Consider the following 57,054-nt stretch of genomic DNA (forward strand, 5'->3'; position numbering starts at 1 on the left):
GGTCCGGGCTGCCGCCCAGGCCGAGCACGCCCAGCGCGCTGGGCACCCCGAAGAAGTCCGAGCGATAGCCGCCCTCGGCCTTCTCGTGGGTGCCGCGCAGGCCCAGGGTCAGGTCCAGGCGCTCGCTCAGCGCCAGGGTGCCGTCGGCGAACAGCTCCCAGGCGGTGGTGCGCCCGGAGTTGGCGTACTGCTCCTGATGGAAGGGCTTGAGCGGCAGCACCACCCCCGGGGCGATCGGCAGCGCGGTCACCAGCGTGTTCGGGCTGCCGTCCGGCAGCAGCGGCGGGATGCCCAGGCCGACCGCCGGCAGCGTGATCAGGCTGCGCTCGTTGGTGGAAAAGGGCACCGTCTGGGTGCCGGACTCGTGGAAGTAGGACACCCCGGCAAAGCCGGTGAAACGGCCGCCGTCATCGTAGTTGAACCGCAATTCCTGGCTGACCTGGCGGCCCTTGGAGATCTCGGCAAACTCGGCCGCGTACAGCTGCGAGCCGTCGGCGTCGAATTCCTCGTGCGAGTCGAAGTCGCGCCAGCCGCTGATGCTCGAAAGCGTCCACGCCGGTCCCAGGGCGAAGCTGCCCAGCAGGGTCGCCCCGCGCACGGTGCGGTCCAGGCCCAGCTCGGTGCCCCGGTTGAGGTCGGCGGTGCGGTCGAACACGTCGGTGCTGCCGGTGCGGGTGGGGATGGTATTGGTGCGGAAGGCAGTGCCCGGCGGGGTGTCCTTCTGCCAGTTGAGGATCAGGTCCAGCGAATCGGTCTGGCGCAGGTCCAGATGCAGGCTGGCGCGCACCGCGCGGGTGTCCTTGCCGTTGAGGTCGCCGCCGGAGAGGTTGTCCACGAAGCCGTCGCGCTTCTGATCGAACACCGCCACGCGCGCGGACAGCACCTCGGCCGCCAGCGGCGTGTTGAAGTAGCCGGTGAGCAGGTGTTCTCCATAATTGCCCGCGCCCACGGTGAAGCCAGACTCGGTGCCGTTCCAGGCCTTGTTCTGGATCAGGTGGATCGCCCCGATCTGCGCGCCGCGCCCGAACAGCGTGCCCTGCGGGCCGCGCAGCACCTCCACCCGCTCCAGGTCGAAGGGCTGCACCACCGAGCCGCGCGACTTGGAGATCGACACCCCGTCCTGGAACACCGACACGCGCGGCTCGACGTTCGCCTCGCCGCTGTCGGAGGTGATGCCGCGGATCACGAAGCCAGGGTTGTTCGGGCTTTGCTCCTGCACTTCCAGGCCCGGCACCAGGTTGCCGATGTCGGAAAAGTCGTTGACGCCATAGTCCCTGAGGAACTGGCCGGAGTAGGCGCTGATCGCGATCGGGACCTCGGAGACCTGTTGTTCGCGCTTCTGCGCGGTGACCACGATGGTGTCCAGCTGCTCCGGGTCGGCTTGGGCGGTCTGGGCCGAGGCGAGCGGCGCCAACGCGGCGGCCAGGCCGGCGTGCAGCGCCAGGACCAGCGGGTGGAAACGACAGGACATGCGCAGGCTTCCCCTGGGGCGTGGACGTGCCCGCAGGCTCGGCGCGCGCCGTTGCAGTGCCGTTGCAGTGCCGTTGCAGCGCGGTGAAGTCCCGATGACCGGCCGATGACGGCGCGCGCCTGACCACGAACCGTCATCGGCCGCCTCTAGCGTGACGGGCCTGCTTTCCACGAGCCGCAAAGAGACCCGCCAAGATGCATTCGCCCGCACGTCGCCGCTTCCTGTCGACCATCGCCGTGGCCGCCGCAGCCGGGGTCCTGCCCTTGCGCCCGGCCGGCGCCGCCTCCGGCTCGGTGCCGGTCTCGCGCGCGCACTTCCCGCAGTCGGTGGCTTCCGGCGACCCGCGCCCGGACCGGGTGCTGCTGTGGACGCGGCTGGCCGCTCCGGCCGCGCAGCTGCGCCTGCAAGTGGCCGAGGACACAGGCTTCGCGCGCCTGCGTGTGGACCGCATGCTGCAACCGCCGCGCGACAGCGACGGCTGCCTCAAGGTGCGCGTGGAGAACCTGCAACCGGCCACCGCCTACCACTACCGCTTCCTGCTCGACGACGGCCACGGCGGCCAGGTCTCCTCGCCCATCGGCCGCACCCGCACCGCGCCGGCGGCGGACACCGACGCGCCGGTGGAACTGGCCTTCGTCAGCTGCCAGGACTACGGCGGGCGCTGGTACAACACGCTGCTGCCGCTGCTGGAACGCGAGCTGGACCTGGTGCTGCACCTGGGAGACTTCATCTACGAGACCACCGGCGACCCGCAGTTCCAGGACCAGGCCGGCGAGCGCACCATCGCCTTGGACGACATCGACGGCGCCATCGCCCTGGAGCGCGGCGGCCAGCGCTATTACGCTGCGCGCAGCCTGGCCAACTATCGCCAGCTGCATCGCACTTTCCGCAGCGATCCGGTGCTGCAGGCGCTGCTGGAGCGCACACCCCTGGTGGCGATCTGGGACGACCACGAGTTCTCCGATGACTGCTGGCAGGACGTGGGCACCTATCACGACGGCGCCGCCGACGAGCGCGACCGCCAGCGCCGCCGCAACGCCGAGCAGGCCTATTTCGAATACCTGCCGGTCGACCTGGAGCTGGCCGACGCCACCGGCGCCGGGCAGGCCGCGCAGCTGCCGGTGCAGCGCGAGCGGCTGTTCCCCAACGTGCAGCTGTGGCGGCGGTTGCGCTTCGGCAAGGCGCTGGACCTGCTGCTGACCGACTACCGCAGCCAACGCCCGGACCACGCCATCCCCGAGGACGCCTTCCCCGGTGCACTGGCTTACGACCAGCCGCAACTGCAAGCGCTGCTGCCGCGCCTAGGCCTGGAGCCGGCGGCGGTGCTGCCCACGCTGATCCCCTATGTCGACCTCGCCGCCCCCATGTTGCAGGCGCAACGCCGGGCCGCGCAGCACGCCATCGCCCAGGCGTATCTGGCCGCCGGGCAATCACCGGCCCAAGCCGAACGCCGCGCCACGCAGGCCACCGCCAGTGCGATCGCACTGCCGGTACTGGCGCAGTTCCTGCAGGCCTGGAACGCCGCGGCCCCGGCCAGCGCGCAGGTCGCGGTGCCGGATGCGGCCGGGCTGGCGCGCGGCCTGCCGTGGCTGGCGCTGGGCAAGACCACGCTGTTCGGCGAGATCGGCGCGCGCTATGTCGCGGTCAAGGAGGGTTTCGACCTGTTCGCCGCGCTGGGTGCGCTCGACGGGGCGCCCTCGCCGTACGCGCCGGCGCAGCGGCAATGGCTGGAGCAGGCGTTGCTGGACAGCGATGCGCGCTTCAAGGTGGTCGCCAGCTCGGTGTCCTTCACCTCGCTGGTGCTGGACCTGTCGCGTCCCGAGTTGCAGGCGCCGGAACCGATGCGGCGGCGCTTCTACCTCAACCTGGACCAGTGGGACGGCTTCCCGGCCGAACGCCGCCGCCTGATCGGCCAGGTGTTCGACCGCGCCGGCGGGGTCATCGTGCTCTCCGGCGACATCCACGCAGGCTTCGCCACCCAGCACAGTGCGGCCACGGTGGAATTCACCACGCCCGCCGTTTCCTCCGAGACCCTCGGCAGCATCCTGGCCCGCAGCGGCGAGGGTGAAGGCGCCCAGCAGCAGGCCACCGCCCGCGTCGCCGCAGCGCTGGATGCACTGGTCATCGACGGCAACCCGTCGCTGCGCTATGCGCAGACCCGCCGCCACGGCGTGGGCCTGCTGCGGCTGGACGGCGAACATGCGCAGGCCCGCTTCCTGGAACTGCCCGACAGTGTCTGCCGCCAGCGCCACTACGACGCGCCGGAGGCGATCGGCTCGCAGCTGGGAGAAAAACGCTTCGCCTTCGCGCGCGGCGACATGCGCCTGCGCGAGGCCTGATCGCCATGGGGTGCGCCATGGCGCAGGAACCGCGCAAGCGGCGATGAGGCTTCATCGGGAACCCTTCGCGGCGTCGATCACTCCTGCAACGGCGCATCGAACCGGCCCATCCGGTCACCTCCGAAACGGATTTGCTAGGCTGCGCGCTGGTCGAAGGATCGCGCATGCCCCGCCATAGCCAGTTCGCCCTGCTCAAGCAGCGTCGCTTCCTGCCATTTTTCGCCGTCCAGTGCCTGGGCGCCCTCAACGACAACGTCTATCGCCAGGCGATCATCGGCCTGCTGTTCTTCCTGGGCGTCAGCGATGCCGAACGCACGCTCTACACCAACCTGGCGCCGGCGCTGTTCATCCTGCCGTACTTCCTGTTCTCCTCCATCGCCGGGCAGATCGCCGAGAAGCTGGAGAAGCAGCGGCTGATCGTGATCACCACCGCGATGGAGATCGCGATCATGACCCTGGCCGCAGTCGGCTTTTTGAGCCAGAACATGACGATCCTGCTGATCGCACTGTTCTGCACCGGCGTCCAGTCCACCCTGTTCGGGCCGGTGAAGTACTCGATCCTGCCCTCGGTGCTCAGGCCGGAGGAACTCACCGGCGGCAACGGCCTGGTGGAGATGGGCACCTCCATCTCGATCCTGGTCGGCATGATCTTCGGCGGGCTGATCTTCCAGCTGGCCGGCAGCCACGGCCCGATCGCCGCGGCCGCGGCCGTGATCGTGCTGGCGGTGGCCGGCAACACCATCGCGCGGCTGGTGCCGCGGGTGGGTGCAGGCGCGCCGGAACTGAAGATCAACTGGAATCCGCTGCCCGAATCGCTGGCCGTGCTGCGCATGGCCAGGGAGCAGACAGCGGTGCGAAACGCCATCCTCGGCGTGTCCTGGTTCTGGTTCGTGGGCACCATGCTGACCGCGCAGCTGCCCTCCTATGCGCTCACCAACCTCGGCGGCGAACCCACCCTGTACATCTTCGCGCTGGCGCTGTTCTCGGTGGGCACCGGCGTCGGTTCGCTGCTGTGCGAAAAACTGTCGGCACGCACGGTGGAGATCGGCCTGGTGCCGCTGGGCGCCTTCGGCATGACCGCGTTCCTGCTGGACCTGTACTTCGCACGCGCTGGAGAGGCCAGCGCCCAGGGCCTGTCGGTGACCGAGTTCGTACACCAGGCCGGCAGCGTGCGCATCATCATCGACCTGCTCGGCATCGGCCTGTTCGCCGGGTTCTTCGTGGTGCCGCTGTTCGCGCTGATCCAGAGCCGCACGCCCAAATCGCAGATGTCGCGCGTGTTCGCCGCGCTGAACATCCAGAACTCCGGCTTCATCGTCGCTGCGGCCGTGCTCGGCCTGCTCGCCCAGCGCCTGCTGGGCTGGACCATTCCGCAGGTGTTCCTGGCGCTGGCCATCGCCAATGCGCTGGTGGCGATCTGGATCTTCACCATCGTCCCCGAATTCCTGATGCGTTTCCTCAGCTGGGTGATGGTGCGTGCGCTGTACCGCCTGCGCCTGCACGGCATCGAGGACAACGTGCCCGACGAGGGCCCGGCACTGATCGTCTGCAACCACGTCAGCTACATGGATGCGCTGATCCTGTCGGCGACGATCCCGCGGCCGGTGCGCTTTGTCATGTACTACAGGATCTTCAACATCCCGGTGATGCGCTGGATCTTCCGCACCGCCAGGGCGATTCCCATCGCCGGTGCGCGCGAAGATCCTGCGCTGATGCGCGCGGCCTTCGAGGCAGTCGATCGGGCGCTGGCCGAGGGCGAGCTGGTGTGCATCTTCCCCGAAGGCGCGCTGACCCGCGACGGCACTATCGGCGCGTTCAAGTCCGGTGTTGAGAAGATCCTGGCCCGTCGCCCGGTGCCGGTGGTGCCGATGGCGCTCAAGGGCATGTGGTCCAGCATGTGGTCCAGACGCGACTCGCGCCTGGGCCGCATGCGCGTGCCGCGCAGGTTCCGCGCCCACATCGAAGTGCTCGCCGGCGCGCCGATGCCCGCCGACAGCAGCGCCGCGCAGCTCGAGGCCAGGGTGCGCGCGCTGCGCGGCGAGGCGGCCTGAGGATTCGCGCTCACTTGCTGTTAATCTTTTGCAGGGGCCCGCGTCGGCGGGGATTACGATCGCTCTGGGGAAGGCCATGAATGCAAGTGCCGAACACGTACCGAACTATCTGGTGTGGGCAATCCTGTCCACGCTGTTCTGCTGCCTGCCTCTGGGCATCGTGTCGATTGTCTATGCGACCCAGGTCGATGGCCGTCGTCTGGCCGGTGATCTGAACGGCGCCCGCGAGCTGTCCCACAAGGCGAAGATGTGGGCCATCTATTCGGCCATCTCGCTGCCGGTATTGATCATCCTGTGGTTTGTGTTCTTCGGCGGCCTGGCAACGCTGGGATCGCTGGCTTCAGGGGGCATGCGCTAGCAGTCTGTCGGACTTTGGTCGGCCGGGCTGCGAATCCGCCTGTGCGGTCCATCTTTCCGCCGCTTCTTGGCCCATAGCACCACTATGGGCCGGCGAACCGTCGAAAATCTGACCTCGCACAGCCGAATTCTCGCCTCGACCACCAAAGCCCGACAGGCTGCTAGTCCTCACTGCATCTGGACGCTGGGAGAAAAACTGCATGAACACCATTCCGCCGCCACCCGGCTCGCCGGTGCCGCCGCCCGAGCCGCCGCCGTACATGCCGCCGCCGATGGCCGCCGCGCCGGGTCCCGTGCCCAACCATCTGGCGTGGGCGATCATCGCCACCATCCTGGGAACGTGTCTGTGCTGTCCGCTGGGACTGCTGGGCATCGTCGGCATCGTCTATGCCGCGCGGGTCAACACGTTGCTGGCCGCAGGCGACTTCGCCGGCGCCCAGCGTGCTTCGGCCACCGCCAAGACCTGGTGCTGGGTCGCCACCGCGCTGGCGATCATCGGCCTGTTGTGGATCAGCTATGGCCTGATCAGCGGCCGCAGCCAGATCCAGTACCAGCAGATCCAGCAGCTGTGGCATTCGCAAAGCCTGTGATCCGGCTGGGCGCCCTGGACAGGCTGGCCCTGGCCGGTGCCGCGGTCGCGGCATCGGCCGGGGTCTGGGCGCTGCGCAGGTTCGATCCCAACGCCGCCAACAACCCGTTCCCGGGCTGCCTCTTTCATGAGCTGACTGGTTACTGGTGCATCGGCTGCGGCATGACCCGCGCGATGCATGCCCTGGTCCACGGCCAGCTGCTGGCGGCCTTGTCGATGAATCCGCTGGCCATGCTGGCGCTGCCGACCCTGCCGCTGCTGCTGGCGGTTTCGCGTGGCTGGGTGCCGCCGCGCTGGCTGCAGCCGCTGGCCCGCTGGGTGTCCGAACCGAAGCTGTGGCTGATCGCGCTGCCCGCCTACTGGATCCTGCGCAACCTGCCGTGGTTTCCGTTCACGTTGCTGGCGCCGCCGGCGGGTTGAGGCAGCAGCCACGCAGTGGCGCCGGCGCAAGGCACACCGCGCGTTGCGCGCTGCGCACCTGTTTCAACTAGCTCACCCACCCGGCAATCACAAACAAGGCCATCAACGCCAGCCACAGCAGCAGGATGCGCCAGACCAGGCTCATCGCATCGCGCAGTTCGGGCATGTCCTGCAGCGGCGGGGCCAGGCCATCGGCAACGTAGTCCTGTACGTGCTCGGCCAGTTCGGCGTTGACGCTGGCGCGCGCGGCGGCGCCGAGAAAATCGGTCTCCAGCTGCAGCCGCATTCCACCGGCCGCGCGCCAGGCGTTGAACACCGCGTCGAAATTGCTCATCAGCGCCATTGACAGGATCAGCAGCTGCGCCACCGGCCACTCCATCAGCGCCAGCAGGCGCTGCGCACCGGCGCGATGGGCCAGGGGCAGGCGCGCGGCGGTGACCCCGACTGCCGACAACGCGCACAGCCGGTACAGCACCGCGCCGGCCGGGCCCAGCAGCAGAAACCAGAACACCACCGAGAACCAGCGGGTCAGCGCGCTGCGGAAGACCGCTTCAACCAGGACCGGCCCCTGGCCACCGCCGCTGCCGGTTTGCGCCCCCAGCTGCGAGATCGCAATGCGCTGGCTGACCCCGTCTTCGGCATCGAGCACCGCGCGCACGTCGGCATCCAGGTCGCGCGGGCCCCAGGCCCAGACCAGCACCGCGATGCCAAACACCAGTCCCAGCACGCCCGCCAGCGGCCCGTGCAGCCACCCTTGCAGCAGCGCCACCGGCACCAGCCACGGCACGATCGCCACGCCTGCCCCGGCCACGCCGGTCCACAGCGGCTGCTCATGCAGATGCCGGTCCAGCCACAGCTGCCAGCGCGCGAACAGGTCATGGCGGCGCCAGGCGGCCACCGCACGCGGAGCCAGCTGGCCCAGCAGCACCGTCACCACGACCGCGACCAGAGTGATCGACATGGAGGTTCTCCGCCGGCCGTCTAGGGCCGGCCCGGGGATGTGTTGGCGCAGGCCTGGGTCATGCGGTCATCTTCCGGTACCAGTGTTCGATCAGCGCCCGCGCGATCGACAGCGCCGGCGACAGCAGCAGCGTGCCTTCGCCGCGCAGGCTGGCGCCGACCTCGTCCGCGGTGAACCAGCGCGCGTGTTCCAGCTCGCCGTTGACCGTGGGCGTGTCTGCCTCGGCATCGGCCTCGAAGCCCAGCATCAGCGCGCCGGGAAACGGCCACGGCTGCGCGCCCAGGTAGCGGGCCGAACGCACCCGCACCCGGGTTTCCTCCATCACTTCGCGGGCCACGGTCTGCTCCAGCGTCTCGCCGGGTTCAACGAAGCCGGCCACCACCGAATAGCGGTGCTGCGGCCACGCGGCCTGGCGCCCCAGCAGCAGCCGCGACCCGTCGCTGACCGCCACGATCACCGCCGGGTCCACCCGCGGGTAATGCTCGGTGCGGCACTGGCTGCAGCGCCCGGTGTAGCCGGCGCGGTGGAAGTCCAGCTTGCCCCCGCACACGCTGCAGTGGCGCGTGCTGCGCTGCCAGTGCAGCAGCGCGCGCGCCTGGGCGAAGGCGGTGGAATCGGCATGGGCCCATTGGAAGGCGGCCTGGCGCAGCTCCATGCGCCCGGGCACCTCCAGCGCGATCACATCCGATGACACGACAAACCAGGCCACCGCGCCGCGCAGCCCGAGGAAGATCGCACTGCCCGGCCCGCCACCGATCTCCTCGCCGGTCGGCGCCAGCAGATTGCCATCGGCATCGACGAAGCACAGCCCCTCGGCATCGATGACCAGGACCCGCGCCTGCGGCCACAGCGCGGCCAGCGCCTGGGGGTCGTCGCGCAAGGCATCGGCGCGGTCCAGTGGTTCGGCCACGAACGAAAAACCGGACAAGGGTCCGGTTTCGATCGGGTACGGCGTGGGAGTTCGATGCGCGTCGGCCGGCATCACATGCTGAAACTGCTGCCGCAACCGCAGGTGGTCTTGGCGTTGGGATTGCGGATCACGAACTGGGCACCGTGCAGGCTCTCGGTGTAGTCGACCTCGGCACCCATCAGGTACTGCAGGCTCAGCGGATCGACCAGCAGGGTGACTTCATCGGTGCGCACGGCCAGGTCGTCCTCGGCGCGATTCTCGTCGAACTCGAAGCCGTACTGAAAACCAGAACAGCCGCCGCCCTCGATGTAGACCCGCAGCGCCAGGTCAGCATTGCCTTCCTCGGTGATCAGTGCGCGCACCTTGGCGGCGGCGGCGTGGGTGAAGGTGAGCGGCCGGTCCAACGACTGGTAGTCCGGCGCCGGGGCAGCAGTAGGCAGGGAGACGAGGGTGCTCATGGGTGCAGGATGGGGCCAGGGCGCTGCCAGTTCAACCCGCGCCGCCGGCGGCCGCGGGCGCGACCGCCGGCCCGGTGGCGGTGGCTTCGGCCCAGGTGAAGGACTGGTCCACGCGGCTGCCGTCATCGGGCTGCAGCCGGGCCGTCACCCGCAGCGGCTTGAACTGCGGCGGCAGCACCACCTCGCCTTCCAGCTGCTGGAAGTACTTGAACGAGAATGCCATGCCGTCGGCATTGGGCTGCTGGCGCAGGCGCGGCCAGTCCAGGGTTTCCAGGCGGCCCTCGCGGGTACCTTCCACGCTCAGCTGCAGGCGACCGCGGTTGACCGCGCCGCGGTTGAGGTTCTGGGTGAGGGTGGCGGTGAAGTGCCAGGCCTGGTCGGTCCGTGGCTGCAGCTTCAGCTCATGCACGGCCAGGCCGCGGCGCTGGGCGGTGGCGCCGACGAAGCGCTCGTAGAACGCCACGTCCGCGCGCAGGCCGGAAATCTCTTCATCGCGCTCGCCCAGCGCGTTCTGCAGGTCGCCATTGGCCTGGCGACTGATCTGGTCCGAGCGCGAAAGCGTGGCTACCCGCTGTTCCAGCTGCTGGATGCGCGCCTGGGCCTGGCGCCACTGGGCCGTGCTCGGGACACTGGCGGCCGGCGCAAACACCTTCCAGGCACCCCACAGGCCGAACACCAGCGCCAGCACGCACACCCCGCCCAGCGCATGCACCACTGCGCGCGCACCGCGGCTCACCGGCAGCAGGTGGGGAGCGCCAGGTTTGGAGGGGTCGGCAGGCTCGGTCGGGGACATCGGCGCAGCATAGCCAGCGCCACTTGAGGGCGTTCTGAACGCCGCACGCGCGTTCAGCCGCCCGGCCCTGGCGCTTCGGCACGGCTGGGGCCTTGCGCAAGAGGGCCCAGGTGCACACGCTGCCGCCGATTGCCGCGCCGGCGGGAAGACGGCCACGCCTATACTGGCGGCTCGTTGGGGGGCCCTCTGCTGTTTCCCGTCGCCCCCCGAGTTCAGGGATCTGGCACCGTGACCGAAGCGCACCTGTTCGTCATCGGCATCCTGCTGGCCTGGATGGCCGGCATCCGCGTGTACCTGACCGTGTTCGGCGTTGGCCTGGCCGGGCTGCTGGGCTGGGTCGAACTGCCGCCCGCCCTGCAGGCCACGCAGTCCTGGTGGGTGCTGGGCACCTCCGGGGCACTGGCGCTGACCGAATTCTTCGCCGACAAGATCCCCGGCGTGGATTCGATCTGGGACCTGCTGCAGACCCTGGCGCGGGTGCCGGCCGGCGCGTTCCTGGCTGCGGCCACGCTTTCGCCCGATGGCCAACTGGGCACCGGCGCGCTGGCCGCCGGTGCCGGCGTGGCCCTGACCAGCCACCTGCTCAAGTCCGGCGCACGCGCCCTGCTCAATACCTCGCCCGAACCGGTCAGCAACTGGACCGCCTCGCTGACCGAGGACGCCCTGGTCACCGGCGGTCTGGCCCTGGCGCTGGTGCACCCCTGGCTGGCGCTGGCGGTGGTCGTCCTGCTGAGCCTGGCCATGACGTTGCTGCTGGTGTGGATCGCACGTGCGCTCTGGCGGCGCTTGCGGCCCGGCCCGGACCGGGCGGCCGTGCCACGCTCCTGAAGACCGCACCGACCGCAATGTTGCCGCCCGTCGCATAATGGGCCAAGTCAAGCCGGGAAGCCCGATGTCCGCACCGCTGCCGCCCCACCCCTCGTCCTCCTCGCCCGCGCGCCCGGTGCTGCGCGCCGAGACCCCGCCGCCGCATTACTGGCGTCGCTGGACCGAAGATGCACCGGACCTGCAGGCAGCCAGCACGCTTGAAGGCGACCCACCGGCGCCGCCCCCTTCGCCCGGTGCGCCGGGTGCCCCGGCCGCACCCGGCAGCGGCAGCGACCAGCCCCCGCTGGAATCGCCCTACCGGGTGCTGATCGTCGAGGACGACCGGCCGCAGGCCCTGTTCGCGCAGAGCGTCCTGCACGGCGCCGGTATGCTGGCCGAGGTGGAGATGGACGCGGAAAAGGTCATCGACAGCATCCAGCGCTTCGTCCCGGACCTGCTGCTGATGGACCTGCACCTGCCCGGGCGCGATGGCATGGCGCTGACCAAGGCCATCCGCGAGCGGCCTGAATACCTGGACCTGCCGATCGTGTTCCTGACCGGTGATCCGGATCCGGAGAAGCAGTACGAGGTGCTCGACAACGGTGCCGATGATTTCCTGAGCAAGCCGGTCCGCCCACGCCACCTGATCGCCGCGGTGTCCAACCGCATCCGCCGCATGCGCCAGCGCAGCCCGGTGCAGGTGATCGCCAGCACCGCGCCCGACGCGGTGCAGACCCCGCAGGACCTCAACACCGACACCGGCCTGCACACCCGCAGCTATGTGCAGCAGCAGCTGGCCTCGGCCCTGGAGGAACACGCCGAGGGCGGCCTGTTCTTCATCGAGATCGCCGGCGCGCTGGGCCTGCGCGAGCGTTACGGCTACGCCAACTACGAACAGCTTCTGGTCCAGGCCGCGCGCCAGCTGTCGGCCTTGGCCGCGCCGCAGCCGCTGGCGCGATTGAACGACAACAGCTTCCTGGTCGTGGCCCGCGGCCTGCCGCGCGAGGCGCTGGAAGGCTTCGCCCGCCTGCTGCACGACCAACTGGCCAAGGTCCTGCTGCCGGTGCGCGGCACCGAGACCATCCAGTTGCGCGCGATCATCGGCTACACCGAACTCAACCTGGGCTTCGCCAGTCGCGAGGCGGCCATCGAGGCGGCCGAACAGGCCACGATCCGCGCGCGCAGCCTGCCCGGCCACGTCGCCGCGCACGTGCCGGCACCTTCGGCCAGCGAACAGGCCCGCGCCGCGCTGGACGGGACCACGCTGGAGCTGCTGTTCCAGCCGATCGTGTCGGTGGCCGGCGGCGACCAGGCCCAGTTCCAGGTGCTGATGCGCCTGCGCCAGGCCGATGGCACGCTGCTGTCGGCCGCGCAGGTGGTCCCGGCGGCCGAGCTGTCCGGGGACATCATCGACCTGGATCGCCAGATCGTCGGCCGTGCGCTGGACCTGATCGCTCGGCGCCAGGTCGAAGGTGCCGGCGGCCTGCGGCTGTTCGTGTCCCAGTCCCCGCGCACCCTGACCCGCCCGGACGCGGCCGACTGGCTGCTGGGCCAGATCAGCCGGCGCGGGATCGAGCCCTCCTCGCTGGTGATCGACATCCGCCTGTCAGACGCCTTGATCCACACCATGGCCCTGCGCGACTTCGCCCAGGCGCCGATGCAGGCCGGGGTGCAGTTCTGCCTGAGCCAGTTCGAGCCCGGCGCCGAAGCCGAGGCGCTGCTGTCACTGCTGCCGCTGAGTTACCTGCGCGTGTCCAGCCGCTTCGCTGGCGCGCACACCGACGCCGCCCTGCGCGGCCAGCTGCGCACCACCATCGACCTGGCCCATCGCCAGAACCTGCTGGTGATCGGCCAGCAGATCGAGGACCCGCAGGCGGCGGCGGCGATGTGGATGGGCGGCGTGGACTTCATCCAGGGCAACCTGGTGCAGGGCGTCGGCGAAGACCTGGGCTTCGATTTCCACAACGCGGTCCTCTGATCGTGTCCGCACCGGGACGTGCGGCGTTGATGTCGGGGCTGGCCGCGGCCGCAGCGGCGGTCGTGCTGGTGGCGCTGTGGCTGGACCTGTCGATGGTCCCCGGCCCATGGCTGCTGGTGGCCTTTTCCTCCGGGGTGGCCACGCTGCTGGCCACGGTGGCCACGCTGGTGGTGTTGCACGGCGTGGCCCGCCATGCCGAGGCCGCCGAGGCGCGTGCAGCCATCGCCGAATCCGAGCGCCAGATGACCCAGCGCGAGGTCGAACGCCTGGGCCGGATGGAAACCGAGATCACCCAGGCCAGGCAGGCGGCCGAATCGGCAGTGCTGGCCAAGGGCGAGTTCCTGGCCACGATGAGCCACGAGATCCGCACCCCGCTCAACGGCATCGTGCCGATGCTGGACCTGCTTGCGCGCTCGGCCCTGGCACCGGACCAGCGCCAGCTGGTGGAGGCGGCGGCCAGCTCCTCGCAGGCCCTGCTGCGGATCGTCGATGACATCCTGGACTACTCCAAACTGGAGGCGAACAAGCTCGAGCTGGAGACCACCGCCTTCAACCTGCGCGACGTGCTCGAGCAGGTGATGCACCTGATGCAGCGCCCGGCCGAGAACCGCGGCCTGCACCTGGGCCTGCAACTGGACCCCACCGTGCGCCTGTCGGTGCGCGGCGATCCGCTGCGCCTGCGCCAGGTGCTGACCAACCTGATCGGCAACGCGATCAAGTTCACCGAGCGCGGCTCGGTCACCCTGGTCGCGCGCCGCCTGGGCGAGACCAGCGCCCAGCACCTGCTGCGCTTCGAGGTGCGCGATACCGGCATCGGCATCGATGCCGATGCGCAGGCGCGGCTGTTCCAGTCCTTCAGCCAGGCCGATGCCTCGACCACGCGCCTGTTCGGTGGCACCGGCCTGGGCCTGGCCATCTGCAAGCGCATCGTCGAGCTGATGGGCGGGCGCATCGCGGTGGTGTCCGAAGCCGGCCGCGGATCGACGTTCTGGTTCGAGATTCCGCTGCTCAAGGCTTTGGGCGACCTGCCCACGCCCGACACCGTGCCTGGCCAGGCACGGGTCCTGCTGGTCACCCCCGATCCGTTGCTGCGCTCGCGCCTGTCCAGCCTGATGACCCAGTGGAGCGTGTCGCTGCAGTGCGTGGAAAACACCCAGGAAGCGCTGGAGCGCCTGCGCAGCTCCAGTGCTGGCTTCACCACCGTGGTGGCCGACATCAGCCGCCTGCGCAGCAGTGCCCGCGCCTTGCACCGCGCCGTGGGCCGGGCCACTAGCGAGTTCGGCACCCAGCTGGTGTGGCTCTACGGCGATGAGCCGGTGCCGGACGAACAGCGCGCCGGCGCGACCCTGCTGCCACGGCTGGCCCACGAATCAGACCTGCGCGCCCTGCTCAGCGTGGTCCCGCGCGCGCCCGACACGGCCAGGCCGGGCCCGACCGTCCAGCCGCTGCCCCTGTCCGAACCAGAACAGTTCTTCACTTCACCATCTGTCACGGTCCCCGGCGCCGAACCGCCGCCGGCCCAGCCGGCGGCCGTGGACGGACGCCGGCTGCTGCTGGTCGAGGACAACCCGGTCAACCTGGCCGTGGCCGAGAAGATGCTCGAATCACTGGGCTTTACTGCCGATCACGCAGGCAACGGCGTGGTGGCGCTGGAGAAGATGGGCCGCACCCGCTATCCGCTGGTGCTGATGGACTGCCAGATGCCGCTGCTGGACGGCTACACCGCCACCCGCCGCTGGCGCGAACGCGAGGCCGAGCGCGGCCAAGCGCGGCTGCCGATCGTGGCCATGACCGCCAATGCGATGGCCGGCGACCGCCAGCGCTGTCTGGATGCCGGCATGGACGATTACCTGTCCAAACCGGTTTCGCGCACCCAACTGGAAAAATGCCTGCACCGATGGTTGCCACCGCTGGACGACGGCACCGGCGCGCAGGCCAGCGTGGCGACCGGGCCCACGGCCGCGGTCCCGGTTGTACAACCTGCACCGGCCGAGCCGTGGCCGTTCGTGGAAGAAACCATGCCGCCCCCGGGTGCTTCGGCCATCGATGGCGCCGTGGCCGCGCTGGACACCAGCGTCCTGGACGAGCTGGCAGAAGTCACCGGACCGGGCCTGGCCAGCATCATCCAGGTATTCCTGGAAGATGCCCCGCGCCTGATCCGCGAACTGGAAACCGCCTCGACCGTGCCCGACCTGGACGCCATGCGCGCGGCGGCCCATTCGCTCAAGTCCTCCAGCGCCAACATGGGCGCCCTGGCCCTGTCGGCGGCGGCCAGGCGCATCGAACTGGGCGCACGCGAACAGCGCCTGGATCGCCCGGCCGTGGCGGTGGCGCTGGTGATCGCGGAATTTGCCCGGGCCCGGGTCGCGCTGCAGGGATATCTGGTGCGCCTGCAGGACGCCGGCGCGGCGACTTAGCCGTCGAGCTTGCTCAACAAGTAGTTCGGCTCGCCGATCCGGCCGATCAGGTCCAGCTGGGTTTCCAGCCAGTCCACGTGTTCTTCCTCCGAATCGAGGATCTCCACCAGCAGCTGGCGGCTGACGTAGTCGCCGACCGTCTCGCAGTAGGCCACCCCTTCGCGCAGCACCGGCAGCGCGTCCATCTCCAGCGCCAGGTCGCACTCGAGCAGCTCGCGCGGGTTTTCACCCACGCGCAGCTTGCCCAACGCCTGGAAATTGGGAAGCCCTTCGAGGAACAGGATGCGGTCGGCCAGCTTGTCCGCATGCTTCATCTCGTCGATGGACTCGTTGTACTCGTGCTCGGCCAGTTCCTTCAGGCCCCAGTTCTTCAGCATCTTGGCGTGCAGGAAATACTGGTTGATGGCAGTCAGCTCGTTGTAGAGGACCTTGTTGAGGAACTCGATGACCTTGGCGTCGCCCTTCATCGTCATGGCCTATGCAGGTGGTGGAATGCGCCGCAGGATACCGTGCCAGGCCGGACGATGCTGAAACCCCGATCGTGATCGCCTGTGCGTGCGCCCGGCGCCGCGCCAGGCTCAGGCGGCCGCCGCGTCACTCACGACCGGCAGCGGAAGGGCCATCCTGGCGTGCTGTTCGGCCAGCAGACCGGCGGCCATGTCCAGACAACTGCCGCAGGTGCTGCCGCAGCCGGTGCGCATGGTCAGTTCGGAAACAGTCTTGCAGCCGTTGGCGGCGGCTTCGCGGATCTGGAGGTGGGTGACCCCGTTGCAGAGACAGACGTACACGGCAGTGGCTGGGCGCGACGGACCGGAATGGCCCGGGCCTATTCAAACGCGAATGCGAATGGTTGTCAATTTCCAGAAGGCAGTGGATCTGAACCCTTCCGCCGACCACCGGAGCGGATGCGTGGGCGCTGGGCGCCGCGCGCCGCCGCGGACTCGATGACGCCCCGGTCCTGGCGCGGCTGCGGCACCGCCTGCAGCCCGGCCGCCAGCCGTGCCAACGGCGCCAGATGGTCCAGTGCACGGGCGTAGACGCCGCGCTTGAACATCACCACGTGCTCCATCGGATACCAGAAATCCACCCAGCGCCAATGGTCGAACTCGGGGGTCTCGGTCAGGTCCAGACGCACGTGGTGCTCCTCGCAGACCATTCGCAGCAGGAACCAGACCTGCTTCTGGCCGATGCACACATGGCGTTCGTGGCGGCGCACGGCGCGTTGCGGCAGCCGATAGCGCAGCCAGCCCGGGGTCGCGCCCAGTAACTCGACGTGCTCGGGCAGCAGGCCGGTTTCCTCGCGCAGTTCGCGGTACATGGCCTCGACCGGGGTCTCGTCCGTGTTCATTCCGCCCTGCGGGAACTGCCAGCCATCCCGGCGCACCCGGCGCGCCCAGAACACTTTCCCTTGCGGATGCATCAACACGATGCCGACGTTGGGTCGGTAACCGTCCGGATCGATCACGACGCGGACTCCTGAGAATCTACTGGAGCCGAATGTGCCATGCCTGCGCCGGCGCCTCAACCAGACAATCAGAAGATTGACAGACGCCCTTCAGATATCCAGAATTGCCGGTTCTCGCGCGGCTATGTAGCTCAGCCGGTTAGAGCACAGCACTCATAATGCTGGGGTCGGTGGTTCGAGTCCACCCATAGCCACCACTTCGCGCGAACCTGCAGTACAGGCAAAAAGGCCCGCTTCCTGAGCGGGCTTTTCCGTATCCGGGATACGGACCTTCCGAGGCACGCCACCCTGCACCTCGTCCGCTGGCACGGCAAATGGGCGGCAGACCTGGCAAGGATCCAACTACAGTTCGTCAGGCGCGGCGTCAGGCGGCGGATTGCCCTGCGTCTGCGGGTCCGGCGCGACGCCCTTGCGCGCGTCCTGGCGCATTTCGAACCACATGCCGTTGAGGATGGCGAAGAAGCAGGCAAGGCTCACGCCCAGGATCCAAGCGAAGTACCACATGGTGCAGCTCCTATGTCAGTAGGCGTTCGGGTTCTGGCCGATGCTGTCGGCGCCGACCTTGCCGCGCAGCACACGGTAGACCCAGGCGGTGTAGAGCAACACGATCGGCAGCAACAGCACCACCGCGATCAGCATGATGAACAGCGTGGTGTGGCTGGAGGACGCATCCCACAGGGTCAGGCCGTGGTTCGGGTCGGAGGAGGACGGCAGCAGGAAGGGGAACACCGCCAGGCCCTCGGTCAGGATGATGCTGGCGATGCCCAGGCTGGAGGCCAGGAACGCTCGCCCCCCCTTGCCGCGCAGCAGCAGCACGCCACTGAGCAACATGCCCGCCACCCCCAGCACCGGGAAGATCCAGGTCCACGGCATGGCCTGGTAGCTGGCCATCCAGGAGGCATGCGCCACCTGCTTGAGCGCAGGGTTGGACGCGCCGGTGAGGTCCAGGCCGCTGGTCACCCGGTAGCCGTCGACGCCCAGGGCCATCCACACCCCGGCCAGCACGAACAGCACCGCTGCGGCAAAGGCGGCCAGTGCACCGAGCTTGCCCGCGCGCACTGCAACCGGGCCATCGGTCTTGAGCACCAGCATGCCGGCGCCGTGCGCGGCCAGCATGGTCACACTGACCAGGCCGCAGACCAGCTGGAACGGCATCAGCAGGCCGAACAGGTTGCCTTCGTAGATCACCCGCAGGCCGTCGTCGAAATGGAACGGCACGCCGACCACGACGTTGCCCATGGCCACCCCGAACACCAGTGCCGGCACGAAGCCGCCCACGAACAACGCCCAGTCCCAGACCGCGCGCCAGGTCGGATTTTCGACCTTGCTGCGAAACTTGAAGCCCACCGGACGCAGGATCAGCGCCACCAGGATCAGGAACATGGCCAGGTAGAAGCCGGAGAAGCTGACCGCGTAGAGGATCGGGAACGCAGCGAAGATCGCACCACCGCCGGTGATCAGCCACACCTGGTTGCCCTCCCAGACCGGGCCGATCACGTTGAGGGTCAGGCGGCGCTCGGCATCGGTGCGTGCCACGGCGGGCAGCAGCGTGCCCACGCCCAGGTCGAAGCCGTCGGCGATGGCAAAGCCGATCAGCAAAATGCCCAGCAGCAGCCACCAGATCAGGCGCAGGGTGTCGTAGTCGAGGGGAATGGCGTGCATGTTGCGTGCTCCGTGGCCGTCAGACGGTGGGCGAGGTGGCCAGCGCACTGGCGGAGGGTTGGGAGGGGGCGCCGCCGCCGATGTAGTCGGTCGGGCCCTTCCTGATCAACTTGCGCATCAGCCAGATCTCGACCACCGCCAGGGTGGTGTAAAGCGCCGCGAAACCGCACAGCGAGAGCACGACCTCGTAGAGCTTCAGGCCCGAGGCGGCGAAGAAGGTCGGCAGGACGCCATCGATGATCCACGGCTGGCGGCCGTATTCGGCGATGATCCAGCCGAGCTCGATGGCCACCCAGGGCAGCAGCAGGCTCCATAGCGCCAGTTTCAGGAAGCCACGTTTTTGCTCGATCTTGTTGGTGGTCACGTACCAGAAGGCCACTGCGAAGAACCCGATGAAGTACAGGCCCAGGGCCACCATGATGCGGAAGGCCCAGAACATCGGCAGCACGTTGGGCACCGTGTCCAGGGCTGCCCTGGCGATCTCGCCATCGGTGGCGTTGCCGATGTCGTCGCGGTACTTCTTCAGCAGCAGGGCATGGCCCATGTCCTGCCACTTGGCCTCGAAGGTCGACCGGGCCTGCGCATCGCCGCGGTCGGCGCGCAGCGCCTGCAGCGCGGCGTAGGCATCCTGGCCGTTGCGGATACGCTGCTCGGCGCGGGCGACCAGGTCCTTGATGCCCGGCATCTGGGTGTTAAGCGAACGGGTGCCGATCAGGCCCATGACCCAGGGAATGTGGACTTCGGCCCGATTGCGCTGGTTGGCCTGGTCGGGGATGGCGAACAGGTTAAACCCGGCCGGGGCAGGCTCGGTTTCCCACATGCCTTCCATCACCGCCAGCTTCATCTTCTGGTTCTCGCCGACCGTGTAGCCGCTCTCGTCACCGAGCACCACCACGCTCAGCGAGGCGGCCAGCCCGAAACTGGCGGCCACCGCCAGCGAGCGCTTGGCCAGCTCGACATGCTTGCCGCGCAGCAGGTACAGCGCACTGATCGCGGCCACGAACACCGCGCCGCACACGTAGCCGGCACTGACCGTATGCACGAACTTGGCCTGCGCCACCGGGTTGAACAGCACCGCGGCGAAGTCGGTCACCTCCATGCGCATGGTGTCCGGGTTGAAGCTGGCACCGGTCGGGAACTGCATCCAGCCATTGGCGATCAGGATCCACAGCGCCGACAGGTTGGAGCCCAGCGCCACCAGCCAGGTCACCATCAGGTGCTGGACCCTGCTCAGCTTGTTCCAGCCGAAGAAGAACAGGCCGATGAAGCTGGCTTCCAGGAAGAACGCCATCAGCCCTTCGATCGCCAGCGGCGCGCCGAAGATGTCACCGACATATTGGCTGTAATAGGACCAGTTGGTGCCGAACTGGAACTCCATGACCACCCCGGTGCCCACGCCCATGGCGAAGTTCAGGCCGAACAGCGAGCCCCAGAACAGGGTCATGCGTCGCCACACATCGCGACCGGTCATCACGTAGACGCTTTCCATGATGGCCAGGAGGAAGGACAGGCCCAGCGTCAGCGGGACGAACAGGAAGTGATAGAGCGCAGTGAGCGCGAACTGCAGACGACTGAGTTCGACGATGGTCATGTCCGGCATGGCAGCTGTGGCCCCTTGGAGTTGCCTGCAGGATGCCCTGCAATCGGGCTGCCGGCCTTGATCTGCATCAACGTCCCGACAGGCGGCCAGGGTGCACAATCAGGCCTTCGTTGCTCGCCACCGGTCATGCCCCAGCCTTCGCCCGATGCCCGCCAGCAGCTGCAGGCCCTTACCGCGCCGGTGCGCGGGCGGTTGCGCGTGGCAGGCGTGGCCACGGTGCTGGCCGGCGTGGGACTGGCGGCCCAGGCCGGGCTGATCGCGCTGGCCGCGCAGCGGGTGCTGGTCCAGCACCTGCCGCTGGACCAGGTGCTGCCGCTGCTGCTGGCGCTGTGCGCGGTCGGCCTGGTCCGCGCCGGCCTGGCTTGGTCTGCGCGCCATTGCGCCGATGCGGCGGTGGAAACCCTGCGCCACCAGCTGCGTCTTTCCGTGGTACGGCGCCTGCAGGCACGCGGGCCGCTGTGGCTGCGCCACCAGCGCGCCGGCGCCCTGGCCGAACTGCCCGGCGCCCATGTCGATGCGCTGGACGGCTACGTCGGCGGCTTCCTGCTGGCACGGATGGAAGTCACCTGGGTGCCGCTGGTGCTGCTGGTGGCGGTGTTCTGGGTCGATCCGGTGGTCGGCGGCATCCTGCTGCTGACCCTGCCGCTGATCCCGGTGTTCATGGCCCTGGTGGGCTGGGGTGCACAGGCCGCCAGCGAACGCCAGCTCGATGCGCTGACCCGGATGGGCGCGCATTTTGCCGACCGCCTGCGTGGGCTGGGCCTGATCCGCCTGTACGGCCGCGCGCAGAGCGAACTGGAAGGCGTGCGCGCGGCCGCAGACGCGGTGCGCGAAGGCAGCCTGAAGGTACTGCGCATCGCCTTCCTGTCCTCGGCGGTGCTGGAGTTCTTCGCCTCGATGGGGGTGGCGATGGTGGCGCTGTATCTGGGCCTGACCTACCTGGGCATGCTGCACATCCGCAGCGCGCCGCTGGACCTGGCTTCGGGACTGTTCTGCCTGCTGCTGGCCCCGGAGGTCTACGCGCCGCTGCGCCGGCTGGCCGCGCACTACCACGATCGCGCCAACGCGCTGGCCGCAATCACCCGGATCGATGCGGCGCTGGATCAAGCCGAGCAGGCCCCCCGCGAGGTGGCGCCCGGGGCCGATGCCGCAGGGACATTGCCACCCCAGGTCTGCGTGCAGGTGCGCGACCTGAGCCTGCGCCACGCCGGCGCCTCGCATCCGGTCCTGGAGCAGCTGTCCTTCGATCTGCACAGCGGTCAGCACATCGCGCTGGCCGGGCCCAGCGGCTGCGGCAAGAGCACCTTGCTGGAAGCCCTCGCCGGCTGGCTGCCGGCCGATGCCGGCCAGTTGCTGCGCAGCCAACACCTGCGCATCGGCTACGCGGCGCAGCGGCCGCACCTGTTCTGTGGCTCGATCGCCGACAACCTGCGCATTGCCGCGCCGCAGGCCAGTCAGGCGCAGCTGCACGCGGCGGCCGACGCGGCGCAGGTGATGGACTTCGTCCGGCAGCTGCCGCAGGGGCTGGACACGCGCATCGGTGAAGGCGGCTTCGGCCTGTCCGGCGGCCAGGCCCGCCGCGTCGCCCTGGCGCGTGTGCTGCTGCAGGATCCGCAGCTGTTGCTACTGGACGAGCCGACCGCGTTCCTGGATGCGCAGACCGAAGCGCGCCTGCTCGAGGCGCTGCTGCAGTTCGCCCGCGACCGTACCCTGGTCATCGCCACCCACAGCGAGGCGGTGATGGAACGTCTTGGCCAGGTGCTGTGGCTGCCGGACGGGCAGATGCGCCGCTTGCGGAAGGCCGCGTGAACCCGTTCGCCGCCCATCGCCGCGGCATTGCGCTGACCCTGGCGCTGCTCAGCCTGACCCTGCTGGCCGGTACCGCGCTGCTGGGGGTCGCCGGGCACTTTCTCACCGCCGCAGCGCTGGCCGGGACGGGCGCGCTCGGGTTCAACCTGTTCGGCCCCTCGGCCGGCATCCGCGGCCTGACCTTCGTGCGCATCCTCTCGCGCTACGGCGAAAAACTGGTCGGCCACGATGTCACCCTGCGGATCGGCCGCGACCTGCGGCTGGACTTCTTCCGCCGCGCGCTGCCGTTGGCACCGCTGGGCCTGGGACGGCTGCGCACCGGGGATTTGCTCAGCCAGCTGATCGCCGACATCGAACGGGTCGAAGGCGGGCTGGTGCGCGCGTTCGGCCCGCTGCTGGCGTTGGGCCTGCTGGTGCTGGTGGCCTGCGCGGTCGCCGCGATCGCCTTGCCGCTGGCCGGGCTGGTGCTGCTGGTGACCTGCCTGCTGCTGGGCGTGGTGCTGCCATGGGCGGCTGCGCGTGGCGCGCGCACGCACGAGGCTGCGCGCGAACAAGCCCGCGCCACCGTGCGTGCCGACGTGCTCGATGCCGTGCAGGGCGCCACCGACCTGGCCGCGCTGCAGGCCGGCGACGGCTGGCTGGCCCGGATCGAGGCGGCCAGCCAGGCGCTGGCGCGCTGCGAACGCCGGCGCAAGCAACGACTGGCCTTGGCTACCTTCGGCCACGGCGCGATCACGGCGATCGCGCTGACCGCGATGCTGGGGCTTGTCCTGGCGGCCGCATCGACCGGTGCGGTGTCGGCGCCGGCCGCGGCGGGCCTGTTCTTCATGACCGTGGCCACGCTGGAGGCCTGCGCCGGCGCGGCCCTGGCCTGGCGCGAACTGCATGCCGCGCGCGGCGCCTGGCAGCGCCTGCAGGGCACCGTCAGCGCCGCCCCGCCGGTGCGCGATCCGGCAACGCCCAGCCCCGTGCCCGCGCAGGGCAGCCTGGAACTGGTGCAGGTCGGTTTCCACTGGGCCGGCAGCAGCCAGCCGGTGCTGGACGGTGCCAGCCTGCGCATCGCCCCCGGCCAGCGCATCGCCATCACCGGCGACAGCGGCGCCGGCAAGAGCTCGCTGCTGGCGCTGCTGCTGCGCCTGTGCGATCCGGATGCGGGCAGCGTGCGCTACGCCGGCATCGACCTGCGCCGCTTCGCCCAGGACGACTGGCACGCCCAGATCGCCTGGCTGCCGCAGGAGGCGCCGGTGTTCGCCGGCAGCGTGCGCGACAACCTGCGCCTGGGCGATGCGCAGGCCAATGACATGCGCCTGTGGCAGGTGCTCGAACAGGTGCGGCTGGACGCGCTGGTGCGCGGCCTGCCCGGCCAGCTCGATGCCTGGATCGGCGAACACGGCCGCACGCTCTCCGCCGGCCAGGCCCGCCGCATCGCCCTGGCCCGCGCCCTGCTGCGCAATGCCTCGATCCTGCTGCTGGACGAACCCACCGAAGGCCTGGACGTGGACACCGCCCAGGCACTGCTGGCCGACCTGGCCGAGGCCAGCCAGGGCCGCACCGTCATCGTGATCACCCATGACGCACTGCCCGTCGGCTGGGCCGAAGCGACCTGGCATCTGGCCGATGGTCGCCTGCAGGAAGCGACCAGTGCCTAGCTGTTGCGCGCGTCTTCAGCGGGCGCCGGTGCTGGGCAGGCTGGTTTGTCGGCCCACCCAACTTCGCCGGCGCGATACCGCTCGCCGATTTCCAATCCACGCCAGCTGCATCCTTGTCGACCTGCGCCACCCGGCCGGGTCACGCGACCACCACCGCAGCGGGCTGTTGGCTTGCAGTCCCGCATCACCCGCCCGCGGCGGCCAGAAGATCCAGCCTGCGGCGGTCCAGCAGGCGCACCGTGTGCGGATCGGGGGTGGCGATCAGGCCTTCACCGCGCAGCTTGGTAAAGCAGCGGCTCACCGTCTCGATGGTCAGGCCCAGGTAGTCGGCGATGTCGGTGCGGGTCATCGGCAGGGCGATGACCACAGGGTCCAGCCCCTGGCGGGCGCGGCGCTGGGCCATGTCCTGCAGGAAGCCAGCCAGACGCTCCGGTGGTGTCATCCGGGCCAGTGCCATCAGCTTGTCGCGGGTGGCGTCCAGCTCGATGCAGGCGCGCTGCATCAGCTCGTGTTCCAGACCGGGGTGGGTCCGGCACAGGGTGCGCATGCCTTGGTGGGGGACCGCGCACAGGGTGCTGTCGGTGATCGCCTCGATGGTGTACCGGTAATGATCCGAGCCACTGAAGCCGATGTAGTCGCCCGGCATCAGGAAGCCGGCCACCAGCCGGCGGCCGTCGGCCAGGGTCCGGGTGCGGCGCAGGGCGCCGGTCTGCACGGTGAACACGTAGCGGCGCTGCTCGCCTTCGCGGGCCAGCAGCTCGCCGGCACGCAGCTGCAGATCACCAGTGAGTTGCTCCAGGGCCCTGGCCTGTTCGGCTGGCAGCGCAGAGCACACCGCCAGGTGGCGCACCAGGCAGACCCGGCAGCCGTGGCCGGCAACCGGCTCGCGCTCCTCGCCCACATCGTCCGCTGGCGGCTCGGAGGTATTGCGGTGGATACGCAGGCTGCTCATCGGTGTGCGCCTCCTGTGCGCGTGACCAGGCCATGATACGCCCGGTCCGCAGGTAAACCGTCGCCGCACCGGCCGGCGTGGACGGCGCAGATCGGGTACCATACGCGGGCTTCGCTTTAGCGGCAGTCGTGTTTCCCCTGAAGGGACACCGGCGTTGAATGGGCTATCGGCCCGCTTCGCCCCCCATCCTCCGACGCCTTCTCGCTTCGCAAAGACGGCCCTACCACTGTCGGCATGGTCGCCCAACAGTTACTCGCAGCGCGGTTAGGGAACGCTTCGGGCAACACACGCTCTTCCAACGGCTTTCGTGGCACGTAGCGCTTGTTTGCGCTGCGCGTGTGGCGTTTTCCGCGCGAACCGGGCGTGCATCCGGAGCTTTACCAATGTCATTTGAAACCCTGGGGCTTGCCCCGTTCCTGCTGCGTGCGCTGGCCGAGCAGGGCTATGAAACCCCGACCCCGATCCAGGAACAGGCCATCCCGCTGGCCCTGGCCGGCCGCGACCTGATGGCCGGCGCACAGACCGGCACCGGCAAGACCGCTGCGTTCGGCCTGCCGCTGCTGCAGCACCTGGGCACCCACCCGCAGGCAGTCACCCGTGGCCCGCGTCGTCCGCGCGCCCTGGTCCTGACCCCGACCCGCGAGCTGGCCACCCAGGTGCACGAGAGCCTGCGCGACTACAGCAAGTACCTGCGCATTCCGTCGGCCACCATCTACGGCGGCGTGGGCATGGGCCCGCAGCTGGACACGCTGCGTCGTGGCGTGGACCTGGTAATCGCCTGTCCGGGCCGCCTGATCGACCACCTGGAGCGTCGCAGCGTCGACCTGTCGGGCATCGAGGTGCTGGTCCTGGACGAGGCCGACCGCATGCTGGACATGGGCTTTTTGCCGTCGATCAAGCGGATCCTGGCCAAGCTGCCCAAGCAGAACCGCCAGACCCTGCTGTTCTCGGCCACCTTCGACGACAACATCAAGTTGCTGGCGCGCGAGTTCATGCACGATCCGCTGGAGATCCAGGCCACGCCCAAGAACACCGTGCACGAGAACATCACCCACCGCGTGCATCCGGTCGACAGCGCCCGCAAGCGCGACCTGCTGCTGCACCTGCTGGCCGAGGACTCGCGCGAGCAGACCCTGGTGTTCGCCAAGACCAAGCACGGCAGCGACAAGCTGGCGCTGTTCCTGGAGAAGGCCGGCATCCAGACCGCCGCGATCCACGGCAACAAGAGCCAATCCCAGCGCCTGCGCGCGCTGCGTGACTTCAAGGCCGGCAAGGTCACCGTGCTGGTGGCCACCGACATCGCCGCGCGCGGCATCGACATCGACCAGCTGCCCAAGGTCATCAACTTCGACCTGCCGATGGTGGCCGAGGACTACGTGCACCGCATCGGCCGCACCGGCCGCAACGGTTCCACCGGCCAGGCCGTGTCGCTGGTCTCGCAGGAAGATGCCAAGCTGCTGCGCGCAATCGTGCGCCTGCTCGACCGCGACCTGGAGATCAAGGACGTGCCGGGCTTCGTGCCGCAGACCCCGATCCGCTGGGGCAACAGCGCACCGGGCCGGGCCGACCTGCCGGGCGGCGAGCGCCCGCCGCGTCGCCACGACCGCCGTCCGCATGGCGAAGCCCCGCGCCGCGCCCACGCCGGCCCCAGGCAGCACGGCGCGCCGCGTCCGGGCGGCAGCGGCAACGGGCGTCGCGCAGGTGGCGGCGGTGCCGGTGGCCAGCGCTCCAGCCAGCCGCGTCGCGCCGACTGAGGGGCACAGGTTGCCGGCGCGGGGTTTGCACGCCCCGCGCCGGCCGCCGAAGATTGCGCCATGGATATCTTCAAGGTCTTCAGCATCGAAGCCGCGCACCGGCTGCCCAACGTGCCCGATGGGCACAAGTGCGCCCGCCTGCACGGACACTCGTTCCGCATCGAGATCCACCTGTCTGGCCCGCTGGATCCGCACACTGGCTGGGTGATGGACTTCGCCGAAGTCAAGGCAGCCTTCAGGCCGATCTTCCAGCGCCTGGACCACCACTACCTCAACGACATCCAGGGCCTGGACAACCCCACCAGCGAGCGCATCGCCGAGTGGATCTGGGATCACCTCAAGCCCGCGCTGCCGCTGCTGAGCCAGGTGGTGGTGCACGAGACCTGCACCGCCGGCAGCCGCTACCGCGGGCCTGCCGCAGGCTGAGAGGCTGAGAAAAACACTGCAACGGGAGCCGCAAGGCGCTTTTCATTCCTGGACCTGAGTGTTTCAGCAACCGTTCGTCGGTCGCCCTGCGCTGGCCTTGCATTGCCACAAAACCGGGGGTATGCTGCGTCGCAACATCAACCCGTAATGCTGGTTTCGCGGAAATTGGTGGCACAGCACAGCACATCGCGCCGGCGCCTTGCGCCACGCTCCCTCGTTTGTGTGGGTCCCTCCCCCCACACAAATCTGGCCCGACAGGTCCCTCCCCCTGTCGGGCTTTTTTTTTGTCAAACGCTGCCGGCGCCGCCCGCCCCGGCGCCGGCCCCGCATGTGCACGTAGAATCGGCCCATGTCATTTGCCAGCCAGACCCTTTCCGGGACCAAGTCCGAGCAGTATGCGCAGCTGCTGGAACAGGCGCGCGGCCTGATGCAAGGGGAAACCGACCGCATCGCCAACGCGGCCAACCTCTCGGCGCTGCTGTTCAACGCCCTGCCGGACTGCAACTGGGCCGGATTCTATTTCTTTGATGGAACCGAGCTGGTGGTCGGCCCGTTCCAGGGCTTGCCGGCCTGCGTGCGGATCAAGCTGGACAAGGGCGTCTGCGGCGCCGCGGCCAGTACCCGCCAGACCCAGCGCGTGCATGACGTGGAGGCCTTCCCCGGCCACATCGCCTGCGACGCGGCTTCGCGCTCGGAACTGGTGGTGCCATTGGTGAAGGACGGCGCGCTGATCGGCGTGCTGGATATCGACAGTCCGCGGGTCGGCCGCTTCGACGAGGACGACCAGCGCGGCATCGAAGCCATCGCCGCGGCCTGGGTCCAGGCCCTGCAATGAGCACCACGCAGCTGCGCAACATCGGTCCCAAGTCCGCTGCGTGGCTGCGCCAGGTCGGTCTGCGCACCGAGGAAGACCTGCGCGCGGCCGGCTCGGTCGAAGCCTTCATGCGGGTCAAACGCGCCGGTTTCCGGCCCAGCCTCAACCTGCTCTATGCGCTGGAAGGCGCGCTGCAGGGCTGCCACTGGCAGGAGGTGAGCCAGGCGCGCCGCCAGGAGATGGTGGCCGCGGTGGAAGCGGCCGCGGCCGCCCTGCCGCCGCCGCGCGGACGCCCGGCCGCCGCGCCGGTGACCACCACCAACCACGGCAGCGACGAAGGCGGACATGGGCCGTCATTCGATTTCCTCGACAGTCCCGGTCGCGACGACGACTGAACCTGCGAGGGCCTGTGGGAGCCGCTTCAGCGGCGATGGGCTGTACCGGGAAGCTTTCGCCGCTGAAGCGGCTCCCACGCGCAGCGGTCACGGCCCAGCGCCTGATCGCGTACACTCTGCGCCGCTTTCAGGTGACCCCACGCGCAGCTGCACGCGCGGCGGGTTGAAACGGGAAGCTGGTGAGCCTTGAACCAGGCGATTCCGGCGCTGCCCCCGCAACGGTAAGCGAGTCATGCCAACGCATCGGCCACTGTGCGCGACACGCACGGGAAGGCGCGGCGGCGGAAGTGCCGGCACTTCCAACTCGCAAGCCCGGAGACCGGCCTGGAGCGCGGATTCGCCACGAATCCATCACCGGTTGCGATGCGGAGGGCGTCGCGCGTGCCGCGCCGCGCGTGTTTCGCGTGCGCTGTCCGCCTGCATTACCTCCGTCCGCGGCTTCCTTGCCTTGCATGCGCGCGGGGCGCGCGACGGAGTCTTGCCCATGAAATCCACCCTGCTTTCCCTGGCCATCGCGCTGGGGCTTCCCACCATCGGCTCGGCCCAGACCGGCGAGGATGCCACCGTCCTGGACCAGGTCACGGTCACCGCCACCCGCACGCAAGTGGCCCTTCAGGACAGCCTGGTGCCGGTGCAGGTCATCTCGCGCGAAGAGATCGACCGCAGCCAGGCCAGCTCGCTGACCGACCTGCTGGCCGGGCGTGCCGGCATTGGCTTCAGCAACCAGGGCGGCCCGGGCAAGAACACCACGCTCAACATCCGCGGCACCGAGTCCGACCAGGTCCTGGTGCTGCTCGACGGTGTGCGCATCGGCTCGGCCAGCGCCGGCCTGGCCGCGTTCCAGGACCTGCCGGTGGCGCAGATCGAGCGCATCGAAATCGTGCGCGGCCCGCGCTCGAGCCTGTACGGCTCGGAAGCCATCGGCGGGGTCATCCAGATCTTCACCCGCACCGGCGGCCAGGGCCTGACCACCCATGCCCAGGCCGGATTCGGCAGCCACGACCTGCGCAACCACAGTGCCGGCTTCAGCTACCGCGGCGCGCGCGGCTGGCTCTCGGCCAACGCCGGCTACCAGCAAACCGACGGCATCAACGCCTGCCGCGGGACCGCCGGCAATGCCCAGGCGCCGTTTGGCGCCGGCTGCTATGTCGACCAACCCGACCGCGACGGCTACCGCAACACCTCCATCGGGGTGCGCGGCGGCATCAATGTCACCGACACACTCAGCCTGGAAGGCACCTTCCTCAACGCCGACAGCCGCAACCAATACGACGGCAGCGCCTTTGGTGGCAACGAAGCGGACAACCTGCAGCGCGTGGCCGGCGGCACCCTGCGCTGGACGCCGTCCGATGCCCTCACCCTGACCGTGCAGGCCGGCCGCGCCGAGGACCAGTCCGACAACGACTACGTCGATGCCGACGCCGGCACGCGCAGCTACGTCAGCACCTTCGACACCCGTCGCGACACCGCATCGGCACAGGCCGATTACACCTTCGCGCCGGGCCAGATCGTCACCCTCGGCGGCGACTGGCAGGACGATCAGGTCACCAGCAATACCCCGTTCGACGTGGACAGCCGCGACAACACCGGCGTGTTCGCCCAGTACCAGGGCCGCTTCTCCGCGCATTCGCTGCAGGCCTCGGTGCGCAATGACGACAACGAACAGTTCGGCTCGCACGCCACCGGCAGCCTGGGCTATGGGTTCGGCTTCGGCAACGGCTTCAGGTTCACCGCCAGCGCCGGCACCGGCTTCAAGGCACCGACCTTCAACGACCTGTACTACCCGGGCGGCTTCGGCAATCCGGACCTCAAGCCGGAGAAGAGCAAGTCGCTCAACCTGGGCCTGGCCCAGTACGGCCAGGGCTGGAACTGGACCTTCAATGCGCATGAAACCCGCATCGAGGACCTGATCGGTTACGACACCGCCTTCAACCTGGTCAACGTGGACAAGGCCAGGATCCGCGGCGCCGAACTCACCGGTTTCATGACGCTGCATGGCCTGGACATCAACGCGCAGATCAGCCACACCGAACCGCGCAACGACAGCGATGGCAGCATCAATCACGACAACTGGCTGGCCCGCCGCGCACGCGACACCGCCCGCCTGGACCTGGACTACGCCATCGGTGACTTCCGCCTGGGGCTGACCGGCAACGGCTACGGCCATCGCTACGATGACGCGGCCAACACCGCGCGCCTGGCCGGCTACGGCACCCTGGACGTGCGCCTGGAATACGCGCTGTCCGGCGACTGGACCCTGCAGGCCAAGGCCGCCAACGTGTTCGACAGGGACTACCAAACCATCCAGTGGTACAACCAGCCGGGCCGCGAATACACCGTCAGCATCCGCTGGCAGGCCAGGCGGCAGTAGGGTCCTTGCTGGGTGAAAAAAAGCCGGCCTCGAGCGCCAGCGCTGGGGCTGCGCTTTCCCCTGGACCATGCACGCTCCTTGCCGGGGCGACTGAAACCAGGCCCAGGTCAATGCAGCTGCAGCAACTCCGGCATTGTCCCGATCACCGCCACTGCCCCGACCGCATCCAGGTCCAGCGACTTGTGATAGCCGTAGCGCACCAGCACCAGCGGCACGCCGGCGTTGTGCGCCGACAGGGCGTCGATTTCCGAATCACCCACCATCAGCGCGCCCCTTGGCTCCACGCCGGCCTGCGCACACAGGTGCAGCAGCGGCACGCCACTGGGCTTGCGCTCGGACAGCGTATTGCCGCCGACGATGCCGTCGAAGTACTGCAGCAGCCCGCGCGCCTGCAGCAGCGGGCGCACGAACTGCTCGGGCTTGTTGGTGCACACCGCCAGCTGGACGCCCTGCCCGTGCAGCGTGGCCAGCGTGTCTTCCACCCCGGGATAGGCCTGGCCCTCCGGCGCGGTCTCACCGTAGTGCTTGAGGAAGCCGGGCATCACCGCGTCGATGTCCACCTCGCTGCCGGCGGCGCGCATGGCGTAGGTAATCAGCTGGCGCGAGCCTTCGCCGATCCAGCCGGTGATCTGGGCCAGATCGTAGTTGCGCAGCTTCCAGTCGGTGAGGGTGCGGTTGACCGCCCGTGCGATGGCCGGCGCGCTATCGACCAGGGTGCCGTCCAGGTCGAAGATCACCAGCGGATAGGGGAAGGACAACGGCGCACTCCAGGCAGCATCGGGGCCGGCATTCTAGCGTCGGCTCCCGTCCGTCCTGTTGCGCCGGCGCCGCACCGGCGCGAGCCGGGCGCGATGCCAATGCGCGCGCTGGAACCATCACGCGCCTGACGCCTCATGACCGCCCGCTGGCCTGTCCCCACCGAAAAGTGCGCCCTGCACGGCCATCTCCTCGCGCTCGCGGAACCCGGCCAGGCCCACGCCCACCAGCCGATAGCGCGTATCGACCGGCAGGTCCACCCGATCGCGCAGGGCCAGCGCGATGGCGGTGAACTGGGCCAGCGAGGACGGTGGCGCTTCCGGGGTAAAGCTGCGGGTGAGGATGCGGAACTGCGCGGTCTTGAGCTTGAGCACCACGGTGTGGCCGATCCGCGCGGTCTTGCCGGTCGCCCGCCAGGCCTTGTCGGCCATGCGCGCGATGGCCGGGCCCAGCTCGGCCAGCGGCAGGTCCACCTCGAAGGTGTCCTCGGCCGAGATCGACTGCACCTGCTGGTCTGGTTGGACCGGGCGCTCGTCGATGCCGCGCGCGCGCCGGTACAGCGCCGCACCGAAGCGGCCGAAGCGCAGCTGCAGCTCGTCCAGGGTGAAGCGGCGCAGGTCGCCGACGGTGGCCACGCCCAGTTCGGCAAGTTTGCGTTCGGCCACCTTGCCCACGCCGGGGATGCGGCCGACCTTGAGCGGGGTGAGGAAGGCCTCGACCTGGGCCGGCTTGATCACGTACTGGCCGTTGGGCTTGTTCCAGTCCGAGGCGATCTTGGCCAGGAACTTGTTGGGCGCGATCCCGGCCGAGGCGGTGAGTCCGGTCGTCTCGAAGATCTGCGCGCGGATCGCCTGGGCGGTGGCCGTGGCGCTGGACGAGGCGATCCTGGGCGCGGTCACGTCCAGATAGGCCTCGTCCAGCGACAGCGGCTCGACCAGGTCGGTGTGGGCCAGGAAGATCTCGCGGATCTGCCGCGACACGGCGCGGTAGCGCGCAAAATCCGGCGCCACGAAAATCGCCTGCGGGCACAGCCGCCGTGCCGTCACCCCGGGCATGGCCGAGCGCACCCCGTACTTGCGCGCCTCGTAGCTGGCCGCACAGACCACGCCACGCGGCGCGCTGCCGCCGACCACGACCGGCTTGCCGCGCAGCGCCGGGTCGTCACGTTGCTCGACCGACGCATAGAAGGCGTCCATGTCGATGTGGAGGATCTTGCGCATCGCAGCTGCAGTATCGCGCGCGCAGGTCTGCTCGCGCGAGACGGCGCCTGTTCGTGGTGGGTCTGCCGGAGCTTGCCTTTCCAGACAAGGTTGATCTTTCGCACGACGCGCCGAACTTCTGCAGGCGTGCGAGCCGGTGGGTGCCCACCGCGGTTCAAGCCGAGTCCGTGGCTGCACAGGTCCTGCGCGCATGCCCCATCGCGCCGCGTGCGCGCTCAGTCCAGCGGCCGCTCCCAATGCGCATAGCTGCTTCGCAGCAACTCACGCAAGGCCCGGGTCGGCACCGGCTTGCCGGCGCCGGCCACGCGCCTGGCCACGCCCTGCCAGCCGCCGTCGGCATCACGCGCACGCGCCCGTACCACGGCACGGCAGGGTTGCGCGAGCACCTTACCCAGCGCACAAGCGAAGTACACATCACCCGGCGCCCAGCCCGGCTGCTGACCCAGCGCGACCACGTAGCCGCGCGGAACGTCCAGATAGCGCGCGATCTCATCGGCGAACGCATCCGGGTAGCGCAGTGCATAGGCGTTGAGGTCCTCCAGGCGCGCATCGATCCAGGCATCGCCGGTGTCGGCGTCGTAAGGCGGCGGCGCAGGCGCGGCAGGTGTGGAGCTTGCCGGCGCCGGGGCCTGCGCATGCGCCGGTGCGGCCAGTGCCAGCAGCACGGCCAGCGCCATCGCGCCGTGCGCATGCCGGCTCACGGCTCCGCCACCGTCGCTTCGATCCGGGCCAGCGCCTGCGGCAGCGCCCAGGCGGCATCGACCTGCAGCAAGCGCGGGGTGTCCTCGGCCAGGTCGTGTTCGGCCTCGTGTGCCCAGGTCAGGTGATAGGGCATGTGGATGCCCCAGCCGCCCAGGCCCACGACCGGCGCGATGTCCGAGCGCAGCGAATTGCCGATCATGGCAAAGCGCCCGGGCGCCACGTCCAGCTCGCGCAGCACCCGCTGGTAGGTGGGCGCGTCCTTTTCCGAGACGACCTCGATCCGGTGGAACAGGTCGGACAAGCCGGACTGCACGATCTTGGCCTCCTGGTGGAACAGGTCGCCCTTGGTGATCAGCACGATGCGGTGGTCGGCGGCGATGGCCTGCACCGCCGCGACGATGCCCTCGATCAGTTCGACCGGATGGTCCAGGGTCGCCCGGCCGATGGCGATAATCTCCTGCACGTGGCGGGCGCTGATGCGCTCGCCGGTCAGCTCGATGGCCGACTCGATCATCGACAGCATCATGCCCTTGGCGCCATAGCCGAAGATGCGCAGGTTGCGCCGTTCCACCGCCAGCAGGTGCGCCAGGGTGCGGCGGTCGGACAGGTCGATGTAGTGGCCCACGATCTGTTCGAACGCAGCCTCGGCGGCGCGGTAGTAGTCCTCGCTCTTCCACAGCGTGTCATCGCCGTCGAAGCCCACCCACTCGATCTGTGCCATGGCCCGTCCTGCTTCTCACCCGCTGCCCAGCATACCGACAGCGCCGCGGTGCAAAAAAGAACGGGCAGCCCGAAGGCCGCCCGTTTTAGTTTCCTGCCACCGCCACGGGACAGGCCCGTAGCGGTGCCGTCCTGGCAAGCCGATTAGGACTGGGCCGGCGGGGTGGACTCGGCCGGAGTCGAAGATTCCGGCGGGGTTTCCATCGACGGCGGGGTGGACTCGGTCGGCATGGTGTCCGCCGGCGGAGTCGATTCCGGCGGCATGGTGTCGGCCGGCGGCGGGGTCGACTCGGCCGGCGCCGAAGATTCCGGCGGGGTGCTGTCGGCTGGAGCTGCGGTTTCGTCGGCCTTCGGGCCGCAAGCCGACAACATCAGCGAGCCAGCCAGAACGACGGCCAGGGTGGCCGGCGCCATCAACGTGCTGCGAATCTTCATTCAGATGCTCCTGTTATGGGTGGTCAGCGCCCAAAGGCGCAGAGGTGACATGGAATATTGCCGTGGGTGGTCGCAACGCAAGGCACCGCAACCGGCATGCCCTGTCCGCATGTAACGATGTCCTGGGGTCGCGGTCAAGTGAGGCATGGATCAGGGATCGGCCCCGCCGCGGTCTTGCCGCGTCCCGGCAGTCGCACCTGCCTACTGCCCGGACGCCTGGCCTGCGCCACCGCCATAGTGCTTGACCACGAAGGCCTTGTATTCCTCCTGGGTCAGGGTGCCGTCACTGTCGCCGTCGGCCTGGCCAAAGATCTGCGAAAGCCCCGGATTGGCGCTGGACTCGACCTTGCTGATCGCGCCGTCCTTGTCAGTATCCAGGCTGTTCCACCCCTGCTGGCTTTGGTCGGACGGATCGGCCGCCTGCGGCTGAGCGTCCGCGGCGGCCGCGGACTGCGCCTGAAGGTGCTGCTGTTCCTGCACGGCCGCGTCCTGCGCGTGGTGCTGCGCCTGCTGGGCGAAGGCCGGCGCGGAGAACGCCGCACCAAGGGCAATCAAGCCCAGCAATGGCTTGCGACGGGAGGTCTTCATGGGTGTCTGCTCCTGTGGGGTCCGTGCGGGGTCAATGCGCGAAAGTCAGCGCACGACAGCACCTTGGACGTGCGCATCTGAACCCCCGCGCCTGCGCAGCATTGCTTTGAACAGGGCTTTAACCCGCTGGCACACCAGACCGGCTAGCGCCGCCGTGAGCGGCGCGTGGCGCGTTTGTCAGCAATACGTTTTGGCCGTGACGCACTGGCCGGTTTCAGTGCTCGCGATCCGGCGATACCGCTGGCGGCGTGGCGTCGTCATCCCGGGAACGGGCGCTGAATGCAAGCCTTGACAGCACCACACCCACCACTGCGCCGATGGCTTCCAGGGCCACGCGCGCGCCCAGGGAATCCGGATCGTGGATTTTCTGCAGGGCCATGCGTGCATAGACCGGCGACTCCAGCTTGACCACGCCCAGGTAGAACAGGTGCCAGCCATCAATGCCTGCGCCGATGACCACGGCCATCACGCAGCTCCAGCCGATGGCATGGGAATGGTGCAGGCCGGCACGCGCGGCGATCCAATGCCACACCGCGTACACCAGCAGGCCGATCAGCAGCGCGATCGCGCCGGCTTCCAGTGCGCCGAGCAGGCCGAAGTGCAACGGAAGATTCATGGGGTCCGGGCACGCGGGGCGTGCCGTTGGCAGGGGAAGAAGCTGGCTACTGTAACAGCGTGCGCGAGGCGCTCAGGCATCGTTTTCCGCGCGTGCCGACAGATGCGCCCGGCCTTGGTCGTCCACCGCCAGCGCGATGCTGATCGGACGACAGCACACCTGGCAGTCCTCGATGTAGTCCTGGTCGCCGGCCGAGACGTCCACGGCGATGTCCAGCGCCTGGCCGCAGTAGGGACAATGGATAGTGCGGAAATCAAGCATGCGTTCAAGCATCGCCGCGCCACCGTGACGGGACGGTCACATCCCGATAACCGGGCCACGTCGAGCCTGCGTGCATCCCCAAGGGAGCACGCCATGAAGACCCGACATGTGTATGCCACCACCGACCTGGCCGGCGCACGCGCCGCCGTGCACGCTGCCACCGCCCGGGCCGGGATCGACCGCAACGATGTCTCGCTGATCGCCAAGGGCGAAGTGGAGATGGAGCAGATCCCAGACGGCCTGAAGGAAGCGCAGACCGACTTCAAACCGGCCGCGCTGCGCGGTGCGCTGGGCGGCGGCGCGGCGGGCCTGGTGGCCGGCATCGTCGGCGTGGCGGTGCCGCCGCTGGGCCTGACCCTGGCCGGTGCAGGCGCGCTGGCCTTGGCCGGCGCCGCGGTCGGCACCTGGTCGGCGGCGCTGGTCGGTTCGTCGGTGCCCGATACGGTGCGCCGCACGTTCGAGGAGGAGATCCAGGCAGGGCGCGTGCTGGTGGTGGTCGATGCCGAGGAACAATCCCTGCGCCGCGCCGATGCCGCGGTCCAGGCCACCGGCGCGCGCCTGCTGCCCTACGAACAGCCCAGCGCGCTCACCTGACCGGCACTTGGTCCATCGCCAGGGCCCAGGCACGGACAGGCACAGCCACGCGGGTGGACTTGGCGCTCGCAGGCAGGCGACAGGCGCACAGCGAAACCGCGCCGGTCCGCGTACAAGATGCCAGGGCACCGCAGTTGACCTTCCAGGGCCGGGGTACCGGGGATGGACCGCTGACGACGCGGTTATCACCGACGCGCCCTGAACAACTGACGCCGCGCCAGCGAGTACAACGCCACACGACGCCGCGTTCCCAGGCGGCCCGCACCAGGAGCCTTCCATGCCGCATCCCCATCGCCCTCTGCTCGTCGCCGTGTTGCCGGCGCTGCTGTCGGCAGCCGCCTGCAGCGGTGCGGCTGCGCCGCAGGACGCCACGACGTCTGCCTCCGCGTCCGCCTCGGCTTCCGCGCCCGCAGCCGAAGCCGGCCGGCCATTCGCGGTGACCCCGGTGCATGCCTTCACCGAGCCTTGGGCGATGACCTTCCTGCCCGATGGACGCCTGCTGGTCACCGAGAAGCGTGGCCAGCTGCAGCTGTACGACCTCAGGGCCGGCAAGGCCACCGAGATCGCCGGCGTGCCGGCCGTCGCCTATGGCGGCCAGGGCGGATTGGGCGATGTGGTCCTGCATCCGGATTTCGCCAACAACAAGGTGGTGTACCTCAGCTATGCCGAGCCGGGCGACGGCGACAGGCGCGGTGCTGCCGTGGCCCGCGCGACGCTGGCCCTGAACGCCGCCGGTGGCGGCGCGCTGCAGGACCTGAAGGTGATCTGGCGACAGGCGCCCAAGGTCAGCGGGCAGGGCCATTACGGCCATCGCATCGCCTTCGACCGCGCCGGCAAGCTGTGGATCAGCTCGAGCGAACGGCAGAAGTTCGATCCGGCCCAGGACATGACCAGCAACCTGGGCAAGATCGTGCGGCTCAACGACGATGGCAGCGTGCCGGCCGACAACCCGTTTGCAGCCCGAGGCGGGGTCGCCAGCCAGATCTGGTCGCTCGGCCATCGCAACGTGCTGGGCATTGCCTTCGATGCACAGGGCCGGTTGTGGGCGCAGGAGATGGGTCCCAGGGGCGGCGACGAACTCAACCTGATCGAGCGCGGCGCCAACTATGGTTGGCCCATCGTCTCCAACGGCGACCATTACGACGGCCGCGACATCCCCGACCATGCCACCGGCCCGCAGTTCGCCGCGCCCAAGGTCAGCTGGAACCCGGTGATCTCCCCGGCGGGACTGATGATCTATTCGGGCAGCCTGTTCCCGGACTGGAAGGGCAACGCCTTCATCGGCGGGTTGTCCTCGCGCAGCCTGGTGCGGATCGAGTTTGACGGAAGCAACGCAAAGGAAGCGGCCCGCTACGACATGGGCCAGCGCATCCGCGAGGTCGAACAGGGCCCGGACGGTGCGCTGTGGTTGCTGGAAGACGGCAAGGACGGCGGCGGCCGCCTGCTCAGGCTCACGCCGGCAGCCTGACCGCGGTTGGGCGGCATGCCAGGCTCGGCATCGACCGGGGCAGCGGCACACTGCCCATCGCCATCCGGCTCCAACGACGCCTGTTGTTTTCCGGCATGGGCATGTCCGACGCTTGCAGGGTGACGCTCATTCCCTGGTGATCCTGTGCCCGCCGAAGCCATTGCGCATCGCCGCCAGCAGCTTGTCGGCGTAGGAATCCTTCTCGCGCGAGCGCAGGCGTTCGAGCAGCGACAGGGTGATCACCGGCGCGGACACGTTGAGGTCCAGCGATTCGGCCACCGTCCAGCGACCTTCGCCCGAATCCTCCACATACGGCGCGATGCCGGCCAGGGTGGGATTTTCCTTCAGCGCATCGGTGGCGATGTCCAGCAGCCACGAGCGCACCACGCTGCCGTGCTGCCACACCCGCGCCACCTGGTGCAGATCGAGCTTGAAGTCGGCCTTGCGCTCCAGGATCGCAAAGCCCTCGGCGTAGGCCTGCATCATTCCGTACTCGATGCCGTTGTGGACCATCTTGGTGAAGTGGCCCGCGCCCACGGGACCCACGTGGCCCCAGCCGGTGGTCGGCGATGGCGCCAGGGTCTCGAACACCGGCTTCAGCTGCGCCAGGGCGGCATCGCTGCCGCCGACCATCATGCTGTAGCCCTCGGTCAGGCCCCACACGCCGCCGCTGGTGCCGCAGTCGACGAGGGCGATGCCGGCCTGCTCCAGCCGCGCGCCGCGGCGGATGCTGTCCTTGTAGTACGAATTGCCGCCATCGATGACGATGTCGCCCGGCGACAGCAGCGGCAGCAGTGCGTCGAGCGTGTCATCGACGATGGTGCCGGCCGGCACCATCAGCCAGACCGCGCGCGGGGCGGACAGTTCGGACACCAGCGCGGCCAGCGAGCCGGCCGGGGTGATGCCGTGGTCGGCGGCATGCTGGCGCGCCTGCGCCGAAGGATCGAATCCGGTGACCGCATGGCCGCCCTGCGACAGGCGCTGGGCCATGTTCGCGCCCATCCGCCCCAGCCCCACCATGCCCAGTTCCATCATCCGGCTCCTCTGACGCGCGCCAATTGCGCACCGGCAAGCTTCACGCAAGCGGCGTGAGCGGGCAGTGGTGGGCCTGACCCGATCGGTGTCGCATTACCCGACGACCCATGCCGGTGCCCTCAGTCGCGCACCAGGGTGACATAGGCGCCACTGCTGACGATCTGAAAGGTGTCGTTGTCCACCCGGCGTACCGGGGTGCCGTCATCCAGCGCATACAGATGTGCGGGGTGGCCAGCCGCGCCGGCATCGTGGTCAGAGGGCAGGATCCGCACCCGGCGACGCTCGCCAGTGCTGTCCTGGGCAACGAAGTAGCGGGTTTCCATCGTGATGTCCCTCGCGAGGCTGCGAATGTGGCGCCAAGCCTAGGTGCAGAGACATTAAAACCACCTGCACGCGCCACTGCCCGGCCGTTCCATTGCGAGCTGGACGATGTCTGCCTGCCAATGGGCGAGGCCGGCGCGGACGAGGGCAGCGCCTCGCCCTAGCCGGTGGGAGCGCTGACGCCACCTCACCGGTCGCGCTGGGCGTGGTGCCCGGCCAGGGCCGGAAGCGACCGCCGCCGCGGCCGTCGAGGCGCTGAAAAACGGTCTCGGGGCAAGGCCCCACGAAACCGAACCAGGAGGCCGGCCCTGCCGGTCCAGCTTCTTGCATGCCTTTGGAACGCGTGGAGTCAGGGCGTGTCGGTGCTGCCGGCATCGTCCCTGGGCGCGGCCGGGTCCGGTGCCGGTGTGGGTGCCGGTGTGGGTGCCGGTGTGGGTGCCGGTGTGGGTGCCGGTGCCGGTGCCGCGTCCGGTGCGGGTGCGGGTGCGGGTGCGGGCACGAGGGTGCCGGCGGCCGGGCTTTCCACCGGCATCGGCACGGCTTCCCCTGCCGGGTGCGGCTGCAGCGGTGCAGGCGCCGGCGGCGCCATGGCTTCCTCGGCCCGCTTGGGTGCCAGCACGGGCTTCTTGACCTGCGGTGGCAGATAGCGGTCGACCAGGCGGAAGAACGAGCGGTAGAAGTCGGGGTCCTGCACGGTCAGGCTGGCCACCCGCACCAGCGAGTCATCGCTGCTGCCGAAGGGCAGCGACAGCGATCCCAGCGCGGTGCCGACGCTGGCCGAGGTATTGGACTTGCGCAGGTTGTAACGGTCCTGGGTGGCGCTGGCGAACACCCAGGCCTCGCCCGAAGCCCGGCCCACGCAGGACACCCGAATGGCGACCTGCTCGTGGACTTCCGGCTCGGGCTGGAAATTCTTGTTGGCTTCCACCATCGCCGCATCCGAACGGCTGACCACATAGCCCTGGCTCAGCAGTGCGCGGCGCGAGGCCTCGCACACCTGGTCCGGGGCGCGGTCGAAGGTGCGCGAGTAGGTGCCATCGGAGTCAAAGGTCTCCGCTGCCAGCATTTCGCCCTTCTTGGAAAAGGACGAGTGGCTGCAGCCGGACAAAAGGACCGCGGCCGCGGCCAGGGGAGCACAGCGCAACAGGGAGATTCGCATGGAGAATGGCGCTAACGGAGCGGGAACCTCGAAAGCATAACCCGTGCCACGAAAACGGTTTCACCGACCTCCGCAGGCTGCTCAGTTTTTGTTCTGGCTGAACTGGCAATTCGATGAACGCAGCGCACGCTTCGGCCCACGGCACCATCACGGACCGGCGCCTAGGCTGCCCTTTCCTCTGCGGAACGAGCCTCCCATGCAGGTACTGATCACCGGCGGCAGCGGCTTCATCGGCCAGGCCCTGTGCCCGGCGCTGCTGGCCGCTGGCTGGCAGGTTTCGGTGGTCTCGCGCGACACCCGGGCCGCCGCGCGCAAGCTGCCCGCGGCGGTCCGGGTGCTGGCCGACATCGACGGCGCCGGCGGCGCCGATGCGGTGATCAACCTGGCCGGCGCACCGCTGGCCGGGCGCCGCTGGAACGCGGCGTACAAGCAGACCCTGCGCGAGTCCCGATTGCGCACCACCGAAGCGCTGCTGGCTTGGATGGAAAGCCTGACCGTGCGCCCGGCCGTGCTGATTTCCGGTTCGGCCATCGGCTACTACGGGCCCAGCGACGACACCCCACTGGCCGAGACCGCACCAGCGGGCGATGACTTCGCCGCGCGGCTGGCCGCGGATTGGGAGGCGGCCGCCCTGCCCGCCCGCGCGCTGGGCGTGCGCACCCTCTTGCTGCGCACCGGGGTGGTGCTGGGTGCCGGCGGTGGCGCCCTGCAGCAGCTGCTTACGCCCTACCGCATGGGCCTGGGCGGGCCGATCGGCGATGGCCAACAGTGGTTCAGCTGGATCCATCGGGACGACCTCGTCCGGTTGGTGATCTGGTTGCTGGACCAGAGCACGCTGGACGGCCCGGTCAACGGCACCGCGCCCGAACCGGTACGACAGAAGGACTTTGCCGCCGCGCTGGGCCGCGCCCTGCACCGTCCGGCGCTCATGCCCACGCCCGGGCTCGCGTTGAAGGCCGCATTCGGCGAAATGGCCCAGATGCTGATCGAGGGCCAGCGGGTGATCCCGGCGCGCGCGCAGGGCCAGGGCTTCCAGTTCCTGTATCCGGACATCGACGGCGCGCTGGCGCAGATCCTCCAGTCCCAGGCCTGAGGGCCGCTGGGCCCGTCGCTGCGGCGGCGGGCAAACGGCGAAGGCGGATCCTCGGGCCAGCGATTGCACGCGCTGGACGTTGCCGATGGAGCGGCCGAGCCCCACGTCGCAACGGCGGTGGCAAGCGCTGCCAGCCCGACGCACCCTGCATCGGTTGGCCGCCCAGTGGCGTGTCACCCGGAGGAGGCGCGCCACGGCGGCAACGTTCCGGGGTCGCTCAGGTTGACATGCGGTCCTGCTCGACCGCCATCAACGCCAGAGAGCGGCCCACGGCCGTCCATTGAGCGCCAGCAGGTACCGCGCGTTCGGCGTGGCGCTCGGCAGTGTCGATCTGCACGTGCCAGTGCTCGCCTTCGACCGCTGGCAGCTGGAACACCACTTCGTCGGCACTGGCATTGAGCAGCATCAGCAGGGTCACGCTGGCGCCGGCCTGGCGCAGGCCGCTGGCCGGGGCACGGCCATCGAGGCGCATCATCAGCGCGCGCGCCTGCGGGTTGTGCCAGTCCTCTTCGGTCATCTCCTCGCCGGTCGGCGAGAGCCAGGTGACGTCCTTGATGCCCAGCTCCTCATCAAACTTGCCGTCGAAGAAGCGCGCGCGTTGCAGCAGCGGATAGCGCTGACGCAGCGCGGTCAGACGCTGGACGAAGCGGGTCAGCTCGCTGCCTTCCGGCTGCGCGGCCGCCTCCCAGTCCAGCCAGCTCAGCGCATTGTCCTGGCAGTAGGCGTTGTTGTTGCCGTGCTGGGTGCGGCCGAATTCGTCGCCGGCCTGCAGCATGGGCGTGCCCTGCGACAGCAACAGGGTGGCCAGCAGGTTGCGCTGCTGGCGCGCGCGCAGTGCATTGATGCCCGGGTCATCGGTCGGGCCTTCGACACCATGGTTGTAGGAGATGTTGTTGTCGGTGCCGTCGCGGTTGTCCTCGCCGTTGGCCTCGTTGTGCTTGTGGTCGTAGCTGACCAGGTCGCGCAGGGTGAAGCCATCGTGGGCGGTGACGAAGTTGACCGAGGCGCTGGGCCGGCGGCCGCGGCGATTGAACAGATCCGCGCTGCCGGTCAGGCGGGTGGCCAGTTCCGGGAGCTTGCCTTCGTCGCCGCGCCAGAATGCGCGCACGGTGTCGCGGAACTTGTCGTTCCACTCCAGCCAGCCCGGCGGGAAATTGCCGACCTGATAGCCGCCCGGGCCGACGTCCCATGGCTCGGCAATCAGCTTGACCTGGCTCAGCAGTGGGTCCTGCCGACACGCGTCCAGGAAGCCGCCCGAGGGATCGAAACCATGGCCTTCGCGCCCCAGGATGGTGGCCAGGTCGAAACGGAACCCGTCCACGTGCATCTCGGCCACCCAGTAGCGCAGCGAGTCCATCACCATGCGCAGGGCGCCGGCATTGGTCAGGTCGAAGGTGTTGCCGGTGCCAGTGTCGTTGATGTAGAAACGGCGATCGTCGGCCAGGCGGTAGTAGCTGGCGTTGTCGATGCCCCTGAACGAGAACGTCGGACCGAGCTCGTTGCCTTCGGCGGTGTGGTTGTAGACCACGTCCAGGATCACTTCCAGCCCGCTGTGGTGCAGGCGCGCGACCAGCTGCTTGAACTCGGACACCGAACCGGTGGCCATGTAGCGCGAATGCGGCGCGAAGAACGCCAGGGTGTTGTAGCCCCAGTAGTTGGACAGGTCCTGCTCCAACAGGTGCTGGTCATCGGCGTAGGCGTGGATGGGCAGCAGCTCGACCGCGGTCACGCCCAGGCCGCGGATGTGCTCGACCAGCTCATCGCTCTTCAGGCCCGAGAAGGTGCCGCGCAGGTTCTCGGGCACGCCGGGGTGGGTCATGCTCAGGCCGCGCACGTGCGCCTCGTAGATCACCGTGCGCTGCAACGGGGTCAGCAGGCGCTTGTCGTTGCCCCAGGTGAAGGCCGGATCGATCACCGCGCACTTGGGCATGTAGCCGGCGCTGTCGCGCTTGTCGAAGGATAGATCCTTGTCCTTGTGGCCGACGGTGTAGCCAAACAGGTGCGGCGCCCATTTGGGTTCGCCCACGATCCGCTTGGCGTACGGATCCAGCAGCAGCTTGTTGGGGTTGAAACGGTGCCCGGCGTCAGGCGCGTACGGGCCATGCACGCGGTAGCCATAGAGCTGGCCGGGGCGCGCATCGGGCAGGTAGCCGTGAAAGACCTCGTCGGTGTATTCGGGCAGGGCGATCCGCTCGGTCTCGCGGCCGCGCTCGTCGAACAGGCACAGCTCCACCTGGGTGGCATTGGCCGAGTACAGGGCGAAGTTCACCCCCAGGCCATCCCAGGTGGCGCCCAGCGGAAATGGCCGGCCCTCGCGGATGCGCGAGCGGCGGACAAGTCGGCGCGAAGGGGGTGGCGTGCGCGGCGGGCGTGGCTTGGGCGGGGGGGACGTCACGACGGATCCTGCTCCTGATGGGGGAATGGGGGGGTGCCGCTGCCCTCGGATTGTGCGGCTGCGCGCAGTTCGGCATCGACCAGGCGCTCGGCCATGGCCCAGTGCCGGGCGGACTGGCCATCGGGCCGGCCCTCGGCTTCCCAGATTTCATGGGCCAGCTGTTCGATGCGTCGGGTGCGCGCGGTCGGGTCCATGGCGAAATTCACTGCAAGGTGGCCAGCACGGCCACTGGGGAATGGAGGAACAGCTCGGCCAGCGCCATGTGTCTGCCCTGGACCTCCAGCACGCGCCCATCGGGCAGGTGGCGATAACGGCCATCGGGCAGGACCAGCGCACCGTCCTGCCAATAGTCTGCCGGCAGCGATGGCACGGCGATGTCGACGCCACCCAGCAGGCGTGGCACGGCCACCACCAGCGCGGTGTCGCCGTGCTGGCGACGAAAGGCCAGCACCTGGGCGCAGGCGTGGCCCTCGGCGCGCAGCGGCTTGTAGTCGCCGCGCGCGAACAGCTCGGGCACGCTTGCCCGCAGCTGCAGCAGCTGGGCCACCAGCCGCGCCTTGCACTGGCCGCTGCGCCATTGTTGCAACAGCGCCGGCCAGGGCGCCGGATCGTCCAGCCACTGCTGGCGCAGGGCGAAATCCACGGGGCGGCGGTTGTCCGGATCGACCAGCGACAGGTCCCAGCCTTCGGTGCCCTGGTACAGGTCGGGCACCCCTGGCGTAGTCAGGCGCAACGTGGCCTGGGCCAGGCCGTTGATCGCACCCAGCGGCCCCAGCGCCTGCGCGGCGGCGTGCACGGCATGGCGCAAGGTCTTGCCGGCGTCCTGGACGAGCGCGGCGTCCAGCAGCGCGCGCGCGGCCGCTTCGTAGCGCTCGTCCGGCTCGGTCCAGGTGCTGCGCAGTTTCGCCTCGCGCAGGGCCTTGGCCTGCCAGCCGGCCATGCGCTCGGCGAACGCGGCAAGGCCGTGCGCGTCGTCCGGTTCCAGGGCCAGTGGCCACGCGCCAACCAGCATCTGCCACAGCATCAGTGCATCGCCGGCATCGGGACCGCCAGCACCAGGCGCCAGTCCCAGCTGCCTGGCCAGCGTGGTGAAGGCCTCCACCTGCTGCACCCACCACGCCGGCTGCGCGCTGAGCACGGCCAGGCGCATGCGCAGGTCCTCGCCACGCTTGTGGTCGTGGGTGGCGGTGGCCAGCATCGCCCGCTGGTGGCCGGCGGCGCGCGCCTGGCAGGCCCGATGGAAGGCATGGGTATCCAGGGCCAGGTGGAGCGGATGCGAGCCGACTTCGTTGCGCGAGAGCAGCACGCCATGGCGATAGAAGCTGGTGTCCTCCACCGACTTGGCGTTGAGCGGCGCCGAGAGCTGCTCCATGCGCCGGCGCAGCACCCGGCGCAGGCTGCGCTGGACGGTGGGCGTCTGGGGGGCGTCGCGCATCCAGCGCCGCAGCGCGTCGATGGCGGCCTGCACGCCCGGGTGGGCGCCTTCGCGCGCGGCCTGGGCGGCAGTGTCGAACAAGTCCGCGTCCCGCGCATCCAGGCCATCGTTGCCGGCATAGGTGCGGTAGACCGGGAAGCGCCGCATCACCGCGGCCAGCGCCGCAGCCAGCATCTGCGGGCTGAACTCGCGGCAGGCCAGGTCCAGGCGCGCGGTGGCGGTGGCAGCCTGCAGGGCGCGGTTGAACTCGGCCTGCAGCGAGCCTTCCAGCAGCTCGCCGCGGGCCTGGAATTCTTCCTGCGAAAAATCGCCACTGCGACCGCTGTGCGCCACCCACAGCCGGGTCAGCGGGGCCTGTCCGTGCGGGTCGTGCAGCACCCCGGAGACCTGGTCCATGAAGTCGTAGCCGGTCGTGCCCTGCACCGGCCAGTCGCGTGGCAGGCGCTCGCCGGGAGCCAGGATCTTTTCGACCAGCAGCACCACCGTGCCCGGACGCAGACCGCGCCTGCGTCCGGCCCGGTCCACCTGCGCACGCAGCCGGCGCAGGTAGCCGCGCGGATCGGCCAGGCCGTCCACGTGGTCCAGGCGCAGCCCATCGAGCACGCCCTCGCCGATCAGCCGCAGCGGCAGGGCGTGCACGGCGTTGAATACGTCTGGCCGCTCGACGCGGATGGCCGCCAGCGAGGTGATGTCGAAGAAGCGGCGGTAGTTGACCATGTCGTTGCCGACCCGCCACCACGCCAACCGGTAGGCCTGGCGCTCCAGCAGTCGATGCAGGGTGTCTTCGCCGCGCACCGCGCCCTGGCTGATCTGGCGCGCCCAGTCGCGACGCAGCTCGAGGTCCTGCGGCAGCGAGGCCCCATCCACGCGCACCGGGAAACAGGCCTGGTGGTGTTCCAGCTGCAGTTCGCCGGCCTCGCTCAGGCCCAGCTTCAGCGCGCCTTCGGCCAGCGCCTGCGCGTAGGGACGGTCCAGCACCGGCAGCCACAGTTTTCCGTCATGGCCCGGACTGCGCCAGTCGATGTCGAACCAGTCCGCGTGCCTGCTGCGGCGGCCGTGCCTGAGCACGTCCCACCACCACGGGTTGTGCGCGTGGGCGGCCATGTGGTTGGGCACGATGTCCAGGATCAGGCCCATGCCGCGCGCCTGCGCCGCCGCGTGCAAGTCCATCAGCGCCGCCTCGCCGCCGAGTTCGGGATTGACCTGGCCCGGATCGGTGACGTCGTAGCCGTGGGTCGAGCCCGGCACTGCAGTGCCGATCGGCGAGAGATACAGATGGCTCACCCCGAGCCGGGCGAAGTACGGCACCTGCGCGGCGGCATCGCCCAGGGTGAAGCCGGCATGCAGCTGCAGGCGGGCGGTGGCGCGCAGTTCGGTCATGCCGGGGTGCGCCGTTGACGGGCCTGGGCGAACCCGGCCAGGGTGGACTCCAAGCCGGGCGCGGCCGCAGGCAGGCGCCGACGCCAGTTGGGATGGCCCTCCACCACGCCCGGCAGGTTGGGTTGTTCCTCCAGCCCCAGTGCGTCCTCGGCCGGCAGCAGGGCCAGCGGCGCAGGACTGTGCGCGACGAAGGCCAGCCAGTCCTGCAGCTGCGCGCCGTCGCCGCCGTCTGCCTGTACCTGCGCGGCCAGGCGCGCAACATCCTCGGCACGTCGTGCATCTTCAGCCTGGCGATCGATCTGCCCGCCCGTGCCCAGGCGCTGGCGCCAGTCCAGGTCGCGGCCGCATTTCCACCCGGCCAGCGTCGGCAGGTCGTGGGTGGTGGTGGTGGCCACGGCCGAGGTGCGCCAGCGCGCCGGTGGCAGGAACGCCCCATCGGCATCGCGGGTGAACATCAGCACATCGATGCCCAGCACCCCGCGCGCGGCGAGCCGTTCGCGCAGGCCGTCGGGCACCACGCCCAGGTCCTCCCCGATCACGATGCAGCGGTTGCGCCAGGACTCCAGCGCCAGCAGCCGCAGCAGGTCGTCGAAGGGATAACGCAGGTACACCCCGTCACCGGCGCTGCCGCCAGCGGGCAGCACCCACAGCCGCAGCAGGCCCAGGATATGGTCGATGCGCACCCCGCCGCGGCCGTGCATCACCGCGCGCAGTAGCCCGATGAACGGCGCAAACCCAGTCGCCTTCAAGGCGGTCGGAGAATAGCTGCTGATGCCCCAGGCCTGGCCGTCGGCATTGAAGGCATCCGGGGGCGCACCCAGCACCAGTCCGGGCAGCACCGCATCGGGCCAGGCGGCCGCTTCGGCACCGTGTGGATCGAAGCCCACCGCCAGGTCGCTGATCAGGCCGATCCGCATGCCACCGTCACGCGCACACTGCTGCACGTTCGACCAGCTGCGCGCGGCCAGCCACTGGGCGAACAGCTGGAATGCCACATCGTCATCGCCTGCATCGCGCGCGGCAAAGGCTGCATAGGCCGCCAGCGCGTCGCCGCCTTCGCGCACGAAGGCGTCCAGGTCGCTCCGATGCGCATCGTCGCGCAGGTCCTGATGCAGTCTGCGCAGCCAGGCCCACTTTGCCTGCGCGCCGCCGGGCCAGTCGACCAGCGCCGCGGCATGCAGCTGGGCGAAGCGCTGCGCCAGTCCGGCCGCCTGCAATGCGGCATCGGCCGCGGCCTGGCCCAGCACCTGCACGGGCGCGGCATGCAGCGGGTCGAAATAGCGCCGGTCGCTGGGCGAATACGGGCTGTAATGGCGCCCCACCGGCCGCGCCGCGTGCACCGGGCTCAGCGCCAGCGCATCACCACCGGCGGCGGCCACCCGCCGCACCCAGTCCAGCACGCCGTCGGCATCGCCGATGGATGCATCGTGCCGGCTCGGCGCCGAATACACCTGCAGGCCCACGCCCCAGGCACGCGCGGCCGGATCGTCGCACGCATCGCCCACCGACCAGCAGCGCGCAGGCGCGACCGCCACCTGCAGCACCTGCTCGCCCGCGCCAGCCTGCAGCAACTGGTAATAACCCGGCGCCGACACACCTGCGGCGCGGCCCTGGGCATCGAACGTGCCCTCACACGCGCGGCCGGTTTCATCCAGCAGCTGGTACCGCAGGCCTGGCGTGGCGTTGACCGCCAGCGGCTCGCCGATCGTGGCGGTGATCATCGCCGGCGCCCGATGCAGCCAGGCGAGCCGGTCCTGGCTCTGGCGACACTGGGCATCGCTGGCGCAGGGCAACCCCATCGCCTCGAGCACTGCGCCCAGCGTGGCAGGCGCCACGGTCTGAGGGCGGCCGGACATGTCGACCCAGTCCACCAGCAGGCCCGCCGCATCGGCCAGCGCATTGAGCGCAGGCGAACTCATGCGGCTGCATCCCGCAGCCATACGCGCAATGCGTTCGATGCCAGGGTCTCCTGGTCGGCCTGCGCATTTTCCGCATGCAGCAGCACGCCCGACGCCGCTGGCGCACGGACCGCAGCGCGGCCGAAGTTGAATTCCACATGCAGCACCCGCGGTCCGAGCGACCAGCGCGCGGCGATCGCGCCTGGTGCCAGCACCTGCGCGCCAAGCGCACGCGCCTGGTCCAGGTGCGGCGCCAGGTGTGCCTGGCGCACCGCCAGCAGCGCGGCAAACCACTGCGCAAACACCGCGCCTTCACCGCGGGTGGAATCGGCGATGTCGACCTTGGATGCCTCGAAGGTGCCCGGCTGGTTGGGATCGGGAATGCTGGCGCGCGCGGCCTCGTCGGCGAATGCGGCAAAGTGCGCAAATTCCCTGCGCCGGCCCTCGCGCACCGCCTCGTCCAGCGGTGGCGCGTAGTCGGTGAAGAACAGGAACGGCTGGCGCGCGCCCCACGGTTCGCCCATGAAGAACAGCGGAATCATCGGCGTCAGCGCGGTCAATGCCAGCGCCGCGCGCAATGCTTCTGGCGAGACCAGCGCGGCGAGCCGATCGCCCTTGGCGCGGTTGCCGATCTGGTCATGGTTCTGCGCGAACACCACGAACCTGGTCGGCGGCAGGTGTGCGGACGGCTCGCCGCGGCGATGGCCGCGATGGTCGGCCTGGCCCTGGTAGGCAAAGCCCTCGGCCAGCACGCGCGCCAGATGCGCGGTCGGGTCGTCGGCGAAACCGGCGTAATAGCCTTCGTCCTCGCCGGTCAGCAGCACGTGCAGTGCGTTGTGGAAGTCGTCGTCCCACTGCCCGGTGTAGCCGTCGGCCAGGCGCGAGGCCTGGTTGGCCTCGTTCTCCAGCACCAGGTGCACGTGGCGCTCGTCGGGCAGGCTGTCGACGATCGCCGTTCGCAAGGTCTCCAAGAAATCATTGGGCACGATCGCGTGCACCGCATCCAGACGCAGGCCATCGAAGCGGTACTCATGCAGCCACATCAGCGCGTTGTCGATGAAATAGCGCTGTACCGGCGGCTGGCGGAAATCGATGGCCGGGCCCCACGGGGTGGGCGCATCGGCGTTGAAGAAGCTCTCCGCGTACTGGTGCAGGTAATTGCCTTCCGGGCCGAAGTGGTTGTACACCACGTCCAGCAGCACCATCAGGCCGTGGCCGTGGGCGGCGTCGATCAGCGCCTTGAGCTGTTCGGGGGTGCCGTAGGCCGATTCCGGAGCATAGGGCAGCACCCCGTCGTAGCCCCAGTTGCGGCGTCCGGGAAATTCGCCCAGCGGCATCAGCTCGATGGCGGTGATGCCCAGTTCCACCAGCCGTGGCAGTTGCGCGATGGTGCCCGGATAGCCGCCGCAGAGGCCCACGTGCAGTTCGTAGATCACCGCCTCGCGCCAGGGCCGGCCGTGCCAGGCGGTATGCTGCCAGGCGTAGGCGTGGGGATCGACCACCACGCTGTCGCCGTGCACGCCATCGGGCTGCCAGCGCGAGGCAGGATCGGGCACCGGGTCGCGGCCGTCGATGCGGTAGCGGTAGCGCGCGCCCGGCGCCACCGGGAGGATCAGGTCAAAGCTGCCATCGTCATGCCGGTGCATGCGATGGGGCCCGCCCTGGGCCAGTTCCAGCAGGACTTCCTGCGCGTCCGGTGCCCAGATGCGGAAGCGCGTGCGCTCCTGCGCGTCCGGCATCGCGCCCAACCACGGGCGACCGGCCAACTCCCCAAGGGCGGCCATCAGTCCGGTTTCAGCCAGATCGTCGCCAGCGGCGGCAAGGTCAGGGCCACCGATTGCGCATGGCCGTGCATCGGCACCGGCTGGGTGCTGACCACACCGGCATTGCCCACGTTGGAGCCGCCGTAGTGGCTGCTGTCGGTATTGAGGATCTCATGCCACTGGCCGGCGCGCGGCACGCCGACGCGATAGTCGTAGCGCGGCATCGGGGTGAAGTTGCTCACCGCCAGCACCGGCGCGGCGCCAGTGTCGCGGTCATGGCGGACGAAGGCGAACACGCTGTTGGCGGAGTCATCGCCCACCGACCATTCGAAGCCCTCGCTGGTATGGTCGTTGCGATACAGCGCCGGCTCTTGCTTCAGGCGTGCGTTGAGGTCGCCCACCAGCTGCGCCAGGCCGTGGTGCTCGTGTTGCTGCATCAGCGGCCATTCCAGCGTCGCGTCGTGGTTCCACTCGCCCAGCTGTCCGAACTCGCCACCCATGAACAGCAGCTTGCGTCCCGGGTGCGCCCACATGAAGCCGAAGTACGCACGCAGGTTGGCCAGTTTCTGCCAGGCATCGCCCGGCATCTTGGCCAGCAGCGAGCCCTTGCCGTGCACCACTTCATCATGCGAGAGCGGCAGCACGAAGCGCTCGGAGAACGCGTACAACATGCCGAAGGTCATTTCGCTGTGGTGGTACCTGCGATGCACGGGGTCACGCTTCATGTACTCCAGCGTGTCGTGCATCCAGCCCATGTTCCACTTGTGGGTGAAACCCAGGCCGCCATGTTCCGGCGGCAGCGTCACCCCGCCCCAGGCGGTGGACTCCTCGGCGATCATCATCACCCCGGGGAAGCGGTGACCGACTTCGCTGTTGAGCCGCTTGAGGAAGGCCACCGCCTCCAGGTTCTCGCGTCCGCCGTGCTGGTTGGGCACCCACTCGCCTTCGCTGCGGCTGTAGTCGCGGTAGAGCATCGAGGCCACCGCGTCCACCCGCAGCCCATCGATGTGGTAACGCTCGATCCACTCCAGCGCGCTGCCCACCAGGTAGGCCGACACTTCATGCCGGCCATAGTTGTAGATGAGCGTGTTCCAGTCGCGGTGGAAACCTTCCTTCGGGTCGGCGTGCTCGTACAGCGCGGTGCCGTCGAAGCGCTGCAGGCCATGTTCGTCATTGGGAAAGTGCGCGCTGACCCAGTCCAGAATCACGCCGATGCCGGCCTCGTGGCAGGCATCGACGAAGCGGGCAAAGCCTTCCGGCGTGCCGTGCCGCGCGGTCGGCGCATACATGCCCAGTGGCTGGTAGCCCCACGAACCGCCAAACGGATATTCGGTGATCGGCATCAGTTCGATGTGAGTGAACCCCAGCCAGCGCACGTAGGGAATCAGCTCGGCCGCCAGCTGGTGCCAGTCCATCAGTCCGCCGCTGGCGGTGCGACGCCAGGAACCGGCGTGCAACTCATAGATGGAGATCGGCTCGGGTGTGCTCGCACGTGCGCTGCGCCGGGCCATCCACTGCGCGTCGGTCCAGGCGAATTGCTCGGCCTGCGGCACCACCGAGGCGGTGGCCGGCGGCAGCTCGCACTGGCGGGCCATCGGATCGGCCTTGTGCGGCAGGCGCTGGCCATCGAAGGCGGTGATCTCGAACTTGTAGCGCATGCCGGCGCCGATGCCGGGGACAAACAATTCCCATACCCCACCGTTGTGGCGCAGGCGCATCGGATTGCGACGCCCGTCCCAGCTGTTGAAATCGCCCACCAGCGACACGCGGCGCGCATTGGGCGCCCACACGGCAAAACGCACACCATCGACGCCTTCGTGGGTCATCCGATGCGCGCCCAGGGCCAGCCGCGCCGCTTCGCCGTCGCCGGACAGGATGCCCTGCAGCCAGGCGTCCTCCAGGACCGGGCCGAACGCGTACGGATCCTGCATTTCCTGTATGGCGCCCGGCCAGGCGATGCGCAGGCGGTAGGGCATGGCCGCACCGAGTTCGGCCTCGAACAACCCGGCCGGATCCAGGCAGCGCATCAGTGCTACCACCCTGCCCTCGGCATTGAGCAGGGCCATGGCTTCGGCACCCTGCGCCATCGCGCGCACTCGCACGGTCCCCTGCTCGGTGGCATGTGGGCCCAGCAATGCGAAGGGATCACCGCCGTGTCCATGGACCAGCGCCTCCAGCATCGGATCCGCTGGCACCGTCTCGTACTGGTCGTTCGTTTCCTGTGCTCCCGTGGCCTGACTCATCGCCTGCGTCGTTGACGTCGTTTCATTCATGCCAGCGCCGTGGTCCGGTCGTACAGCGCCAGGTATTTACTTCCAGCCACATCCCAGCCGCTGGGCTTGAGCATGGCTGCACGCCGCATCGCATGCATCAGGCCGGGCAACTGGAAGGTGCGGAACGCCCGCTGCAGGCAACGGCGCAGCGCATCGGCCGATGGATCCTGGAACAGAAAGCCGGTCACGCCATCGTCCACGGTATCGATCAGTCCGCCGGTGGCGTGCGCGATCGGCAGGCTGCCGAAGCGCTGCGCATACATCTGACTCAGGCCGCAAGGTTCGAAGCGCGAAGGCATCAACAGGAAATCCGAGCCGGCGAACATGCGCCGCGCCAGCTGTTCCTCGAACCCGATATAGGCGCCGACATGACCCGGATAGCGGTGGGTCAGGCGCGCCACGGCCTGTTCGATCTGCGGCTCGCCGCCACCGATGATCACGATCTGGCCGCCGGCAGCCACGATCTGCGGGGCGACCTCGCAGATCAGGTCCAGGCCCTTCTGGTGGACCAGGCGCGAGACCACCGCAAACAGCGGGCCCTCGCGCTCGGGCAGGCCAAACTCGCGACGCACCTGGTGTGCATTGGCATTGCGGCCGGCCCAGTCGTTGACGCTGAAATGCGCCTGCAGGTGACGGTCGGTGCGCGGGTCCCAGCTGGCGTCGATGCCATTGAGGATGCCGGTCAGGTCGCCGGCCGCGGCGCGGCGCGCCAGCAGGCGGTCCAGGCCGCAGCCCAGCGCCGGCAGGGTGATCTGCGCGGCATAGCTGACGCTGACGGTATTCACGTGCGCGGCGTGGATGATGCCGCCGCGCAGGAAGGACATCTGACCGTAGAACTCCAGGTCTTCGCGGCCGGCTTCGGGGATGCCCAGCAGCGGAGCCACCGCATGCGGGAACAGCCCCTGGTAGGCCAGGTTGTGGATGGTCAGCAGGCACGGCGTGGTGCCACCGGACCACTTGACGTAGGCCGAAGCCAGCGCGCACGGCCAGTCGTTGAGATGCAGCAGGTCCGGCGTCCAGGCCAGGCCGGCACGGCCGCCGGCGATTTCCGCCGCGGCATGGGACAGCGTGGCGAAGCGGATCGCGTTGTCTTCCCATTCGGCGCCCACGCTGGAGACGTAGGGCGAACCCTCGCGTTCGAACAGCTCCGGGCACACCAGCACGTAGACCGGCAGGCCATCGGCCAGGGTGGTATAGCCCAGTTGGCACGCCGGCAGGCCGGCACGGGCGGGAATGTGGCCGACGATCTCAAGCACGCCGGTGCGTGCCAGCACCGCGCGATAGCCGGGGATCAGTACGCGCGCGTCATAGCGGCTGCGCAGGGCACGCGGCAGCGCAGCAGCGACATCGCCCAGGCCGCCGGCCTTGATGAAATCGGCCATCTCCGAGGTGACGAACAACGAAGTCCGGCGTGGCGTGGTGCCGACGCGCAGGGTGTCCGGATCGTTCGCCGCCGCTGGCGCAAAAGGACCACGTGCATCGCGCGCCCTGGCCGTCGGCAGGGGAAGGAGAAGGGGCGATGCCATCGATGCGCCCTGTGCAGGCGTCGGGACAACAACATCGGGGCTCGCGGGCGCGATCATGGCAGGGGTTATCCGTCAGCGGCGGGAAGGACGGAACAGCAAAAAGCGGAACGACGCGGAGCACAAACCACCGCCTGGCGCGAAGGCAGGCGACGTGACGCTGGCAGAGGGGTGATGCGCGTGGATTGGAGCGTTCCGGCGGCGCCTCTCCAATCGAATCTACGAACGCCTCAATAAAAAACATGTGAAACGCTTACAACATTCCCGTGACGCCTCGCAAGCCCGTGCCGCGTAGTGACGAAACTGAACAGGCCAAAAGCAGACCAATGGGGCCGCCGGCAGCTGGAAGCGCAGCGGACGTGGGCCGCGGCACCGTGTGGAGGGACCAGGACAAGCAGCGCGCCCGCGGCGCCGGTCGGTCAGACCCTGACCCGCTTGGCGGGCGCCAGATACCGCACCTGTCCGTGCTTCACCTCGAAGGCCGCAGACCAGACACCCAGGCTGCGCACGGTCAGCGCGCGATAGCGGCCGGGCCGGCCACGTCAGCAGGTTCTCGCCCACGGTCAGCTTGCCGGTGTCGGCCGGATCGTCGAATGGCTTGTACGGGCCGAACCGGGCCACCGGCGCTGGCGGCATCCCAGGCTTCTTGAAGTCCTCCGGCGTCCACCAAAGTTGTGCAGACGCGCGGAGGCGTCGAACAGCATCTGCCCAGGCGTGCGCCCTCCGACGGAGGCGCCAGCCTCCCGCTACAACGACTTCAATGGGCAGCCGGCGTGCTGCGCAACTTGTTCACCAGGGTCACCACGCCCAGCACCAGCGCGCCGGCGGCCATGCCCACCACCGCATTGAACAGTCCACCGGCGATGGTGCCGACCATGCCCTGCGGCAGGACGCCTTCGATGAAGTGGTGCAGTGGCCCGATGTTGTGGACCAGGATCCCGCCACCGACCAAGAACATCGCGATGGTGCCGGCGATGGACAGGAACCTCATCAACAGCGGCGCGGCCTGCAGCAACCCGCGGCCGATCAGGGCCAGACTGGCACCCTTCCTGGTCAGCACCAGGCCCAGATCATCCATCTTCACGATCGCCCCGACCAACCCGTAGACGCCGACGGTCATCGCCAGCGCGATGGCCACCATGACCATTACTTTCTGGGTGAGAGGGGTATCCGGGCCGAACACGCCCAGCGACAGCACGATGATCTCGGCCGACAGGATGAAGTCGGTGCGAATGGCGCCCTTGATCTTGTCCTTCTCGAAGGCGACCACGTCCACGCGCTCGTCCGACAGCGCCCGCACCTGCGCCGCATGGCGCGCGGCGTCCTCTTCACTGGAATGCAGGAACTTGTGCGCCAGCTTCTCCACCCCCTCGAAGCACAGGTAGGCCCCGCCGATCATCATCAGGTAAGGGATGGCGACCGGCAGCCAGACACTGATCACCAGCGCGGCCGGCACCAGGATCGCCTTGTTGACCAGCGAGCCCTTGGCCACGCCCCACACCACCGGCAGCTCGCGGTCGGCCTTGACGCCGGTGACCTGCTGGGCATTGAGGGCCAGGTCATCGCCCAGCACACCGGCGGTCTTCGTGGCGGCAACCTTGGTCATCGCCGCCACGTCGTCGAGCAGGCTGGCAATATCGTCAAGCAGGGTGAACAGGCTGGCTCCGGCCATGCGGTGATAGGTCCTGATGAATGGAAGGCCCCATTGTGCACGGCCGATGTCGCCACGAGATGGCGACACCGCGCCCGTTTGCGCCATCAGCGGCGTATCAGCCCGGTCTGTGCATGACAGAGCGGACAGCAACGCCGCGGCACGCCGCTGCACGCCGCTGCGCCGCACCACATCATGATCCGGCGTACCGGACCAACGGCGCAGCCGACCTCGCGGGCGCCAGACCCCGGCCCTTCAACACTGGAAAAGCCAGGCACAGACCTGGCTTTTTCACGTGGCTGCGCAATATGTTGAAGCTTCAGCGACGCACGCACCGCTTCTCCACCACCCGGTCGCCGTTGTCGACCTGGTGGTTGCCCTGGATCGCCCGACCTGCGGCGCCGCCCGCCACCGCACCGCCCACTGTGGCCAGCTTCTTGCCTGTGCCGCCACCGATCTGGTTGCCCAGCAGGCCGCCGACCACCGCGCCCGTCGCGGTGCCGGCGATGCGATTGGGATCCTTGCTGTTCCTCTGGACCTCGACGTTCTCGCAGACCACGCGGGTCCCGTCGTCGAAACGGCGGCCCTCATCCTCCGGCCCGTAACCATGCTGGGCAGAAGCGGCAGACGCGATCGTCAGCAGGCCGGCGCACAGCACCCATTTGCTTGCCTTGATGTTCATGGCGCACCTCGCTTGTAAGAGGTCGTCATGAGGCCACGCGTCGCCCGAACTCCCGGTGAAGAGGCATCACCCTTTGCCTGCCGCGCCGCCGCCGTTCAGACTCCGCAGATCCGTTTGACCTGAATGATCGCCCGGCTGTAAGGTCGAAACAGCGAGGCGAATCCCCGGGAGGGACGACATGAACGCGAAAAGTGGCGGAACGATCTCCAAAGAGTTGATGTGGCCAAATCACATAAACAAGATTCCCAAGGAAATCTTCGGGGATCCGGCAATTTTCGAAATGGAGCTCGAGCGGATCTTCTACGGTCCGGAGTGGCATCTGGTAGGGCATGTGTCGGAGTTGCCGAACAAGGGCGATTTCAAGACATTCGACCTGGGTCGGCGTCCGATTCTGATCGCGCGAGGCGAGGACGACCGGGTACGAATTTTTTACAACGCGTGCACGCATCGTGGCACCCAGGTCGAAACTTCGACCTGCGGCAATCGGAAGAGTTTCGAGTGCCCCTACCATCAATGGAGTTTCAACACCGAGGGCGCGCTCGTTGGCTGTCCGGGAGAAAAGGAATTCACTCCAGGCTTCGACAAGGCGAACTACGGCCTGCGGGAGTTGCGCATGGAGCAATTTCTTGGATTGATCT

At 69.1% G+C, this 57,054-nt stretch carries 50 protein-coding genes, 1 tRNA gene, 1 pseudogene and 1 riboswitch (2 of these 53 only partly in view); of the genes and pseudogenes, 20 read left to right on the top strand and 32 right to left on the bottom strand.

The genetic code is table 11. The annotated features are described in order from the left end of the window. On the bottom strand, positions 1-1,471 hold the 5' portion of the coding sequence (locus DSC_RS13090) for a TonB-dependent receptor (RefSeq protein WP_014161662.1). It extends 839 nt beyond the left edge of the window; the window shows 1,471 of its 2,310 coding nt (coding positions 1-1,471); the start codon lies at positions 1,469-1,471; its stop codon lies beyond the left edge, outside the window. 194 nt (positions 1,472-1,665) lie between these two features. On the opposite strand from DSC_RS13090, the gene DSC_RS13095 reads away from it, so the two are divergent. The 5 genes from DSC_RS13095 to DSC_RS16740 all read left to right on the top strand — a co-directional run bounded on the left by DSC_RS13095 (position 1,666) and on the right by DSC_RS16740 (position 7,227). Continuing rightward, on the top strand, positions 1,666-3,810 hold the full coding sequence (locus DSC_RS13095) for an alkaline phosphatase D family protein (protein WP_014161663.1): 2,145 nt from the start codon (positions 1,666-1,668) through the stop codon (positions 3,808-3,810). Between the two features lie 164 nt (positions 3,811-3,974). Beyond that, positions 3,975-5,861, top strand: coding sequence for an MFS transporter (locus tag DSC_RS13100; protein ID WP_014161664.1), 1,887 nt, complete (start codon positions 3,975-3,977; stop codon positions 5,859-5,861). A gap of 76 nt (positions 5,862-5,937) precedes the next feature. Further along, positions 5,938-6,219 (top strand): CD225/dispanin family protein, encoded by a 282-nt coding sequence (locus DSC_RS13105; RefSeq protein ID WP_014161665.1) that lies wholly within the window; start codon positions 5,938-5,940, stop codon positions 6,217-6,219. Positions 6,220-6,418: 199 nt separating this feature from the next. Then, positions 6,419-6,808, top strand: a complete 390-nt coding sequence (locus DSC_RS16735) for a CD225/dispanin family protein (protein WP_014161666.1) — start codon at positions 6,419-6,421, stop codon at positions 6,806-6,808. Beyond that, positions 6,805-7,227, top strand: a complete 423-nt coding sequence (locus tag DSC_RS16740) for a DUF2752 domain-containing protein (protein WP_014161667.1) — start codon at positions 6,805-6,807, stop codon at positions 7,225-7,227. Before DSC_RS16735 ends, DSC_RS16740 begins: the two co-directional genes overlap by 4 nt. A gap of 67 nt (positions 7,228-7,294) precedes the next feature. Here the strand turns inward: DSC_RS16740 and DSC_RS13120 are convergent, their stop codons facing one another. From DSC_RS13120 to DSC_RS13135, 4 genes are read right to left on the bottom strand one after another with little or no spacing between them, the layout of a single operon-like run. Further along, positions 7,295-8,188 carry a membrane protein gene (locus DSC_RS13120; protein WP_014161668.1) on the bottom strand — a complete coding sequence of 298 codons (894 nt, stop codon included), beginning with the start codon at positions 8,186-8,188 and terminating at the stop codon, positions 7,295-7,297. A 58-nt stretch (positions 8,189-8,246) separates the two neighbouring features. Continuing rightward, positions 8,247-9,170, bottom strand: a complete 924-nt coding sequence (nudC, locus tag DSC_RS13125; RefSeq protein WP_014161669.1) for an NAD(+) diphosphatase — start codon at positions 9,168-9,170, stop codon at positions 8,247-8,249. Then, complete coding sequence (gene erpA, locus DSC_RS13130; protein WP_014161670.1) at positions 9,170-9,556, bottom strand: iron-sulfur cluster insertion protein ErpA; 387 nt, start codon at positions 9,554-9,556, stop codon at positions 9,170-9,172. The genes nudC and erpA overlap by 1 nt, the downstream gene beginning before the upstream one ends. 31 nt (positions 9,557-9,587) lie before the next feature. Further along, positions 9,588-10,349: a DUF6776 family protein gene (locus tag DSC_RS13135; protein ID WP_052299813.1), complete on the bottom strand. Its 762-nt coding sequence runs from the start codon at positions 10,347-10,349 to the stop codon at positions 9,588-9,590. Between the two features lie 228 nt (positions 10,350-10,577). Here DSC_RS13135 and DSC_RS13140 point away from each other — a divergent pair, with 228 nt between their 5' ends. The 3 genes from DSC_RS13140 to DSC_RS13150 all read left to right on the top strand — a co-directional run bounded on the left by DSC_RS13140 (position 10,578) and on the right by DSC_RS13150 (position 15,551). Next, on the top strand, positions 10,578-11,177 hold the full coding sequence (locus DSC_RS13140) for a DUF4126 domain-containing protein (RefSeq protein ID WP_014161672.1): 600 nt from the start codon (positions 10,578-10,580) through the stop codon (positions 11,175-11,177). 64 nt (positions 11,178-11,241) lie between these two features. Continuing rightward, positions 11,242-13,134, top strand: coding sequence for an EAL domain-containing response regulator (locus DSC_RS13145; RefSeq protein ID WP_014161673.1), 1,893 nt, complete (start codon positions 11,242-11,244; stop codon positions 13,132-13,134). 29 nt (positions 13,135-13,163) lie between these two features. After that, a complete protein-coding gene (locus tag DSC_RS13150) occupies positions 13,164-15,551 on the top strand; it encodes a hybrid sensor histidine kinase/response regulator (protein ID WP_014161674.1) in 2,388 nt (795 codons plus the stop codon). Here DSC_RS13150 and bfr read toward each other — a convergent pair. From bfr to DSC_RS13165, 3 genes are all read right to left on the bottom strand, one after another. Continuing rightward, on the bottom strand, positions 15,548-16,018 hold the full coding sequence (gene bfr, locus DSC_RS13155; protein WP_014161675.1) for a bacterioferritin: 471 nt from the start codon (positions 16,016-16,018) through the stop codon (positions 15,548-15,550). The two genes, DSC_RS13150 and bfr, sit on opposite strands and share 4 nt — an antisense overlap. 111 nt (positions 16,019-16,129) lie before the next feature. Continuing rightward, on the bottom strand, positions 16,130-16,339 hold the full coding sequence (locus DSC_RS13160; protein WP_014161676.1) for a (2Fe-2S)-binding protein: 210 nt from the start codon (positions 16,337-16,339) through the stop codon (positions 16,130-16,132). Positions 16,340-16,404: 65 nt separating this feature from the next. Continuing rightward, positions 16,405-17,016 (bottom strand): RNA pyrophosphohydrolase, encoded by a 612-nt coding sequence (locus DSC_RS13165; protein WP_014161677.1) that lies wholly within the window; start codon positions 17,014-17,016, stop codon positions 16,405-16,407. A 120-nt stretch (positions 17,017-17,136) separates the two neighbouring features. On the opposite strand from DSC_RS13165, the gene DSC_RS13170 reads away from it, so the two are divergent. Then, positions 17,137-17,213, top strand: a tRNA-Met gene (locus DSC_RS13170). A gap of 214 nt (positions 17,214-17,427) precedes the next feature. Here the strand turns inward: DSC_RS13170 and cydX are convergent. From cydX to DSC_RS13180, 3 genes and pseudogenes are all read right to left on the bottom strand, one after another. Next, a pseudogene (gene cydX, locus DSC_RS17295) lies at positions 17,428-17,520 on the bottom strand (cytochrome bd-I oxidase subunit CydX); the annotation flags it as partial. Between the two features lie 15 nt (positions 17,521-17,535). After that, a complete protein-coding gene (gene cydB, locus DSC_RS13175) occupies positions 17,536-18,678 on the bottom strand; it encodes a cytochrome d ubiquinol oxidase subunit II (protein ID WP_014161679.1) in 1,143 nt (380 codons plus the stop codon). Between the two features lie 19 nt (positions 18,679-18,697). Further along, positions 18,698-20,278: a cytochrome ubiquinol oxidase subunit I gene (locus tag DSC_RS13180; protein WP_014161680.1), complete on the bottom strand. Its 1,581-nt coding sequence runs from the start codon at positions 20,276-20,278 to the stop codon at positions 18,698-18,700. Between the two features lie 126 nt (positions 20,279-20,404). On the opposite strand from DSC_RS13180, the gene cydD reads away from it, so the two are divergent. Further along, a complete protein-coding gene (cydD, locus tag DSC_RS13185; protein ID WP_014161681.1) occupies positions 20,405-22,087 on the top strand; it encodes a thiol reductant ABC exporter subunit CydD in 1,683 nt (560 codons plus the stop codon). After that, the gene (gene cydC / locus DSC_RS13190; protein ID WP_043291383.1) at positions 22,084-23,736 is read left to right on the top strand and encodes a thiol reductant ABC exporter subunit CydC; all 1,653 of its coding nucleotides are present in this window, start codon (positions 22,084-22,086) and stop codon (positions 23,734-23,736) included. The genes cydD and cydC overlap by 4 nt, the downstream gene beginning before the upstream one ends. Positions 23,737-23,920: 184 nt before the next feature. Here the strand turns inward: cydC and DSC_RS13195 are convergent, their stop codons facing one another. Further along, positions 23,921-24,688: a Crp/Fnr family transcriptional regulator gene (locus tag DSC_RS13195; RefSeq protein ID WP_014161683.1), complete on the bottom strand. Its 768-nt coding sequence runs from the start codon at positions 24,686-24,688 to the stop codon at positions 23,921-23,923. A 383-nt stretch (positions 24,689-25,071) separates the two neighbouring features. Here DSC_RS13195 and DSC_RS13200 point away from each other — a divergent pair, with 383 nt between their 5' ends. The 5 genes from DSC_RS13200 (at position 25,072) to btuB (ending at position 30,448) form a co-directional block, all read left to right on the top strand. Beyond that, positions 25,072-26,442 carry a DEAD/DEAH box helicase gene (locus DSC_RS13200; protein ID WP_014161684.1) on the top strand — a complete coding sequence of 457 codons (1,371 nt, stop codon included), beginning with the start codon at positions 25,072-25,074 and terminating at the stop codon, positions 26,440-26,442. Positions 26,443-26,502: 60 nt separating this feature from the next. Next, positions 26,503-26,868 carry a 6-carboxytetrahydropterin synthase QueD gene (queD, locus tag DSC_RS13205; RefSeq protein ID WP_014161685.1) on the top strand — a complete coding sequence of 122 codons (366 nt, stop codon included), beginning with the start codon at positions 26,503-26,505 and terminating at the stop codon, positions 26,866-26,868. 349 nt (positions 26,869-27,217) lie between these two features. After that, positions 27,218-27,703 carry a GAF domain-containing protein gene (locus DSC_RS13210; RefSeq protein ID WP_014161686.1) on the top strand — a complete coding sequence of 162 codons (486 nt, stop codon included), beginning with the start codon at positions 27,218-27,220 and terminating at the stop codon, positions 27,701-27,703. Then, positions 27,700-28,077, top strand: coding sequence for a TfoX/Sxy family protein (locus DSC_RS13215; RefSeq protein WP_014161687.1), 378 nt, complete (start codon positions 27,700-27,702; stop codon positions 28,075-28,077). Before DSC_RS13210 ends, DSC_RS13215 begins: the two co-directional genes overlap by 4 nt. A 113-nt stretch (positions 28,078-28,190) precedes the next feature. Continuing rightward, positions 28,191-28,419, top strand: a riboswitch (cobalamin riboswitch). 142 nt (positions 28,420-28,561) lie between these two features. Next, positions 28,562-30,448, top strand: a complete 1,887-nt coding sequence (gene btuB / locus DSC_RS13220; RefSeq protein ID WP_014161688.1) for a TonB-dependent vitamin B12 receptor — start codon at positions 28,562-28,564, stop codon at positions 30,446-30,448. A gap of 107 nt (positions 30,449-30,555) precedes the next feature. Here btuB and gph read toward each other — a convergent pair whose 3' ends face one another. From gph to DSC_RS13260, 8 genes are all read right to left on the bottom strand, one after another. After that, positions 30,556-31,206 carry a phosphoglycolate phosphatase gene (gene gph / locus DSC_RS13225; protein ID WP_014161689.1) on the bottom strand — a complete coding sequence of 217 codons (651 nt, stop codon included), beginning with the start codon at positions 31,204-31,206 and terminating at the stop codon, positions 30,556-30,558. A gap of 117 nt (positions 31,207-31,323) precedes the next feature. Next, the gene (gene dinB, locus DSC_RS13230; RefSeq protein WP_014161690.1) at positions 31,324-32,424 is read right to left on the bottom strand and encodes a DNA polymerase IV; all 1,101 of its coding nucleotides are present in this window, start codon (positions 32,422-32,424) and stop codon (positions 31,324-31,326) included. 215 nt (positions 32,425-32,639) lie between these two features. After that, the gene (locus DSC_RS13235) at positions 32,640-33,125 is read right to left on the bottom strand and encodes a hypothetical protein (RefSeq protein WP_148268142.1); all 486 of its coding nucleotides are present in this window, start codon (positions 33,123-33,125) and stop codon (positions 32,640-32,642) included. Further along, positions 33,122-33,847, bottom strand: a complete 726-nt coding sequence (locus DSC_RS13240; RefSeq protein WP_014161692.1) for an HAD family hydrolase — start codon at positions 33,845-33,847, stop codon at positions 33,122-33,124. The genes DSC_RS13235 and DSC_RS13240 overlap by 4 nt, the downstream gene beginning before the upstream one ends. Before the next feature lie 143 nt (positions 33,848-33,990). Beyond that, positions 33,991-34,281, bottom strand: a complete 291-nt coding sequence (locus tag DSC_RS13245) for a hypothetical protein (RefSeq protein WP_014161693.1) — start codon at positions 34,279-34,281, stop codon at positions 33,991-33,993. Between the two features lie 201 nt (positions 34,282-34,482). Continuing rightward, positions 34,483-34,869 (bottom strand): EF-hand domain-containing protein, encoded by a 387-nt coding sequence (locus DSC_RS13250; RefSeq protein ID WP_014161694.1) that lies wholly within the window; start codon positions 34,867-34,869, stop codon positions 34,483-34,485. A 214-nt stretch (positions 34,870-35,083) separates the two neighbouring features. Beyond that, entirely contained in the window at positions 35,084-35,485 is a 402-nt protein-coding gene (locus tag DSC_RS13255; protein WP_043290682.1) for a hypothetical protein, read from the bottom strand. 72 nt (positions 35,486-35,557) lie between these two features. Continuing rightward, complete coding sequence (locus DSC_RS13260; RefSeq protein ID WP_014161696.1) at positions 35,558-35,758, bottom strand: CPXCG motif-containing cysteine-rich protein; 201 nt, start codon at positions 35,756-35,758, stop codon at positions 35,558-35,560. Positions 35,759-35,839: 81 nt separating this feature from the next. Between DSC_RS13260 and DSC_RS13265 the strand changes: the two genes are divergently transcribed. Continuing rightward, the gene (locus DSC_RS13265) at positions 35,840-36,340 is read left to right on the top strand and encodes a hypothetical protein (RefSeq protein ID WP_043290685.1); all 501 of its coding nucleotides are present in this window, start codon (positions 35,840-35,842) and stop codon (positions 36,338-36,340) included. Between the two features lie 277 nt (positions 36,341-36,617). Then, positions 36,618-37,808: a PQQ-dependent sugar dehydrogenase gene (locus DSC_RS13270; protein WP_014161698.1), complete on the top strand. Its 1,191-nt coding sequence runs from the start codon at positions 36,618-36,620 to the stop codon at positions 37,806-37,808. 126 nt (positions 37,809-37,934) lie between these two features. Here the strand turns inward: DSC_RS13270 and gnd are convergent, their stop codons facing one another. The 3 genes from gnd to DSC_RS13285 form a co-directional block, all read right to left on the bottom strand. Continuing rightward, a complete protein-coding gene (gnd, locus tag DSC_RS13275) occupies positions 37,935-38,840 on the bottom strand; it encodes a phosphogluconate dehydrogenase (NAD(+)-dependent, decarboxylating) (RefSeq protein WP_014161699.1) in 906 nt (301 codons plus the stop codon). A 122-nt stretch (positions 38,841-38,962) separates the two neighbouring features. After that, positions 38,963-39,166, bottom strand: coding sequence for a hypothetical protein (locus DSC_RS13280; RefSeq protein ID WP_014161700.1), 204 nt, complete (start codon positions 39,164-39,166; stop codon positions 38,963-38,965). Positions 39,167-39,513: 347 nt separating this feature from the next. Further along, on the bottom strand, positions 39,514-40,323 hold the full coding sequence (locus tag DSC_RS13285) for a DUF2242 domain-containing protein (RefSeq protein WP_043290687.1): 810 nt from the start codon (positions 40,321-40,323) through the stop codon (positions 39,514-39,516). 196 nt (positions 40,324-40,519) lie between these two features. Between DSC_RS13285 and DSC_RS13290 the strand changes: the two genes are divergently transcribed. After that, a complete protein-coding gene (locus DSC_RS13290; protein ID WP_014161702.1) occupies positions 40,520-41,416 on the top strand; it encodes a TIGR01777 family oxidoreductase in 897 nt (298 codons plus the stop codon). A gap of 217 nt (positions 41,417-41,633) precedes the next feature. Here the strand turns inward: DSC_RS13290 and glgX are convergent, their stop codons facing one another. From glgX to DSC_RS13335, 9 genes are all read right to left on the bottom strand, one after another. Beyond that, positions 41,634-43,811: a glycogen debranching protein GlgX gene (gene glgX, locus DSC_RS13295; RefSeq protein ID WP_043290690.1), complete on the bottom strand. Its 2,178-nt coding sequence runs from the start codon at positions 43,809-43,811 to the stop codon at positions 41,634-41,636. Next, entirely contained in the window at positions 43,808-44,005 is a 198-nt protein-coding gene (locus tag DSC_RS13300) for a DUF2934 domain-containing protein (protein ID WP_043291390.1), read from the bottom strand. Before DSC_RS13300 ends, glgX begins: the two co-directional genes overlap by 4 nt. Positions 44,006-44,013: 8 nt before the next feature. Beyond that, entirely contained in the window at positions 44,014-46,626 is a 2,613-nt protein-coding gene (treY, locus tag DSC_RS13305; protein WP_014161705.1) for a malto-oligosyltrehalose synthase, read from the bottom strand. After that, positions 46,623-48,545, bottom strand: a complete 1,923-nt coding sequence (gene malQ, locus DSC_RS13310; protein WP_014161706.1) for a 4-alpha-glucanotransferase — start codon at positions 48,543-48,545, stop codon at positions 46,623-46,625. The genes treY and malQ overlap by 4 nt, the downstream gene beginning before the upstream one ends. Continuing rightward, positions 48,542-50,308, bottom strand: a complete 1,767-nt coding sequence (gene treZ, locus DSC_RS13315) for a malto-oligosyltrehalose trehalohydrolase (RefSeq protein WP_014161707.1) — start codon at positions 50,306-50,308, stop codon at positions 48,542-48,544. The genes malQ and treZ overlap by 4 nt, the downstream gene beginning before the upstream one ends. Then, entirely contained in the window at positions 50,308-52,530 is a 2,223-nt protein-coding gene (glgB, locus tag DSC_RS13320) for a 1,4-alpha-glucan branching protein GlgB (protein ID WP_014161708.1), read from the bottom strand. Before glgB ends, treZ begins: the two co-directional genes overlap by 1 nt. Before the next feature lie 26 nt (positions 52,531-52,556). Continuing rightward, the gene (gene glgA / locus DSC_RS13325; protein WP_043290693.1) at positions 52,557-54,086 is read right to left on the bottom strand and encodes a glycogen synthase GlgA; all 1,530 of its coding nucleotides are present in this window, start codon (positions 54,084-54,086) and stop codon (positions 52,557-52,559) included. 754 nt (positions 54,087-54,840) lie between these two features. Beyond that, positions 54,841-55,755: a DUF808 domain-containing protein gene (locus DSC_RS13330; protein WP_014161710.1), complete on the bottom strand. Its 915-nt coding sequence runs from the start codon at positions 55,753-55,755 to the stop codon at positions 54,841-54,843. A gap of 298 nt (positions 55,756-56,053) precedes the next feature. Further along, positions 56,054-56,416 carry a glycine zipper 2TM domain-containing protein gene (locus tag DSC_RS13335; protein ID WP_014161711.1) on the bottom strand — a complete coding sequence of 121 codons (363 nt, stop codon included), beginning with the start codon at positions 56,414-56,416 and terminating at the stop codon, positions 56,054-56,056. A 178-nt stretch (positions 56,417-56,594) separates the two neighbouring features. Here DSC_RS13335 and DSC_RS13340 point away from each other — a divergent pair, with 178 nt between their 5' ends. After that, a protein-coding gene (locus DSC_RS13340; protein ID WP_052299814.1) for an aromatic ring-hydroxylating oxygenase subunit alpha crosses the window boundary here: on the top strand, positions 56,595-57,054 show its 5' portion. Its footprint extends 737 nt past the window's final position; 460 of the gene's 1,197 nt are visible here — the first part of the coding sequence; the start codon lies at positions 56,595-56,597; the stop codon falls past the right edge of the window.

This window comes from Pseudoxanthomonas spadix BD-a59 (assembly GCF_000233915.3).
Classification (GTDB): domain Bacteria; phylum Pseudomonadota; class Gammaproteobacteria; order Xanthomonadales; family Xanthomonadaceae; genus Pseudoxanthomonas_A; species Pseudoxanthomonas_A spadix.

Bases quoted from the DNA above. Each gene is read 5' to 3' on its own strand.
- DSC_RS13095 (WP_014161663.1), top strand. From the start codon at position 1,666: ATGCATTCGCCCGCACGTCGCCGCTTCCTGTCGACCATCGCCGTGGCC.
- DSC_RS13100 (WP_014161664.1), top strand. From the start codon at position 3,975: ATGCCCCGCCATAGCCAGTTCGCCCTGCTCAAGCAGCGTCGCTTCCTG.
- DSC_RS13105 (WP_014161665.1), top strand. From the start codon at position 5,938: ATGAATGCAAGTGCCGAACACGTACCGAACTATCTGGTGTGGGCAATC.
- DSC_RS16735 (WP_014161666.1), top strand. From the start codon at position 6,419: ATGAACACCATTCCGCCGCCACCCGGCTCGCCGGTGCCGCCGCCCGAG.
- DSC_RS13120 (WP_014161668.1), bottom strand. From the start codon at position 8,188: ATGTCGATCACTCTGGTCGCGGTCGTGGTGACGGTGCTGCTGGGCCAG.
- nudC (WP_014161669.1), bottom strand. From the start codon at position 9,170: ATGCCGGCCGACGCGCATCGAACTCCCACGCCGTACCCGATCGAAACC.
- erpA (WP_014161670.1), bottom strand. From the start codon at position 9,556: ATGAGCACCCTCGTCTCCCTGCCTACTGCTGCCCCGGCGCCGGACTAC.
- DSC_RS13135 (WP_052299813.1), bottom strand. From the start codon at position 10,349: ATGTCCCCGACCGAGCCTGCCGACCCCTCCAAACCTGGCGCTCCCCAC.
- DSC_RS13145 (WP_014161673.1), top strand. From the start codon at position 11,242: ATGTCCGCACCGCTGCCGCCCCACCCCTCGTCCTCCTCGCCCGCGCGC.
- DSC_RS13150 (WP_014161674.1), top strand. From the start codon at position 13,164: ATGTCGGGGCTGGCCGCGGCCGCAGCGGCGGTCGTGCTGGTGGCGCTG.
- bfr (WP_014161675.1), bottom strand. From the start codon at position 16,018: ATGAAGGGCGACGCCAAGGTCATCGAGTTCCTCAACAAGGTCCTCTAC.
- cydB (WP_014161679.1), bottom strand. From the start codon at position 18,678: ATGCACGCCATTCCCCTCGACTACGACACCCTGCGCCTGATCTGGTGG.
- DSC_RS13180 (WP_014161680.1), bottom strand. From the start codon at position 20,278: ATGCCGGACATGACCATCGTCGAACTCAGTCGTCTGCAGTTCGCGCTC.
- cydD (WP_014161681.1), top strand. From the start codon at position 20,405: ATGCCCCAGCCTTCGCCCGATGCCCGCCAGCAGCTGCAGGCCCTTACC.
- DSC_RS13195 (WP_014161683.1), bottom strand. From the start codon at position 24,688: ATGAGCAGCCTGCGTATCCACCGCAATACCTCCGAGCCGCCAGCGGAC.
- DSC_RS13200 (WP_014161684.1), top strand. From the start codon at position 25,072: ATGTCATTTGAAACCCTGGGGCTTGCCCCGTTCCTGCTGCGTGCGCTG.
- queD (WP_014161685.1), top strand. From the start codon at position 26,503: ATGGATATCTTCAAGGTCTTCAGCATCGAAGCCGCGCACCGGCTGCCC.
- DSC_RS13210 (WP_014161686.1), top strand. From the start codon at position 27,218: ATGTCATTTGCCAGCCAGACCCTTTCCGGGACCAAGTCCGAGCAGTAT.
- DSC_RS13215 (WP_014161687.1), top strand. From the start codon at position 27,700: ATGAGCACCACGCAGCTGCGCAACATCGGTCCCAAGTCCGCTGCGTGG.
- btuB (WP_014161688.1), top strand. From the start codon at position 28,562: ATGAAATCCACCCTGCTTTCCCTGGCCATCGCGCTGGGGCTTCCCACC.
- dinB (WP_014161690.1), bottom strand. From the start codon at position 32,424: ATGCGCAAGATCCTCCACATCGACATGGACGCCTTCTATGCGTCGGTC.
- DSC_RS13240 (WP_014161692.1), bottom strand. From the start codon at position 33,847: ATGGCACAGATCGAGTGGGTGGGCTTCGACGGCGATGACACGCTGTGG.
- DSC_RS13245 (WP_014161693.1), bottom strand. From the start codon at position 34,281: ATGAAGATTCGCAGCACGTTGATGGCGCCGGCCACCCTGGCCGTCGTT.
- DSC_RS13250 (WP_014161694.1), bottom strand. From the start codon at position 34,869: ATGAAGACCTCCCGTCGCAAGCCATTGCTGGGCTTGATTGCCCTTGGT.
- DSC_RS13255 (WP_043290682.1), bottom strand. From the start codon at position 35,485: ATGAATCTTCCGTTGCACTTCGGCCTGCTCGGCGCACTGGAAGCCGGC.
- DSC_RS13260 (WP_014161696.1), bottom strand. From the start codon at position 35,758: ATGCTTGAACGCATGCTTGATTTCCGCACTATCCATTGTCCCTACTGC.
- DSC_RS13265 (WP_043290685.1), top strand. From the start codon at position 35,840: ATGAAGACCCGACATGTGTATGCCACCACCGACCTGGCCGGCGCACGC.
- DSC_RS13270 (WP_014161698.1), top strand. From the start codon at position 36,618: ATGCCGCATCCCCATCGCCCTCTGCTCGTCGCCGTGTTGCCGGCGCTG.
- gnd (WP_014161699.1), bottom strand. From the start codon at position 38,840: ATGGAACTGGGCATGGTGGGGCTGGGGCGGATGGGCGCGAACATGGCC.
- DSC_RS13280 (WP_014161700.1), bottom strand. From the start codon at position 39,166: ATGGAAACCCGCTACTTCGTTGCCCAGGACAGCACTGGCGAGCGTCGC.
- DSC_RS13285 (WP_043290687.1), bottom strand. From the start codon at position 40,323: ATGCGAATCTCCCTGTTGCGCTGTGCTCCCCTGGCCGCGGCCGCGGTC.
- DSC_RS13290 (WP_014161702.1), top strand. From the start codon at position 40,520: ATGCAGGTACTGATCACCGGCGGCAGCGGCTTCATCGGCCAGGCCCTG.
- DSC_RS13300 (WP_043291390.1), bottom strand. From the start codon at position 44,005: ATGGACCCGACCGCGCGCACCCGACGCATCGAACAGCTGGCCCATGAA.
- treY (WP_014161705.1), bottom strand. From the start codon at position 46,626: ATGACCGAACTGCGCGCCACCGCCCGCCTGCAGCTGCATGCCGGCTTC.
- malQ (WP_014161706.1), bottom strand. From the start codon at position 48,545: ATGAGTTCGCCTGCGCTCAATGCGCTGGCCGATGCGGCGGGCCTGCTG.
- treZ (WP_014161707.1), bottom strand. From the start codon at position 50,308: ATGGCCGCCCTTGGGGAGTTGGCCGGTCGCCCGTGGTTGGGCGCGATG.
- glgB (WP_014161708.1), bottom strand. From the start codon at position 52,530: ATGAGTCAGGCCACGGGAGCACAGGAAACGAACGACCAGTACGAGACG.
- glgA (WP_043290693.1), bottom strand. From the start codon at position 54,086: ATGGCATCGCCCCTTCTCCTTCCCCTGCCGACGGCCAGGGCGCGCGAT.
- DSC_RS13330 (WP_014161710.1), bottom strand. From the start codon at position 55,755: ATGGCCGGAGCCAGCCTGTTCACCCTGCTTGACGATATTGCCAGCCTG.
- DSC_RS13335 (WP_014161711.1), bottom strand. From the start codon at position 56,416: ATGAACATCAAGGCAAGCAAATGGGTGCTGTGCGCCGGCCTGCTGACG.